General features: G+C 66.5%; 51 protein-coding genes (2 of these 51 running past the window's edge). 18 read left to right on the plus strand and 33 right to left on the minus strand.

The window, feature by feature from the left end:
* Positions 1–621, minus strand: partial view of a TPR repeat domain-containing protein gene (locus tag ACVT6V_RS03400; protein WP_489898405.1) — the beginning only. It extends 1,101 nt beyond the left edge of the window; only the first 621 of its 1,722 coding nucleotides appear in the window; the start codon lies at positions 619–621; its stop codon lies beyond the left edge, outside the window.
* A 576-nt stretch (positions 622–1,197) separates the two neighbouring features.
* Between ACVT6V_RS03400 and ACVT6V_RS03405 the strand changes: the two genes are divergently transcribed.
* Positions 1,198–1,818 carry a GyrI-like domain-containing protein gene (locus tag ACVT6V_RS03405; RefSeq protein ID WP_489900694.1) on the plus strand — a complete coding sequence of 207 codons (621 nt, stop codon included), beginning with the start codon at positions 1,198–1,200 and terminating at the stop codon, positions 1,816–1,818.
* 40 nt (positions 1,819–1,858) lie between these two features.
* Here ACVT6V_RS03405 and ACVT6V_RS03410 read toward each other — a convergent pair whose 3' ends face one another.
* The 7 genes from ACVT6V_RS03410 to ACVT6V_RS03440 all read right to left on the minus strand — a co-directional run bounded on the left by ACVT6V_RS03410 (position 1,859) and on the right by ACVT6V_RS03440 (position 8,982).
* Positions 1,859–2,452, minus strand: a complete 594-nt coding sequence (locus tag ACVT6V_RS03410; RefSeq protein ID WP_489898407.1) for a histidine phosphatase family protein — start codon at positions 2,450–2,452, stop codon at positions 1,859–1,861.
* Positions 2,453–2,461: 9 nt separating this feature from the next.
* Complete coding sequence (locus ACVT6V_RS03415) at positions 2,462–3,598, minus strand: phosphotransferase family protein (protein ID WP_489898408.1); 1,137 nt, start codon at positions 3,596–3,598, stop codon at positions 2,462–2,464.
* Positions 3,595–3,951 carry a hypothetical protein gene (locus ACVT6V_RS03420; protein WP_489898409.1) on the minus strand — a complete coding sequence of 119 codons (357 nt, stop codon included), beginning with the start codon at positions 3,949–3,951 and terminating at the stop codon, positions 3,595–3,597. The genes ACVT6V_RS03415 and ACVT6V_RS03420 overlap by 4 nt, the downstream gene beginning before the upstream one ends.
* A 24-nt stretch (positions 3,952–3,975) precedes the next feature.
* On the minus strand, positions 3,976–4,827 hold the full coding sequence (locus ACVT6V_RS03425) for an SDR family oxidoreductase (RefSeq protein ID WP_489898410.1): 852 nt from the start codon (positions 4,825–4,827) through the stop codon (positions 3,976–3,978).
* Positions 4,828–4,836: 9 nt separating this feature from the next.
* Positions 4,837–5,895, minus strand: a complete 1,059-nt coding sequence (locus ACVT6V_RS03430; RefSeq protein WP_489898411.1) for a TIGR03857 family LLM class F420-dependent oxidoreductase — start codon at positions 5,893–5,895, stop codon at positions 4,837–4,839.
* Positions 5,888–6,979, minus strand: coding sequence for a phosphotransferase (locus tag ACVT6V_RS03435; protein ID WP_489898412.1), 1,092 nt, complete (start codon positions 6,977–6,979; stop codon positions 5,888–5,890). Before ACVT6V_RS03435 ends, ACVT6V_RS03430 begins: the two co-directional genes overlap by 8 nt.
* A 269-nt stretch (positions 6,980–7,248) precedes the next feature.
* On the minus strand, positions 7,249–8,982 hold the full coding sequence (locus ACVT6V_RS03440; protein WP_489898413.1) for a PEP-utilizing enzyme: 1,734 nt from the start codon (positions 8,980–8,982) through the stop codon (positions 7,249–7,251).
* A gap of 249 nt (positions 8,983–9,231) precedes the next feature.
* Between ACVT6V_RS03440 and surE the strand changes: the two genes are divergently transcribed.
* Complete coding sequence (gene surE, locus ACVT6V_RS03445) at positions 9,232–10,005, plus strand: 5'/3'-nucleotidase SurE (protein WP_489898414.1); 774 nt, start codon at positions 9,232–9,234, stop codon at positions 10,003–10,005.
* Between the two features lie 62 nt (positions 10,006–10,067).
* On the opposite strand, the gene ACVT6V_RS03450 is transcribed toward surE, so the two are convergent.
* Together ACVT6V_RS03450 and ACVT6V_RS03455 are read right to left on the minus strand one after the other, a co-directional pair.
* Complete coding sequence (locus ACVT6V_RS03450) at positions 10,068–10,694, minus strand: MarR family transcriptional regulator (RefSeq protein ID WP_489898415.1); 627 nt, start codon at positions 10,692–10,694, stop codon at positions 10,068–10,070.
* Positions 10,691–12,193 (minus strand): AMP-binding protein, encoded by a 1,503-nt coding sequence (locus ACVT6V_RS03455; RefSeq protein ID WP_489898416.1) that lies wholly within the window; start codon positions 12,191–12,193, stop codon positions 10,691–10,693. Before ACVT6V_RS03455 ends, ACVT6V_RS03450 begins: the two co-directional genes overlap by 4 nt.
* 175 nt (positions 12,194–12,368) lie before the next feature.
* Here ACVT6V_RS03455 and ACVT6V_RS03460 point away from each other — a divergent pair, with 175 nt between their 5' ends.
* The 7 genes from ACVT6V_RS03460 to ACVT6V_RS03490 are packed head-to-tail and all read left to right on the plus strand — an operon-like array spanning position 12,369 to position 20,889.
* Complete coding sequence (locus ACVT6V_RS03460; protein ID WP_489898417.1) at positions 12,369–13,568, plus strand: cytochrome P450; 1,200 nt, start codon at positions 12,369–12,371, stop codon at positions 13,566–13,568.
* The gene (locus ACVT6V_RS03465) at positions 13,565–15,010 is read left to right on the plus strand and encodes an aldehyde dehydrogenase family protein (protein WP_489898418.1); all 1,446 of its coding nucleotides are present in this window, start codon (positions 13,565–13,567) and stop codon (positions 15,008–15,010) included. The genes ACVT6V_RS03460 and ACVT6V_RS03465 overlap by 4 nt, the downstream gene beginning before the upstream one ends.
* Positions 15,007–15,840, plus strand: a complete 834-nt coding sequence (locus ACVT6V_RS03470; protein ID WP_489898419.1) for an SDR family oxidoreductase — start codon at positions 15,007–15,009, stop codon at positions 15,838–15,840. The genes ACVT6V_RS03465 and ACVT6V_RS03470 overlap by 4 nt, the downstream gene beginning before the upstream one ends.
* Positions 15,837–17,324 (plus strand): pyruvate, phosphate dikinase, encoded by a 1,488-nt coding sequence (locus ACVT6V_RS03475; protein WP_489898420.1) that lies wholly within the window; start codon positions 15,837–15,839, stop codon positions 17,322–17,324. Before ACVT6V_RS03470 ends, ACVT6V_RS03475 begins: the two co-directional genes overlap by 4 nt.
* A gap of 29 nt (positions 17,325–17,353) precedes the next feature.
* Entirely contained in the window at positions 17,354–18,043 is a 690-nt protein-coding gene (locus ACVT6V_RS03480; RefSeq protein ID WP_489898421.1) for a TetR/AcrR family transcriptional regulator, read from the plus strand.
* Positions 18,040–19,083, plus strand: coding sequence for a 2Fe-2S iron-sulfur cluster-binding protein (locus ACVT6V_RS03485; RefSeq protein WP_489898422.1), 1,044 nt, complete (start codon positions 18,040–18,042; stop codon positions 19,081–19,083). The genes ACVT6V_RS03480 and ACVT6V_RS03485 overlap by 4 nt, the downstream gene beginning before the upstream one ends.
* Positions 19,084–19,143: 60 nt before the next feature.
* Complete coding sequence (locus tag ACVT6V_RS03490; RefSeq protein ID WP_489898423.1) at positions 19,144–20,889, plus strand: DUF3556 domain-containing protein; 1,746 nt, start codon at positions 19,144–19,146, stop codon at positions 20,887–20,889.
* A gap of 301 nt (positions 20,890–21,190) precedes the next feature.
* Here the strand turns inward: ACVT6V_RS03490 and ACVT6V_RS03495 are convergent, their stop codons facing one another.
* From ACVT6V_RS03495 to ACVT6V_RS03515, 5 genes are all read right to left on the minus strand, one after another.
* Entirely contained in the window at positions 21,191–21,577 is a 387-nt protein-coding gene (locus ACVT6V_RS03495) for a VOC family protein (protein WP_489898424.1), read from the minus strand.
* A gap of 10 nt (positions 21,578–21,587) precedes the next feature.
* Positions 21,588–22,652, minus strand: coding sequence for an LLM class flavin-dependent oxidoreductase (locus ACVT6V_RS03500; protein WP_489898425.1), 1,065 nt, complete (start codon positions 22,650–22,652; stop codon positions 21,588–21,590).
* The gene (locus tag ACVT6V_RS03505; RefSeq protein WP_489898426.1) at positions 22,652–23,164 is read right to left on the minus strand and encodes an SRPBCC family protein; all 513 of its coding nucleotides are present in this window, start codon (positions 23,162–23,164) and stop codon (positions 22,652–22,654) included. Before ACVT6V_RS03505 ends, ACVT6V_RS03500 begins: the two co-directional genes overlap by 1 nt.
* Before the next feature lie 68 nt (positions 23,165–23,232).
* Complete coding sequence (locus ACVT6V_RS03510) at positions 23,233–23,748, minus strand: winged helix-turn-helix transcriptional regulator (protein ID WP_489898427.1); 516 nt, start codon at positions 23,746–23,748, stop codon at positions 23,233–23,235.
* Positions 23,749–23,765: 17 nt separating this feature from the next.
* Positions 23,766–25,097, minus strand: a complete 1,332-nt coding sequence (locus ACVT6V_RS03515) for an FAD-dependent oxidoreductase (protein WP_489898428.1) — start codon at positions 25,095–25,097, stop codon at positions 23,766–23,768.
* Positions 25,098–25,163: 66 nt separating this feature from the next.
* On the opposite strand from ACVT6V_RS03515, the gene ACVT6V_RS03520 reads away from it, so the two are divergent.
* Positions 25,164–25,808: a TetR/AcrR family transcriptional regulator gene (locus ACVT6V_RS03520; RefSeq protein WP_489898429.1), complete on the plus strand. Its 645-nt coding sequence runs from the start codon at positions 25,164–25,166 to the stop codon at positions 25,806–25,808.
* Between the two features lie 33 nt (positions 25,809–25,841).
* Here the strand turns inward: ACVT6V_RS03520 and ACVT6V_RS03525 are convergent, their stop codons facing one another.
* Genes ACVT6V_RS03525 through ACVT6V_RS03575 form a run of 11 tightly spaced genes read right to left on the minus strand, consistent with a single transcriptional unit; the run spans position 25,842 to position 38,129 of the window.
* Complete coding sequence (locus ACVT6V_RS03525) at positions 25,842–27,014, minus strand: tyrosine-protein phosphatase (RefSeq protein ID WP_489898430.1); 1,173 nt, start codon at positions 27,012–27,014, stop codon at positions 25,842–25,844.
* Positions 27,015–27,030: 16 nt separating this feature from the next.
* On the minus strand, positions 27,031–28,167 hold the full coding sequence (locus tag ACVT6V_RS03530; RefSeq protein ID WP_489898431.1) for a thiolase family protein: 1,137 nt from the start codon (positions 28,165–28,167) through the stop codon (positions 27,031–27,033).
* Positions 28,164–28,601 carry a Zn-ribbon domain-containing OB-fold protein gene (locus ACVT6V_RS03535; protein WP_489898432.1) on the minus strand — a complete coding sequence of 146 codons (438 nt, stop codon included), beginning with the start codon at positions 28,599–28,601 and terminating at the stop codon, positions 28,164–28,166. Before ACVT6V_RS03535 ends, ACVT6V_RS03530 begins: the two co-directional genes overlap by 4 nt.
* Positions 28,601–30,100, minus strand: a complete 1,500-nt coding sequence (locus ACVT6V_RS03540; RefSeq protein ID WP_489898433.1) for a carboxyltransferase — start codon at positions 30,098–30,100, stop codon at positions 28,601–28,603. The genes ACVT6V_RS03535 and ACVT6V_RS03540 overlap by 1 nt, the downstream gene beginning before the upstream one ends.
* Positions 30,097–31,539 carry an acetyl-CoA carboxylase biotin carboxylase subunit gene (locus tag ACVT6V_RS03545; RefSeq protein WP_489898434.1) on the minus strand — a complete coding sequence of 481 codons (1,443 nt, stop codon included), beginning with the start codon at positions 31,537–31,539 and terminating at the stop codon, positions 30,097–30,099. The genes ACVT6V_RS03540 and ACVT6V_RS03545 overlap by 4 nt, the downstream gene beginning before the upstream one ends.
* Positions 31,532–32,071, minus strand: coding sequence for an acetyl-CoA carboxylase biotin carboxyl carrier protein (locus ACVT6V_RS03550; protein ID WP_489898435.1), 540 nt, complete (start codon positions 32,069–32,071; stop codon positions 31,532–31,534). Before ACVT6V_RS03550 ends, ACVT6V_RS03545 begins: the two co-directional genes overlap by 8 nt.
* Positions 32,068–33,810: a pyruvate, phosphate dikinase gene (locus ACVT6V_RS03555; RefSeq protein ID WP_489898436.1), complete on the minus strand. Its 1,743-nt coding sequence runs from the start codon at positions 33,808–33,810 to the stop codon at positions 32,068–32,070. The genes ACVT6V_RS03550 and ACVT6V_RS03555 overlap by 4 nt, the downstream gene beginning before the upstream one ends.
* Positions 33,807–34,415, minus strand: a complete 609-nt coding sequence (locus ACVT6V_RS03560; RefSeq protein WP_489898437.1) for a hypothetical protein — start codon at positions 34,413–34,415, stop codon at positions 33,807–33,809. The genes ACVT6V_RS03555 and ACVT6V_RS03560 overlap by 4 nt, the downstream gene beginning before the upstream one ends.
* Entirely contained in the window at positions 34,408–35,907 is a 1,500-nt protein-coding gene (locus tag ACVT6V_RS03565; RefSeq protein WP_489898438.1) for a class I adenylate-forming enzyme family protein, read from the minus strand. The genes ACVT6V_RS03560 and ACVT6V_RS03565 overlap by 8 nt, the downstream gene beginning before the upstream one ends.
* Entirely contained in the window at positions 35,904–37,415 is a 1,512-nt protein-coding gene (locus tag ACVT6V_RS03570) for a hypothetical protein (RefSeq protein ID WP_489898439.1), read from the minus strand. The genes ACVT6V_RS03565 and ACVT6V_RS03570 overlap by 4 nt, the downstream gene beginning before the upstream one ends.
* A gap of 9 nt (positions 37,416–37,424) precedes the next feature.
* Entirely contained in the window at positions 37,425–38,129 is a 705-nt protein-coding gene (locus tag ACVT6V_RS03575) for a PEP-utilizing enzyme (protein ID WP_489898440.1), read from the minus strand.
* A 189-nt stretch (positions 38,130–38,318) separates the two neighbouring features.
* Between ACVT6V_RS03575 and ACVT6V_RS03580 the strand changes: the two genes are divergently transcribed.
* The 5 genes from ACVT6V_RS03580 (at position 38,319) to ACVT6V_RS03600 (ending at position 43,723) form a co-directional block, all read left to right on the plus strand.
* Positions 38,319–39,098, plus strand: a complete 780-nt coding sequence (locus ACVT6V_RS03580) for a helix-turn-helix transcriptional regulator (protein WP_489898441.1) — start codon at positions 38,319–38,321, stop codon at positions 39,096–39,098.
* Between the two features lie 117 nt (positions 39,099–39,215).
* Positions 39,216–39,596: a PEP-utilizing enzyme gene (locus tag ACVT6V_RS03585; protein ID WP_489898442.1), complete on the plus strand. Its 381-nt coding sequence runs from the start codon at positions 39,216–39,218 to the stop codon at positions 39,594–39,596.
* The gene (locus tag ACVT6V_RS03590; protein WP_489898443.1) at positions 39,593–40,789 is read left to right on the plus strand and encodes a hypothetical protein; all 1,197 of its coding nucleotides are present in this window, start codon (positions 39,593–39,595) and stop codon (positions 40,787–40,789) included. The genes ACVT6V_RS03585 and ACVT6V_RS03590 overlap by 4 nt, the downstream gene beginning before the upstream one ends.
* Positions 40,786–42,513, plus strand: a complete 1,728-nt coding sequence (locus tag ACVT6V_RS03595) for a PEP-utilizing enzyme (RefSeq protein ID WP_489898444.1) — start codon at positions 40,786–40,788, stop codon at positions 42,511–42,513. Before ACVT6V_RS03590 ends, ACVT6V_RS03595 begins: the two co-directional genes overlap by 4 nt.
* A gap of 58 nt (positions 42,514–42,571) precedes the next feature.
* Positions 42,572–43,723: an Rv3169 family protein gene (locus tag ACVT6V_RS03600; protein ID WP_489898445.1), complete on the plus strand. Its 1,152-nt coding sequence runs from the start codon at positions 42,572–42,574 to the stop codon at positions 43,721–43,723.
* Positions 43,724–44,537: 814 nt separating this feature from the next.
* Here ACVT6V_RS03600 and ACVT6V_RS03605 read toward each other — a convergent pair.
* A complete protein-coding gene (locus ACVT6V_RS03605) occupies positions 44,538–47,900 on the minus strand; it encodes a DEAD/DEAH box helicase (RefSeq protein WP_489898446.1) in 3,363 nt (1,120 codons plus the stop codon).
* Positions 47,901–47,983: 83 nt separating this feature from the next.
* Between ACVT6V_RS03605 and ACVT6V_RS03610 the strand changes: the two genes are divergently transcribed.
* The 3 genes from ACVT6V_RS03610 (at position 47,984) to ACVT6V_RS03620 (ending at position 51,186) form a co-directional block, all read left to right on the plus strand.
* On the plus strand, positions 47,984–49,168 hold the full coding sequence (locus tag ACVT6V_RS03610; protein WP_489898447.1) for an alkaline phosphatase family protein: 1,185 nt from the start codon (positions 47,984–47,986) through the stop codon (positions 49,166–49,168).
* 104 nt (positions 49,169–49,272) lie between these two features.
* Positions 49,273–50,409, plus strand: a complete 1,137-nt coding sequence (locus ACVT6V_RS03615; RefSeq protein WP_489898448.1) for a TIGR03364 family FAD-dependent oxidoreductase — start codon at positions 49,273–49,275, stop codon at positions 50,407–50,409.
* 57 nt (positions 50,410–50,466) lie between these two features.
* A complete protein-coding gene (locus ACVT6V_RS03620; protein ID WP_489898449.1) occupies positions 50,467–51,186 on the plus strand; it encodes a GntR family transcriptional regulator in 720 nt (239 codons plus the stop codon).
* Positions 51,187–51,221: 35 nt separating this feature from the next.
* On the opposite strand, the gene ACVT6V_RS03625 is transcribed toward ACVT6V_RS03620, so the two are convergent.
* The 6 genes in view from ACVT6V_RS03625 to ACVT6V_RS03650 are tightly spaced (at most 21 nt apart) and all read right to left on the minus strand, a layout consistent with a single transcriptional unit that may run on beyond the window.
* Positions 51,222–52,322, minus strand: a complete 1,101-nt coding sequence (locus ACVT6V_RS03625; RefSeq protein ID WP_489898450.1) for an MSMEG_0565 family glycosyltransferase — start codon at positions 52,320–52,322, stop codon at positions 51,222–51,224.
* 5 nt (positions 52,323–52,327) lie between these two features.
* Complete coding sequence (locus tag ACVT6V_RS03630; RefSeq protein ID WP_489898451.1) at positions 52,328–53,266, minus strand: carbon-nitrogen hydrolase family protein; 939 nt, start codon at positions 53,264–53,266, stop codon at positions 52,328–52,330.
* A 21-nt stretch (positions 53,267–53,287) separates the two neighbouring features.
* Positions 53,288–54,724: an MSMEG_0567/sll0787 family protein gene (locus ACVT6V_RS03635; RefSeq protein WP_489898452.1), complete on the minus strand. Its 1,437-nt coding sequence runs from the start codon at positions 54,722–54,724 to the stop codon at positions 53,288–53,290.
* Between the two features lie 4 nt (positions 54,725–54,728).
* Positions 54,729–55,784 carry an MSMEG_0568 family radical SAM protein gene (locus tag ACVT6V_RS03640; RefSeq protein WP_489898453.1) on the minus strand — a complete coding sequence of 352 codons (1,056 nt, stop codon included), beginning with the start codon at positions 55,782–55,784 and terminating at the stop codon, positions 54,729–54,731.
* Positions 55,781–56,770: an AMP-binding protein gene (locus ACVT6V_RS03645; protein ID WP_489898454.1), complete on the minus strand. Its 990-nt coding sequence runs from the start codon at positions 56,768–56,770 to the stop codon at positions 55,781–55,783. Before ACVT6V_RS03645 ends, ACVT6V_RS03640 begins: the two co-directional genes overlap by 4 nt.
* 10 nt (positions 56,771–56,780) lie before the next feature.
* Positions 56,781–56,873, minus strand: partial view of an MSMEG_0569 family flavin-dependent oxidoreductase gene (locus tag ACVT6V_RS03650; RefSeq protein ID WP_489898455.1) — the final stretch only. It continues 1,200 nt past the right edge of the window; the window shows 93 of its 1,293 coding nt (coding positions 1,201–1,293); the start codon falls outside the window, past its right edge; it ends in the stop codon at positions 56,781–56,783.

A 56,873-nucleotide genomic window follows, 5' to 3' on the forward strand; every position in this document is an offset into this window, starting at 1 on the left:
CTCGCTGGTCGCACTGCCTGACCGCAATGCCTGCAGGTCTGTCGCAGTCTGCCCACCCAACAGTCCAGCGGCCACCGGTGCGATCGAGCCGATTTCTCCGTTTGCTGCCCGAACGGCAGTCGCGCAGGCTGTGTCGGCTGCCTCGAGCTCGTGGGCCAGCCGGGTCAGCCGGACCGTGGCGTTCTTGGCCTCCTCCGCACGCTGTCGCTTCAACTCGGCGATCCGTGCCTGTTCGTCGCTGTCCCCGGCTGCGAACGCTTCGGCGAGCCCGTACTTGTATCCGTCGGTCACGGTCCAGTTGTCGGCCACGTCAAAGCTGGCCGCCTCGAGATTGCGCGCCGACGACTTCAGATCGGCGACCATCGGCGTCATGGCGGCCTGCCCATCGGTCAGTGCGGTCCGCAACGTCGCGACGGCATCGCTGACCCGGTGCATCTGCGTCTTCTCGCTGTCGGCACGTCCGGTCGCATCGGCCCGGGCCTGGCCATGCCAATTCAGCCCGTGGATCGTCCGCTGGATCGAGTCGGCCGCACGACTGATGCCATCGCTCACCGGAGTCAGCGAGCCGGCGAGCTCACCGAGTTGGCTCAGGTCGGCGTGTTCGACCACGCTTCGTGTCATCCGTGTCATGAGCTCAGGCGTCGGGGTCCTTGTTCAGGTCTCCGACAGCGCGTAGCCGACGTGCCGCGATGACATCGGCAGACGTGAGCGAATGAGCCCCGGTTCGCAGAGCGTCCGCGAACTGTTCGCACCTACCGGAGATGGTTGCCAAGGTCTGTCTGACGGCATCAGCAGAGTGGCTCATCGCTTCGGAGGTCTCGAACCCCGTCAGACCACTCGCAGCCCCGTTGGGACTCGGAATACCTGGTAGTGAGCTGGCAAGCGAGCTGAATGAGCCCGATCCCAGGCCCTTCACAGAACTGCCAAGTTCAGCGATCGTCGATCCCGCGGCCTCTAACTCAGCCGGATCGACCTGCACGTTCGGTGTCGTCATCTGCCCCCGCCAGTGTTCACACACGTGTTTATCCGTTTCGCCAATATAGGACGCACCGCATCTGTGTTCGGTTCCGGGGAGCCCGCCGTGATGCCGGTCACAAAACGTGGCCGTGTCGAGCGCGATGCGCTGACCGGCTCGCCTCAACCATCGGGCCCAGGCGATGGAAATCGGTGCGCACATGGGCTCGACCGCCACACAATATCCCGATGAAGACCGACTTCAAGAAGACCCTCGACTCCTACAAGGCCAAACACGACGAGTTACGGGTCCTCGACATCCCTCCCATGCAGTACCTGATGGTGGACGGCCACGGGGACCCGAACACGGCGGCGGACTATGCCGACGCCATTGCGGCGTTGTATCCGGTGGCCTACCGGCTGAAGTTCACGAGCAAGAACGATCTGGACAGGGACTACGTCGTACCGCCGCTCGAGGCTTTGTGGTGGGCCGCCGACATGGAGTCGTTCACCACCAATCGGGACAAGTCGCAATGGGATTGGACGGTCATGATCATGACACCGGACTGGATCGATCAGCCGATGGTCGACGCCGCGATCGACGCCGTCGCGGCCAAGGACCGGCCCGCGGCGCTCGGCAAGGTGCGCCTGGGCACCATGTCCGAGGGCCGCTGCGTCCAGACACTGCACATCGGCTCGTACGACGACGAGACACCAATCCTCGAACGCCTCCACCGCGAGTTCATCCCCGATGCCGGTCTGCGGATGACGGGCAAGCATCACGAGATCTATCTCAGCGATCCGCGCCGCGTCGAGCCGGCGAAGCTGCGGACAATTCTGCGGCAGCCGGTGGTGGATGCGTGAGGGTCTCGAGACCACTCGCTACCACCACTTGCCCTGACGATCACCCCCGCAGATGATCGACCTCATTGACCGACAGCACTTCGCGGTATCCGTCCCCGTCTGCTCGAATCCGCGTCACCGACGTGTAGTGCGGGTCGGTGAAGAATATCCTTGCCGCGCCGATCACTTCGGCCAGACAGACGTTGATGACGCCACCATGACAGACCACGGCGGTCACGCCCCCGGCGTCATTGTCGATCGCTGCGTCGAATCCCGCGAGGACCCGCGCCCGAAAAGCGGCGGGGTTGAACGAGTGGACGCCGACGCGTCCCGCATTCATGTCACGCCAGAGGGCATGCCGCTCGGTATAGGCGTCGAGATCCAGCCCATAACTGGTCCAGCCCCGATCGAGTTCCGCGAGACGCTCATCGACGACACCGTCGATCCCGAGCGCCTCCGCCACGAAAGCCGTCGTCCGCGCGGCCCGTCGCATCGGGCTGGTGATCACCCGGCCGACCGTTCCGTAACGACCGTCGGCGAGCGCGTGGGCCAGTCGTTTGGCCTGTTCCTCACCCGCTGGGGTGAGATCGGGGTCGGCCCCGGCGGGATCGGTGAGATGAAAGGGTTGCGCGTGGCGGATCAACAGCAGCTCCATGCGCAGGCGTCACCCCACGCCCAAGGCGAGTGTCACGTTGCGCAGCGCTGCAACCGATCTCCAGTCGATGACCGCGGCACAGTTGCGTTCCAGCAACGCGAGGATCAGCCGATTCACCACAGGGTTGTCCGGGAGGACGTCCAGCGCGGCGAGTGAGATGTACAGCCCGCTGAGCACCTGAATCTGGTAATCCGATGTGGCGGTGGCCAAGTCGTAGCCGGTCGCACGTTCACCGAAGACCTCGACATACCGCCGGATGAGTCGCAGCTCGTGGGCGCGGCGATCGGCGACGTCGACGCTACCCGACATGAAGTAGCCGACGTCGTACATCGGATTCCGCAGCCCGGTGACCTGCCAGTCGATGATTATGGCGGCGATGTCGCCACCGGATTGATCGAAGAGGACGTTGTCGACTCGCGGGTCGCCGTGGGTGAACGTCAGCCGCCGGTGCGGGAGGAGATGCCAGTCCCGTACCAGGTCGGTGGCCTCTTGAATCGCCTCCAGCGATTCGGGAGGCAGGTCGTCGGCGAAGCGCTCCAGAGCGATTGCGGCGCCTCGGCCCGCCGCGTCTGACCAGTAGTCGCATACGTCGGGTAGCCGGATCATCCAGCCATCGGCGGTCTCGTCGGTGAGGGGGAAGTACGCGGAGTGCAGGCGGGCCAGTTCGACGATGACAGCCTCGGCAGCGTCGGGGCCTGCGCCGGCCACCTGATCCCCGGGCGTCGTCGAGGTGCTGAGGTCCTCCATGACCAGGTTGATGGTGGTCTCATCGCCGGTCACCCAGTACTTCAACGGGATACGGCAGGCGTGTCGCTCACTGATGGACCGATAGGCGCCGATCTCGCGATGATAGGCACCGCTGCGGAGTCCGTGGGCGTGGACGTCGGCGTTGCTGGGCCGGAGTTTGACCACCAACGCCGGTGGTGCGTCACCGGGTTCGCCGGCGTAGTCGACGGCCACCCGGACGGTGTCGCTGACGTTGCCTGCGCCGATCGGGGTCACCGCGACACCGGTGACGGTCGCATCGGGAATCCCGGAGTGGCGCAGAACCGATTGAATCCATGCGTCGTCGATGTCGTCGACGACCTCGATCAGTCGGGGTTCCGGGGCGACGGAGGGGTCGGCTCCGCTGATGTCTGTGCTCATGACCATGACCCTTCGAAGTAGTTGGAGTTCCAGACGTCGGTGATGACGCCGCCGGATGCTTTGAAGATCTCTATGCCGCAGAGTTTTTCGCCGGTTGCACGTCGTTCCGCATTCCAAGTGAGCGAGGCGAACGAGTCGTCGCCGACCAGGGTGACGATTGTGAAGTGTGGGTCGTGAGCGGCGAGATCCTTGGTGATCCTCTCGATCTGCTCGGCCCGCGTGAGATTTGTGACCTCACCCGCGGAGTGCCGCGCCATGGGTTCGCCGCAGATCTCATGCACGAGGTCGACGTTCTGGGCGTTGTAGAGTTCGAAGAGGTACCGCTCGACGAGACGTGTGGGGCTGTCGGACATGTGTTCTCCTGGGGTCAATGCTTCTCAGGCGTCGACGAAGAAGTCGAGGTCGACGGGCTCTGCTCCGCCGTAGACCGAGATGTCTCGGACACCGGCGGCGGTGATGACGTCGGCGTCGATCAGGCACTCGCCGGTCTCCGAGGTCGGCCGCGCGAGGACGAACGCCGCCGCGTCGGCCATGATCTGCGGATCGCGGGCATGTCTGGTGCCCTCCGCGCCACCGAGCAGATTCTGGACGGCTGCGGTGGCGATGGTGGTCTGCGGCCACAGACAGTTCGCCGCGATCCCGCGATCGGCGAACTCGGCCGCGAAGCCGAGGGTGAGCAGGCTCATGCCGTATTTCGCGAGCATGTAACCCGGGAACAATCCGAGCCAGTCCGGCGACATGTTCAGCGGCGGTGAGAGCGTCAGGATGCGCCCTCGATCCGAGTCGGCCAGATGCGGTAGGCAGGCCTGGGTGAGGGCGAAGGTGCCGCGGGAGTTGACACTCTGCATGAGATCGAAGCGCTTGAGCGGTAGGTCCGGGGTCTTCGACTGGTTGAGCACACTCGCGTTGTTGATGCAGATGTCGATCCCGCCGAAGCGGTCGACGGCGGTGTCGACGGCGCGCTGGATGTCATCGCCGTTGCGCAGGTCGCCGACCACGCCGATCGCCTTTCCGCCCGCACTCTCGATCTCGGCGACCGCGCTGTGGATGGTTCCGGGGAGCCGCGGGTCAGGAGCGTCGGTCTTGGCGAGCAGCACGATGTTGGCGCCCCGGTGGGCCAGGGTGCACGCGATGGCCAGCCCGATGCCACGACTTCCGCCGGAGATGACGACGGTGTGGTCGGCGAAGGCGTCCGCGGGCAGCAGTGTCCGGATCTGTGATTCGACCATGGGCGGAACTCATACTTTCTGTGGTTGTCTGGTGAACGCGGCAACGGTGGAGGCGAGCTCGGTAGGCGTCGCGCCGTGCATGATCACGCCGTCGACGCCGAGGTCGAACTGGTTGCGGACGAGGTCGGCGCAACGTTCGGGGGTGCCGGTGGCGGCGCAGTCGAGCCATTCGTCGGGCACGACCGTGCGCAGCCGGTCGAACGTCGCGGTGTCACCCACCGCGTCGGCCCACCCGGGCAGTTCCTGCACGACGTCGGACGCCCGGAACCGTTCCAGCGCCACAGGGTCCCAACGGTTGGTCTCGACGAGCAGATCTCCGTACACCTGCAGGTACGTCGCAATCCGGCCGACGGTCTTCTTCAGGAAGGTCTGCTCGTCGATCTCGTCGGACACCGTGGCGTAGCACGACCACACCTTGACGGCCGCCGGATCGCGTCCGGCCTGCTCGGCCGCATTGCGGATCTCCTTGACGACCCGTGCGGTGGTGTCGTCGGAGAAGAAGGTGTGCAGTACCACCATGTCGTATGCGCGTCCGGCCAGCTGCAGGGTGCGTGACCCGAAGGCCGTGGTGCACAGCGGGATCTGCTCGTCGAAGGTCGGGTCCAGGGCCAGCTTCGGGAAGCGCCCGAGTGGGCCGTCGTAGTCTCTGATGACCTCGCCGCGCCACAACCGTCGCATGAGGTGGGCGAACTCCTCCATCTGTTCGGTCGTTGTCTGGCTCAATCCGAGGCCGGCGATCTGGGGGCGCAGGCCGCGGCCGATGCCGAGGGCGAAGCGGCCACCGGTCAGTCGGTGCATGGTCGTCGCGAATGCCGCGGTGATCGCCGGGTTGCGCGTGTTGATGTTGGTCGCCGCGGTGGTGATGCCGATGGTCGACGTCGTGGCGCCGGCGGCGCCCGAGAGTGCGCACGCCTCTTTGACATTCAACCGTTCGGAGATGAACGCCTGGCCGAGGCCCATCGACTCGGCGAGAGCGAGTTCGTCGAGCATGTCGCGTGGCGATTCGACGTGGCCGCCCAATGTGTAGAAGCCGAGCCGATCGGTGCCGATGTCGGAGCGCTCAGACATGGGCCACCTCCCCGGCGATCTGGAGCATCACGTCGAGTGCGCCATGGTCTCGCGCATGGGCCAGGGAGTTCGCGACCATCGAGACGAACAGGTCATCGCCACGGTCGGTCCGGGCGACGAGCATCGCGGCGGCCACCCCGATCACAAAGTTCTGGAAGGTACCGACCGCGAAGTGGCTCCGCAGATCGTCGGCGGTGTAATCGGTGACGCCCTGCGCGGTCAGCTCATCGTGGTACGCGCGCAGCAGGTCGGCTTCGTGGGCGCGGCGTGTCTCGGTGTCGAGGGCACCGCCGATGAAGTAGGCGATGTCGACGGCGCCGGGCGCGAAGATGACCGTCTGCCAGTCCAGGACGACGAGCGGGACGTCGCCGCCGGCGGCATCGAAGAGCACATTGTCGGGACGGAAGTCGCCGTGCTGCACGGTGAACGGCGCAGCCCGTAGTGCGTTGTAGTAACCGCGGATGTTGTCGGTGAAGGACTGCCCGAGTTCGAGGTCGTCGTTGCCGAGTCTGTCGGCGTAGCGCTCGCGGAATCCTGACCACCAGAGCGGCATCATCTCGGCGAAGCGCTCCCAGTAGGTGTCCGAGATGTCGAGCCACGGGTTGCCCACCAATTCGGCCGATCCCCAGAACGGGGCGTGGAGTCGAGCAGCCTGACGGACCGCGAGTTCGGTCTCCGCGATAGTGCAGCCCATGAGTTGGTCACCCTGCCGGGCGGGACTCAGATCCTCCAGCAACAGAACGAATTCGGTGTTGTTCGAATCGATCTCGGCATGATGACACGAGGGGACACGGACATCGACGCGCGGGGCGATCTCCTGGTAGAACCGCACCTCACGCAGGTAGTTGAGCTCGGTGCGTCCGGCCGACCGACTCCGCTCGTCGTCGGAACTGAGCTTGGCAACGAATGACGCAGGGGCCGTGGTGGGTCCGGAATAGGTGGCTCGGATCTGCACGCTGTCGGCGACCTGACCGGTGCCGATCGGGCTGCTCTCGACGGCGGTGACCGACACGGTGTCGGCCAGCAGCCCGTCGCGGTGGAGGATGTCGTCGAGCCAGGTGGCGCAGACGTCAGATGCATGCATGCGGAACTCCCGGTTAGGTGGCAGGGTTGAGCACCCGACACTGGGTGCCGTCGGCGAAATGTCGGGTTCTTTCGGCGAGATTGAGGGTTCTTTCGGCGACGGATCGGGTTCTGTCGGCGACGGATCGGGTTCTGTCGGCGAGATTGAGGGTTCTGTCGGCGGGTGGGGTGGATCGGCCGGCCCCGGGATCCAGGGGCATCCGGGGCCGGCCGGGCTTCGATTCCCCACGCTCGGCGGAGGCTTCGCGGCCCTCGCCTTAATGATCGGCCTCAGACGAGGGTGACGGTGCCGGTCGTGCCGTCGACCTCGACGATCGCGCCGTCGGTGATTCGTTTGGTCGCATCGGTGGCCGAGACGACACACGGGATGCCGAGCTCGCGGCTGACGATCGCGGCGTGTGAGAACGGCGCACCGACGTCGACCACGACGGCCGCGGCGGCGACGAACAGCGGTGTCCAGGACGGGTCGGTGATCGGAGCGACGAGGATGTCGCCGGGTTCGAGTGCCGACGGGTCGTCGGGGCTGGTGATCACCCGTGCGCGTCCCTTGGCAGTTCCGCCGCAGGCCGGCACGCCGGTGATGGTCTCCCCTACACCCGCCACGGTGGCCGAACTATCCGAGCGCAGAGCCCATTCCACCACCGGCGGCGGTGTGCCGTCGACGACGAACGGTGGCTTGCGGTCGAACAGGTCGAGGTAGCTGCGCTCGCGCTCGGATACCGTGGCCGTGTAGTCCGCCGGGTTCTGAATGAAGTCGGGTAGTTCCGAGGCAAACAACATGAACACCTGTCGGGGCGATGCGAGCGCACCCTTCTCGGTATAGCGGCGACCGAGTTCCAGTCCGGACAGACGGATCTCATGCATCAGCATCGCCGCGGTGGTCCGGCCCCGTTCGCGCCCGCGCATCCATAGTGCCGACGCATTCAGGACCGCCTCGAACTGGGCCGACGCATCTGCGTCGGCGGCCAACATCTCGCGGATGGCCGCTACCGCCTCGTCGCGTTGTGCGGACCGTTCGGCCGCCTTCGCCTCGGGCGCTTCGCTCTCCGAGACACTGCGCATACGGTCGAGGGTGGCCAGCGCGAGGTCGGGATCCACGCCCCAGGTGATCGCCCGGATCTCCCACTCTGCAGGCCCGCGGAAATCCCAGTCGGCGAGGAACTGGTCCAGCTCGGTTCGGAACTCCTGTACTGCAGACGAATCCGACTTCACGAGCTTCGCGTACAGCCCCTTGGTGCCGGAGTCGAACAGGGCCGCGATGTCGGGATGTTGCGCCAGACGGCTGAGCTTCCACATCCCGAGAGACGGGCCGGCAGAGTCGACGTTGCCGAGCCCGGCCACAAGCGTCAACGCCTGCTCGGGTTTGCCGACCGCCTCGGCAAGTTGGGCGATGGCGCCCAGCCCGACCCCACTCTTGAGGCTGGCCTCGATGTGATGCTTGAAGAGTCGGCGCAGCAGGACCTCGAACGAGTGCATCCGGTCGATGAGCTGGGCATCGGTAAGGGTGCCCAGATCCGGTCGGGTCCGGCGGACCTCCTCGACCTCGACACGATCGGCGTCGTAGGCAGCGAGATCGGTGGCGCCGAGCACCTGTTCAGCCAGCCACGCACCTGCCTTGGCCTCGTATTCGGGATTTTCGTCGAAGTCCCGCTTCTCGCTCTCGTAGCTGGGAATGCCCGGCATGTCGCCGAAGTACTGAAGGTCGACGGCTTCTGCCGACATTCCCGGGACCCGGACACCGAACAGCCGCATCAATGACATGTTGATGTACAGGTAGCTGCCGAACGCGGGAAGAATGTTGAAGTCGACGGTCTCGTCGTAGAGATCCGAATCCCAGACTCCGCACGCGACGAAGGCATCGCGCCACCCCGGCTCGAGGCAATGTTGGAACCCCAGCGATGCGTTCAGCGGGGTGATCGGATCCGGGAAGATCTCACCGACATTCGCGCGTGAGTACAGCGGGAAGAGCTTCGAGGTGTCATCCATGAGGGGCCAGTCGGTCATCTGGCGGCCTCCTTCCGTGTCGCGGTGAGTTCGGTGGTGCCGCATCTTCGTCATTCCGACAGCTCGCTGATTAGCGAACGTTGAGTCACATTATTGTGTGATGCCCCTCACTCTGTCAAGATGGTCTGACGTGCTGTTTCCATTACCCAGCTCCAGTTTGGCGTTCTACGGCGATCTGTTCGCTGGACAATCTTGTGACGAGTGAGTCACTATCGATGTGAGGGCGATTCCGCCCGGGAGGAGTCGATGATGCGTGTACTGGTCACGAACGACGACGGGTACGACTCGGTTGGCCTGGTCGCCGTGGCCCGGGCGCTGCTCGCGGACGGCCATGATGTGACCGTCGGCGCGCCCCTGACCGAGCGCAGTGGCAGCGGCAGCTCACTGGGAACCATCGAGGACGGCTCGCGAATCCCCTTGTTCGAAAATCGGATCGACGAACTCGGTGACACGCCGGTGTTCGCGCTCGATTGCCCGCCCGCGCTCGCCGCGATCGCGTTCTGCTCCGGAACCTTTGGCCCACCTCCGGAATTGGTGGTCAGCGGCATCAACCCCGGGCACAATACGGGCCGATCCGTGTTGTTCTCCAGTACCGTCGGCGCCGTGTTGGCCGCCCGTGTCGCCGGCGTCAGCGGACTCGCGATCAGTACCGGTTTCGCCCCCGGACATCGATTCGACACGGCCGCCGAGGTGACCCGAGGTTTGGTCGATTGGTTCACGGCACGCGGCGGCTCGACTGCGCCGCTGACCCTCAACGTGAATGTGCCGGATCTCGATTATGCTGCGCTGCAGGGTGTTCAGGTCGCCGATCTCGGCGCCAAGAGTATGTTCACGTTGCGTGTCGTACGGACAGAGGACGACCTGGTGCTGCGCCGGGTAGAGCGGTCGTCCGGCTTCCTCGCGGGGACTGATGGCGCTGCGGTTGCCGACGGATATGTGTCGGTGACCCCGTTGAGTTCGGTGGGCGCGGATCTGGGAGCGCTCAGCGGCGACGTGCCGGAGTTGGTGGCGGGAATTCGTTGAGCGCACGCCCACCCCGAGCCTGAGAGGGTCGGGGTGGGCGGTGGCGAACCGGACGCGAGCGGCTACTCGTCGTCGGAACCGCGTTCGCGGCCGACGGTGAGCAGGAGGTCCTGGTGCAGTTCCATCCAGATGTCGTGGTAACTGTCATACATCGGCCGCGCGAAGGCGGCGTTGTCGCCGTTGCGGACCTTGGCCAGCGCATCGTCCAGACGGTCGCGATAGCGGGCCCAGCGGGGCATGTCGGTTGATGCGGTGGTAAGGATCTCGACGATCCGTTGGTGTCGGTCGGACAGGTCCCCGACGACCGAGGCGTCGTAGTCGGCGTCGGTGTGGTCGTTGGGGGTGGTGTCGTCGCGCATCTGCCAGGCGCCGCAGATCTGTTTGAAGTCGGTGTTGATGGGCAGGAATGCCTCGTACAATGCCGTCACCGCCCGGATCTGCGTGTCGTCCAGGCCGTGCTCGCCGCGCAACTCCACGTACTTCTCCCGTCCGGCCGGGGTGAGCATCGTGCCTGCCATCCGGCCCTCCCGGCGCATGGCCCAACCGGCGTCCACGATCTCGCCGACGACGGGCGCGAGGTCGTCGACCGAACGTCCGGTCATCGCGGCGAGTACGGCATCGGATGTGAGTCCCTTGACCCGCAAGGCGTGCATCACTTCGACGAGATCGTTGTCGGTGGTGGTGGTCATACTCTCTCTCCTTGTGCAAAACGTGCTGTGAGACTTCGCTTGTCGAGCTTTCCGGTGGGCAGGCGAGGCAGGTCGTCGGTGAACTCCACCACGCGTGGTGCCTTGAAGTGTGCGAGACGGCCCCGGCAGAACTCGATGAGGTCTCGCTCGGTGAGCACCACGCCCGGGCGGGTCTCGACGACGGCCTTCACCGATTCACCGAATTCCGCATCGGGGATGCCGATCACGCCGACGTCGATCACGTCGGGGTGACTCAGCAGTACCTCTTCGATCTCCTCGGGATAGATGTTCACGCCGCCGGAGATGATCATGAATCCCTCGCGCCCGACGAGATACAGGTAGCCGTCGTCGAGGTAGCCGATGTCACCCATCTGGCGCAGGGCCGGTGTGTTGCCGGCGCTGTCGTAGGTCTGGGGTGTGGTGCTCTCGAAGCACACTCGCCCGCGTACGCCCTCGACTGCGGGCGCGCCGTCCGCATCCACGATGCGCACGCGCGTGGAGCCGAGGGGGCGCCCGACCGATCCGGGGTGACTGCGGACCTCGTCGGGACCGATATACGTGTGCCCGTAGCCTTCCGAAGCCCCGTAGTACTCGTGCAGGATCGGCCCCCACCAGTCGAGGATCTGGTCCTTCACATCCACGGGGCAGGGTGCACCGGAGGTGACAGCCACCCGATGGGTCGGCGACAGCTCGACACGTTCCCGTTCGGGCAGACGCAGTAGCCGCACGAGCATCGTCGGCACCCATTGGGAGTGGGTGACGTGGTGTCGGACGATCGCCGTCATCGCGGCCGCGGCGTCGAATCGTTCCATGCATACGACTGTTCCGCCGGCGGCGAGGGTGATCAGCGCAAAGGTGAAGGGGGCGGCGTGATAGTTGGGTGCCGGAGACAGCAGGCGCGTGGCCGCATCGATACCGAGTTTGTCGACGAGTCCGGAATGCCGCCGCGGTGCGTCGGCGGGGTGCACGCCGAGCAGGTCTTGCGCGAAGCGCTTGGGCCGGCCGGTGGTGCCGCCGCTGTAGAGGACGCGCGCTCCGAGGAGTTCATCGGCGATCGGGGTGACCGGTTGCCCGGCCAGCGCGTCGGCGAAGGTCACGAAGCCGGGATGAGGGCCGTCGGCGCAGATCGTGACAGCGGAGGTGGCGGGACTGCCGTCGACGGCCTCGGCCACGGCGTCAGCCACGGTCCTGCTGGTCACGATCGCCCGCGGGGCCGCTTCGTCGAAGAGGGCGGCCAGCTCGGCCGGCTTCAGATGCCAGTTGACCGGCGTGACATACAGCCCGCTGCGCATGCCGGCTGCCATCACAACCGGCCAGTGGATGTTGTTCTCCATCGCGATCAGCACGGTGTCTCCGGCCGCGACGCCGTGCTCCCGCCAGAAGTGGGCCAGTTGATTCGACCGTTCGTCGAGCTCGCGGTAGGTGATCGACTGCCCGGAGCCGGCCATCACGAACGCGACGGCGTCGGGTCGGTCGGCGGCGATGGCTGGTGGATACACGGCACTCCAATTGCGAATGGTCAGTCACTTTGGGGACCGGCCCGCCAGGCCCGTACCTCGTGGTGACGCGTTCAAGATTGTTTCACCTTTGTGGTTCACAGCACACCATAGTCTATGATTTAGTGAAAGGGCAGTCGCAAACCAGATTCCTCCGAGCATCACCCCGGGAGCCGAGATGACAAGCGTCGAGAGTATCGACCTCATGGACCTACGGCCCTTCGCCGCCGGCACCGACCATGAGCTGTTCGCCCACCTGCGCGACAACGACCCGCTGCACTGGAACGCCGAACCCGACGGCCCCGGGTTCTGGTCGGTCACCCGCTACGACGACGTCAAGGCGGTCGCGTCCAATCATGAGGATTTCACCGTCACGCAGGGCACTCAGATCGCCAGCAGACGGGCCGAAGGGGAAGGCGCCCGCAGCATCCACCACGTCGACCCGCCGGAGCACGGACCGTTGCGCGGCATCGTCACGCCCCATGTGCGGCCGGTGAAGCTCAAGTCCTTGGAGAAGGACATCGCCGCCGTCATCGACGGTCTGCTCGACGACACCACCGGGCGCACCGATATCGACTTCGTCGCCAACGTCTCGTCGCAATTACCGCTCGTGATGATCGGCCGCCTGCTCGGCGCGCCGCTGCAGGACTGCCCGAACCTGCTGCGCTGGACCAATCAGATGGCCAGCGAGGATCCCGACTATTCCGAGGGACCGCAGACGGCGATCGCAGCGCGCGACGAGGTGTTCGGCTACTTCCGCGCCCTGGAGAAACTGCGCCGCGAGTGCCCGGCCGAGGACCTGGTGAGCGTGCTGACCGCCGCCGAACTCGACGGTGTCCCGCTCTCGCGCGGGTACCTGGACGCGTACTACCTGATCCTGATGGTCGCGGGCAACGAGACGACGCGAAACCTGCTGTCCGGCGGCGTGAATCTGCTTGCCGAGAATCCTCAGTGGTGGGATTTCATGCGGGAGAACCCGGCGAAGATCCGTGTGGTCGTCGAGGAGATGGTGCGGATGGTCTCACCGGTGCTGTCGATGCGGCGCACCGCGACACGCGATCTCGAGATGCACGGGAAACAGATCTCCGCAGGCGACAAGGTCGTCATGTGGTTCTGCTCGGCCAACCGTGACGACCGCGTCTTCGACGACCCGGAAACGTTCATCGGCAACCGTTTCCCCAACGAGCACCTGGGGTTCGGATGGGGTGCGCACGCCTGCCTGGGCTCCAACCTGGCGAAGATGGAGGCCCGACTGTTCTTCACCAGGATCATCGAGCGCAACCTTCAGATCGAGGTTCTGGGCGAGCCGAACCGGTTGCAGAGCAACTTCTTCCGTGGCATCAAGACGCTGCCGGTCACCATCGGGGAGCGCGGATGACCAGCGTTCAGAGTGCCCGACCCGCCGGCCTGGTCTCGCCGGCCGCACACATGGTCGACCGCACGGTCGGGACCGGCGATGAGATCCCCGTCGTCGACCCGTACACGGACACCGTCATCGGCGTGACGCACGAGGCCGATGCGGCACTGGTCCATGAGGCGGTGGCGTTGGCCGACACGGGTTTCCGGTTGTGGTCAGCCGTCGATGTCGCCGGCCGCGCCACTGTCCTGCGGCGTACCGCCGAGATCCTCACGGCGCGTGGGCAGTCGGTGGCGGACACCGTGACCGCCGAGATGGGTATGCCGACGACGTTGGCTGTCGCCACGCAGCAGGTGATGCCGGTCGCGGTCCTCAACGCGATCGCCGATGCGGCAGAACAGTTCCCATGGGACGAGCCGATGAACGGTGCGACCCTGCACCGGGTACCGGCCGGGGTGGTCGCCGCGATCACCCCGTGGAACATGCCGGTCCACCAGATCGTCGCCAAGGTGGCCGCGGCGCTGGCCGCCGGCTGCAGTGTGGTCCTCAAGCCGTCCGAGGCCACACCCTTCGATGCCCAGCTCATCCGGCGATGCTTCCTCGACGCCGGGCTTCCGGCAGCCGCGTTCAGCATCGTCAACGGCACCGGCCCGGTGACCGGCACCGCGCTCGCCGGCCATCCCGGCATCGCCCACGTCTCCTTCACCGGGAGCGTCGGCGCGGGAAAGTCCGTCGCTGCCGCGGCCGCCGGCGCACTGACCCGCACCACTCTCGAACTCGGCGGGAAGTCGCCGGCGGTGGTGTTGCCCGACGCCGACTTCGAGACGGTCCTGCCGCGGGTTCTGGCCAGTGGCCTGGTCAACTCGGGGCAGGCCTGCAACGCCACCACCCGGATCCTCGCCCCGCGTGCCGCCACGTTCACCGTGGAATCGACATTGGTGCAAACGCTGAGCGCCGTCACGCTCGGTGACCCGACCGACACGTCCACCACCCACGGTCCGTTGGCGTCACGGCGGCAGACCGAGCGTGTGCTCGAGCACGCGGCCCTCGCTCGAGACACCGCACGGGTCGTCGCGGGAAGCGGTGAGCGCGTCGCGATCGGCGACTCGCGGTGCTTCGTCGACCCGCTGGTCGTCACCGACCTCGGGCCCGATGCCCGAACCGTCCGGGAGGAGATCTTCGGTCCGGTGCTCGTCGTCCAGTACTACGACTCGGTGGCCGAGGCGATCGAACTGGCCAACGACTGCGACTACGGACTCTCGGCCGAGGTGTGGTCGGCCAGTGCGGAGCACGCCGTGGAAGTCGCCGATCAACTCGACGTCGGGCAGGTCAAGATCAACGGCGTCAAGACCCGGGAACGGCCCGGCGTACCGTTTGGCGGCGTCAAGAACTCCGGGTACGGACGGGAACTCGGCGCCACCGGCCTCGCCGAGTTCACCGAGATCAAAGCGGTGATGGCATGAGCAGCAACGCCCGCGGCCGCACCTATGTGGTGACCGGCGCCGCATCCGGGATCGGGCTGGCGCTGGTGACGCGCATCCTGGACCGAGAGCCGAACGCGGATGTCCTCGGCATCGACCTCACCGAATGTCCGGACACCCGCGTGCGATCCGCGTCCTGCGACCTGTCGGATCTCGACGCGATCACCGATCTCCACCTGCCCGATCACGTCGACGCGCTCGCCAACGTGGCCGGCGTACCGGGGACCGCCCCCGCGGGAACCGTGCTGGCGGTCAACACCCTCGGCATGCGTGCCCTCACCTTCCGGGTCCTCGAACGGATGGGTCCGGGCGCGAGCATCGTCAATGTCGCCTCGATTGCGGCACACCGCAACACACTGCCGTCCGACGCGGTCGCGGCCTTGCTGAATGTCACGGATCGTGAGGGTCTGGACGACTGGCTCGCCGAGCATCCAATCGACGGCGCGGCCGCCTATGACACCTCCAAGCGCGCGGTCGTCGACTGGACCGTATCCCTCTCGGCTGCACTGCAATTGCGCCAGATCCGGGCGAACTCGGTGAGTCCGGGACCGACCGAGACCCCGATCCTCGTCGACTTCGAGGCCTCGATGGGCGCCGACGCGATCGCCCGGTCCGCGGCCCATGTGGGCCGACACGGCACCGCCGCCGAGTCCGCGGCCGCCGTCGACTTCCTGCTGTCCGTCGACTCCGCCTGGATCAACGGCGTCGACCTTCCCGTCGAAGGCGGATTGACCGCCATCCGCGCCGCCTTGCTGCCCGCCCCACTGACCTCACCTCGTACGGCCCCCACCACGAAGGGACTATCCCGATGAGTCCGATCCCCACCACCCCCGACGTCGTCACCCTCGACGGCACCGCACCCGCGGACCGGGACCTGCTGGGCGGCAAGGCGTACAGCGTCAACAAGATGCGCGCCCTGGGCCTGCCCGTACCGCCCGCGTTCGCGCTGACCACCCCGGTGTGCGGACGCTTTCACGAGAACGGCGGTGCACTGCCCACCGACGTCTGGGAGACCGTGCTCGAGCATCTGCGCGCTCTGGAGTCCGAGACCGGGAGGCGGTTCGGCACGGGCCCGTTCCCCCTGCTCGTCTCGGTCCGTTCGGGGGCGGCGCAGAGCATGCCCGGCATGATGGACACCGTGCTCAACCTCGGGCTCACCCGAGAACTGGCCGACGAGATCGGCTCGGCCACCGGCGATCCCGTCTGGGCCGACGACACGTGGGAGCGCTTCTGCACCGGTTTCGGGGACATCGTCCGCGGCGACCGGACCGCGATGCCGCCCGCCGATCCGCTCGAACAGCTACGTGAGGCCATCGGCGCGGTGTTCCGATCCTGGACCAACGAGCGCGTCACCGCCTACCGTAAGCGGCACGGCCTCGGCGCAGGCGGCGGCACCGCGGTGACGGTACAGGCGATGGTCTTCGGTAACCGCGACGACCGTTCCGGCACCGGTGTCGTGTTCAGCCGCGACCCGAGCACCGGCGAGCACGCGCTGTTCGGTGAGTGGTTGAGGCAGGCGCAGGGCGAGGACGTGGTGTCCGGTGAGCGCACCCCGGAGTCCATCAGCGAGTTCGGCAGTCACGCACCAGAACTGTTCGATCGGTTGCAGGAGATCGCCACCGTCCTGGAACGCGAGCACCGCGACCTCGTCGACATCGAGTTCACCGTCGAGAGCGGAAAGCTGTACATGCTGCAGTGCCGCTCGGGGAAGAGATCGGCGCGCGCTGCCGTGCGCGTCGCCGTCGACCTTGTCCGCGAGGGTCTCATCGACCGTGCCGAAGCGCTGTCACGGATCAGTGCGGACCATGCGCAGGTGCTGGCGAACGAGTCGGCGGTGGCATCCGACGCCGCCGTGCTGGCTCGGGGCACCGCGGCGGGTCCGGGCGTCGCGGTGGGCGTGGTGTACACCGACACCGACGACGCCTGCGATGCGGCGGCGCGCGGGGAGAAGGTCATTCTGGTACGACCGTCCACGTCTCCCGCCGATGTCCCGGCCATGTTCGATTCTGTTGCGGTGGTCACCGAGGTCGGCGGAACCACCTCGCACGCGGCGCTGGTCTGTCGCGAGATCGGGCTGCCATGTGTGGTCGGCTGCGGTTCCGGGTTGACCACCACCCTGGCCGGGCAGACCGTGACCGTCGACGGCAGCAGCGGCACGATCTACGCGGGAGATGCGGCGGGGAGTGCCGATCGTAGAGACACTTACGTAGACGAACTGCTCACCTACCTGCCACCCGACCTTCCCTCCGATCACGCGCTGGCACCCTTGATCCGACACAACGCCTTACCCGCCTGATCCCTCCACTGAGGTTCGAAGGAGCAACGATGACCGACGGAATCGACGCCATCTACACTGCCGCCGGCCTGGTCGAGGAGACCGGCGCGACGCCCAAACGGCCGAATCGCCGCGGCGAGCAGACCCGCGACAAGTTGATCCGCGCGGCCGAGGAGTGCTTCACCGAGTACGGCTACACCCGTACCCGCATCTCCGACATCACCAACCGGGCCAACACCGCTCAGGGCAACTTCTATCGCCATTTCACCGGGCTCGACGACATCTTCCTGGCAGCGCTCAAACCGTCGCTGGAAGAGCTCGCGAAGGCGCGGCTGCGGCCCGACCATGCCCACGGCGAACTGGAGTCACTCATCGGTGTCAACACCACCTACCTACAGGCCTATGCGCGCAACCGGCACATGTTGCGCCTGCTGCGTGAAGCAGCTGCCGCCAGCGAGAACAAGGGATTCCAGCAGCTCTGGCTCAACCTGCGCGGCGACTTCGTGAAGCGCACCGAACGCTGGCTGAACCGGCTGGCCGAACAGGGCCTGATCGAGGCCGGCGACCAGCACATGCTGGCCGAGACCCTCGGCTGCGCGACCGAGCAGATGGCCTACGTGCACGTGGGCCTACCAGCCAGCACACCACGTCGCGAGGAGATCGTCGAGTTGGGAAATGCGCTGGGGCAGTTGTGGTATCGAGCACTTCCGCTGATCTCGTCGGAGGAACGCGTGTCATGACCGAGCTTGCCGCACCCGTCCGACCACGCACCCTCGGCCTCGATGCCACCATCGTCGACGTCCGGGACGAGACCGCCGACGCGCGGACCATCACCTTCGAGTGGCCCGGGCACGATCACTACCGGCCCGGGCAATTCGTGACGATCCGCATCCCGAGTGAGGTCACCGGATTCGTCGCACGCAGCTATTCGCTGTCGACGGCTCCCGGTATCGACCCGCGGCCGGCGATCACGGTGAAACGCACCCACCAGGGATATGGATCGAACTGGTTGTGCGACAACGCGACCGTCGGCATGACGATGCACCTGCTCGCGCCGTCAGGGGTGTTCACCCCGCACGGGTGGGACCACGATCTGCATCTGTTCGCTGCCGGAAGCGGGATCACCCCCGTGCTGTCGATCATCAAGGCGGCTCTTATCGAGCACAGCAACCGGGTCACCCTCTTCTATGCGAACCGGGACGCCTGCTCGGTGATCTTCCGCGACATCCTCGACGACCTCGTCCGGCGGTATCCGGACCGGCTGACGGTGGTGCATTGGTTGGAGGACGAGCGCGGACTACCCACCGCGGAATCCGTCGGTGAACACTGCACGATCGCCGACGGCGACGAGGCCTTCATCTGCGGCCCGGCCCCGTTCATGGACCTCGTCGAAGGCGCCCTCGCCGCCACCGGCGCCGACCACCACCACGTGCACGTCGAACGCTATGTGTCGCTGACCGGTGATCCGTTCACGCTCGACACCGCGCCGGCGGGCGAGGACGCCGCATGCGCCACGGTCACGGCTCGACTGGACGGCACAACGTACACGGTGACATGTCCGGAGAACACCAAACTGCTCGACGCCATGCTGGCCGCCGATGTGGATGCACCGTACTCCTGCCGAGAAGGCGACTGCGGATCGTGTGTGGCCCGGTTGGTGTCGGGCGAGGTCGACCGCGGCGACGGCATCGCCCTCGAACCGGAGGATGCGGCCGACGGGTACCTGCTGACCTGCCAGTCGACCCCGACGAGCGCTGACGTGGAGATCGACTTCGAGTAGACGGAACGGTACCGTCGGAACCCCTACCAAGCACTAGCTTGGTTTGCTAGGTTCGCAACGGTGGGATTCCTGAAACAGACCACCCCCCAGATCGACTTCCCGACCTGGAGTCAGGGCAGTCGGGCGGAGAAGATCCGGCCGATGGCCCGGCACTGGGCCGAGGTCGGCTTCGGCACCCCGGTCGCACTGCATCTGTTCTATGTCGGCAAGATCGTGGCCTACATCCTCGTGGGCTGGGCCATCGTCATCACCACACCGGGTATCGACGGCTTCTTCGACGTCACCGCCTGGTACAACGAGCCGATCGTCTTCCAGAAGGTCGTGCTGTACACGATGCTGTTCGAGGTCGTCGGCCTCGGTTGTGGGTTCGGGCCGCTGAACAACCGCTTCTTCCCGCCGTTGGGGTCGATCCTGTATTGGCTTCGCCCGCAGACCATCCGTCAGCCGCCCTGGCCCGGCCGCGTCCCGCTCACCCGCGGCGATTCCCGTCAGGTCGTCGACGTCGCACTGTACGCGGCGTTCCTGGTGATGCTGGTGGTCGCGCTGTTCACCCCCGGGACGGGCCCGATTCCCGCGCTGGACACCACGGTCGGAGTGCTGCCGGTGTGGCAGATCTGGACCGTCCTGGCTCTCCTGGCGGTCCTGGGCCTGCGCGACAAGACGATCTTTCTCGCCGCCCGCGGCGAGGTGTACGCCGCGCTGACGGTGACGTTCCTGTTCACCGGTGTCGACATGATCATCGGCGCCAAACTGATCTTCCTGTGCATCTGGATGGGTGCGGCGACGTCGAAGCTCAACAAACATTTCCCGTTCGTCATCGCGACGATGATGTCGAACAACCCGATCTGGCGCTCCCCCAAGGTCAAGCGCAAGTTCTTCGAGAACTTCCCCGACGACCTGCGACCCGGTAAGCGATCCCGATGGATCGCGCATTTCTCCACTGCCGTCGAGGGTCTCGTGCCGATCGTGCTGTTCTTCTCCCATGGTGGGTGGCTGACGGCGGTCGCGGCGATCATCATGGTGGTCTTCCACTTCGGCATCCTGTCGTCGATCCCGATGGGTGTTCCGTTGGAGTGGAACGTCTTCATGATGTTCGGGGTCGTCACCCTGTTCGTCGGGCATGCCGATCTGGGGCTGACCGACCTGCAGTCGATGTGGCCCATCGTGTTGTTCCTCGTGTCCGCCGGCACCGTGGTGATCGGAAACCTGATGCCGCGCAAGGTCTCGTTCCTGCCTGGTATGCGCTACTACGCGGGAAACTGGGACACCTCGCTGTGGTGTGTGAAGCCGTCGGCCTCGGCGAAGATCGAGAAGGACATCGTAGCGATCGCGTCGATGCCCGCCGCGCAACTCGAACGGTTCTACGGCAGCCCCGAGGCCGCGCAGATCCCGCTGTACATGGGATATGCGTTCCGCGCGTTCAACAGTCATGGTCGGGCGCTGTTCACGTTGGCGCATCGGGCGATGCGCGGCAATCCTGAGCAGGAGTACGTGTTGACCGACGGTGAGCGGATCTGCAGCACCGCGATGGGCTGGAACTTCGGCGACGGCCACCTGTCCAATGAGCAGTTGATCGCCTCGCTACAGCGCCGGTGCCGGTTCGAGCCGGGCGACGTCCGAATCGTGTTACTCGACGCGCAGCCGGCTCATCGGCAGACCCAGCAGTACCGGCTCGTGGACCCGGCGATCGGCGAGTTCGAACGAGGATTTGTCCAGGTCGCCGATCTCGTCACCAGACAGCCGTGGGATGACGAGGTGCCGGTGACCGTGACGTGGCAGGCGGAGAGCCGGAATGTGGCCGACTGAAGTCTGCGACCCCGCCGCGACACGAGGTCTGCGACGGGGCCACATGGCATGAGCTCGAGCGCGTTCAGGTCACCGGCACACCCCGACTCACCGACGGTTCGGTAAGCGTGTGGCCCCCCAGCGGCGGTGGGTCGCGGTCTGCCCGGCGTCTCTGCCGCATCCAGCTCTTGTGGTCTGGACGAACCCGACATCGTCTGTGGGCTCGACACCCTCGATGGTGCCCACCCAAGCTGGCTGCGGGGTCAAGTGCAGCTGAGAGGTCGCTATGCGACGGCCCCCCATACTTCCCGATCCGCCCGTTTCACCCCTCGAATCCGTGGCAGACGGCCTCGACGTTGTTGCCGTCCAGGTCGCGGAAGAACACCCCGTAGTAGCCCGGGTGATACTCGGGCCATTCGCGCGGCTCGTGCAAGATGATCGCGCCGGCCGTGCGGGCGGCCGCGAACACGTCGTCGACGGCGGCTCGGGTGGGTGCGGTCAAGGCGAGGTGGATCGGGCGATCGCCGGGGTCGACGAGTGGACCGAGCCACAGCTTCGGGAAGCCGTCCGGCCCGGCGAGCCCGACGACGACTCCTCTGTCGTTCTCGAAGCGCATCGCCTCGGTGACGCCGATGGCAGCGAACACGGTGGTGTAGAAGTCGGTGGCGCCGGCGACGTCAGCGCACTGGAGTGCGACGTGATCGAGCATGCATCTGAATCTACCGCCGGGCCGACGCGGTGGTGGCCGAACCGGTCTCGGCGATCATCTCGAGACCGATGGCGAGATTGTCCAGGCGCGCCCCGACGGTCTCCCCCGCCGGATACATCCGGACCGTGTCGACGCCGGTCTCCTGCCAGACCTGCAGACGTCGGCGCACCATCGCACGAGTCCCGATCAGCGTGGTGGCCAGCACCATGTCGTCGGTGATGAGTGCGGCGGCGCCGGCCCGGTCGCCCTGCTGCCAGCGGGCACGGACCTCATCGGCGACGTCGGCCCAGCCCTGCCGCGAATAGGCCGCGTTGTAGAAGTTCGTCGACGCAGATCCCATACCGCCCAGGCTGAATGCGAGTTCGCCTTTGCGGCCGGCGATGTGGCGCGCCAGCTCGTCCTCGTCGTCGAACACCGCGATCTCCGCGCCCTGGCAGATGTCGAGATCGGCGCGGACCCGTCCGGCCCATGCCAGTCCCGCATCGAGGTGATCGAAGTAGGCGTCGGCACCTTCGGGTACGAAGCTGGTGCCAAGCCAGCCATCGGCGATCGCACCGGTCAGCTCGAGCATCTTCGGCGACAGGGAGGCCAGGTAGATGGGGATGTCCGGATTCGGCGCCATCGACAGGCGCATCGGCCTGGTCGAGTCGTCGGCCGGGATCGTCACGGTCTGGCCCTGATAGCTCACCTTGTCACCGGCGAACACCTGCCGGATCACCTCGACCGCCTCCCGCATCCGCCGCAGTGGACGGTCGAACGCGACACCGTGCAACCCGGAGATCACCTGCGGCCCTGAGGCTCCCAGTCCCAGCACGAAACGTCCGTCACTCAGATCTGCGAGCGTCAGCGCGGCCTGTGCGATCGCCACCGGGGTGCGGGTACCGATCTGGATCACGCCCGAGCCGAGCGTCAACCGATCGGTGCGGGCCGCGAGATAGCCCAGCACCGACGGGGCGTCCGATCCCCAGGCCTCGGCCACCCAGCACACATCCAACCCCAGACGCTCGGCCTCGAGTACGAAATCGATTGTCTCAGAACGTGACTGAGATACCTCGACGGTGGTCGCGCTGCGCATCAGTCCACCGCCTCGGCGCGGCGCTTGATGTCGGCAACGGTGCGCGACATCGCTTTCTCGAACTCACGCATCCGCACGAACACGATCTTCTGCTCCTTGTCGGGCATCGCGTCGATCGCGAACGACAGGCCCGAACGACCCGGCCCGAACCGCATCCACTGTCGCAGCGTCGTTCCGCCGTCCTCCGCGTCAAGGGTGAACCGCCACAGTGACGACGGGGTGTCGGCGTCCTCGACCGCCCAGGCAAAACGCCGGGCCGGGTCCCATTCGACGACGTGCGAGGTCGTCGACCATTGCCCGAGTGCGTCGTGCCTGCTGGTGCCGACGAACGTGCTGCCCACGCCGGGTGGTCTCGTCGGATCGGTCCACGCTGCCTCGGCGAGCTCATCGCTCATCTCGGGCATCACGGTCACATCGGTGACGATGTCCCACACGACCTCCGGCGGCGCATCGATCCACGTGTCCACCTCGACCGTCGGGCCGTCGGCATAGCGCACTCCGGTCCATTCCATGACGGGACCACCTTCCTCACATCATCGTGAGTTGCATCGTCTCATAATAAGACTTAGGTGGTCAACGCCTACCCTGGATCGGTTCCCGCACGGCGAAAACGCTCGACGATGTCCGGACGCTCGCGCAGGTGATCGGGGTATCCGGGTCCCATACGCATGCGGGATTCCTCGATCGGGATCGGTTCGCCGCAGTACTCGCACACCACCGCGACGCCGGTGTCGTGTCCGCAGGCGGTGTGGTGCAGGGTGACCGGCGGACCCGCTTCATCGGCCATCCAGCGATCGCCCCATCCGGTGATGGCCAGGAGCACGCCCCACAGGTCGGCACCCTTGGGCGTGAGCACGTACTCGTGGCGCCGCGGCTCGGCCTGGTACTCGCGTCGCTCCAGCACACCGGCCTCCACCAGCCGCGTCAGTCGATCGACGAGGGTGTTCCGCGCAATCCCGAGTTCACGCTGGATGTCGTCGAACCGTCGGATTCCGTAGAACACCTCGCGCAGCACCAACACGGTCCAGGAGTCGCCGACGACGTCCATCGTGCGTGCCACCGAGCACGGCCAGTTCTCGAATGAGGTCCGTCGCATACGTCCAGGCTAGCGTCTCATCTCTGGACTGAGCAGTTCACGGGGTCAGATGTGGCGATGTGCAGTCCACTTTCCCGGCGTGCGAGCACCCGGCCGACGATCGCCGGCCGAAAGAGGGAGGCGGGCGGGGCAACAAGCTGCTGGACTGCCGTCCAAGCGGCATTGACCCGATCATCGGCCGCCGACGCCCGCATCACCCGCTCGATGTACTTCGCCACCATCCGATGGCCAGGCGGGCGACGACCACGCGTGGTCGGGTAGACGAAATCTCCTCCCGTGGCGACCGTCCACGGATTGTTCACGACTGCGTTCAGCCGTGCGGCGATCCGTTCTTCGGCACCGGGCGTGACACCGCGTGACAGCTCGTCCCCTAGCGCTTTCGCCTGCAGCAGCGCAGAACTCATGCCCTGGCCGTAGATGGGGTTGAAGCTGGCGACCGCATCGCCGACCGCCACGTAGCCGGGCGTGCGAACAGAGTCCCAGTGGTGGCGCAGGCTCGATCGGAAGGTGTAGCGGCGGGGTTCCTCGAGGAATGGGCGTTGCAGGAAGGGCGCGACGACGGGATCCGCGAGGGTCCGGGCAAACCGTTGGGCACCTTCCGGATCCGTGGGCGGGCTGTCACCGAAGTAGCCGCCGAGGATGACCTGCCAGCGTTGTGCATCCATCGGGAGGAGTCCACCGATGCGTGGCAGCGTCGGCGTGTTCTGGACCAGGATCAGCTCGCCGATCTCCGCGTCGTCGGGCCGCCGCTCGATGACGAACCCGGTGTACTTGAGATCCACACCGACCTCGGTGATCGGCGGTTCGGGAACCTCGACAGCGCGACGGAAGTGCCCTGCGCGTCCGGTGGCGTCGATGACCAGGTCGGCGTCGAATGACGGGCCGTTCTTGATGCCGACGCCGACCAACCGGCCGACATCATCGCGGACACCACGGTTCACAGTTCCACGGACCATGGTGACCGTCGGCAAGGCGCGAACCCGGCGCCGCAGTTCCGGCTCGATCAGCCGGCGTCCGCACTTCGCCCGCGGGAAACCGAGATCGGGCAGGATCAGCTGTCGTCGCGCGACGCCGGCGGCATGCCAGTACACCGGCATGCGCGTCAGGTCCTCTCCGGCAGGTGCGGCGCCATGCTCGAGCAACGCGCGATGGAATCCGTGGAACAGCTCCTCGAGAACCGCGCTGCCTGCCAGGCACATGGCGTGCGGGAGCATGCCCTGCGGCGCCACACTGCCGACGGCCTCGTCGGCACGCTCCACCACGACGACCTCGTCGGCCATCGGCGCAAGCGTGGCCGCTACGGCGAGCCCGGCGATACTTCCCCCGACGATGACCACCCGAGTGCCCATGATCCGACCTTTCGTAGCACTGTTACGGTACATCGTTACGTTACGCCGTTCCGCTACGCTGTCAACATGGGTAGGCCGAAAATTCATGACGACACCACCGCCGAGCACCTGCTCACCGTGGCTGCCGATCTCATGTTCGCCCAGGGACAGGCCGCACTGTCGGTGCGTGGGGTGGCAGACGCCGCCGACACCAGCCATCGAGCGGTCTATGCCCTGTTCGGGTCCAAGCAGGGCATGCTCGATGCCCTGGCCGCGTTCGGCTACCGCGATCTCGCGACCCGGGTCAATGCGCTGGTCCCCACCGACGATCCGGCCGCCGATCTCGTCCGTGCGGGGACAGCGGGATTTCGCGCATTCGCCACCACCCGTCCGGCATTGTTCCGCCTGACCTTCGACGAGATCTCTCCGGACGCGCTCAAACAGGCACGCGTCGTCGAGGCCGCGATTGCAAGCTATGAGGCACTGGCCGCCTGGATATCCCGCGCCCGTGACGCCGGCCTCATCCACCCGACCCGCGGCGACGCCGATTGCATCTTCGCGTTCCACGCCACCTGCCAGGGATTGGCCGCCTCCGAGCTGGCCGCACAGCGACCCCCCGCCGGTCCCGGCTTCTGGCGCGGCGTCGCACCGAAGGATTTCGATGCGGTCTGGCGCGACACCCTCAGATCGGTGGTCGACGGGTTCGCTGTGGCGCGCTCGCCCGCGGGGTGATCGCCGGGGTCGACGTCGGAGGTACGGCCGGCACTACCGCAGGATGTCCCCCAGTCTCGCGATCCCTGCGTCGTAGAGCGCCGTGACGGCCTGTACCACCTCGTCTGCCGCCTGCAGCGTGGCGTTCCAGACGACGATCGACCCGCTCCCATCGTGATGCGGACCCACGGCGACGGTGGATTCATAGCTGTCGAGGGGGATCGGCCCGTCGAGATAGCTGTACGAATACGACCGGGTCGCATCATCGTGCGCAAGGATCCGTTCGTGCGCCTGCGTACCGTCGTCGAACGTCGCCGTACGCACGTCGCCGTTGACCTCCGTGTCGGCAAGTCCGGGAACCCAGTTGTGGACGCCTGCGGTGTCGCCGACCAGTTCCCATGCCTCGTCGGCGGGCGCCGGCACGATCGCGCTGCGCAGAATCTGGTGCGTTCTCGGTTCCGCGCCCGAGACCAGCAGTCGGTCGGCGAGTGTCTCGAGTTGCTCCGCGCCGATACCGGCCGACTCGAGGTAACACCGGGAACCGCCGTGGATGAGGTCGACCCACCCCAGGAAGCGCAGGAGGGTCGCCGGATCCGCGTGATAGGCCTCGGCCGGGTACGTGCCGGCCGCCGGGCCGTAGCTCGTCATCTGGAAGAGCCGCTCCATCATCGTCCCGACATCCTCGCTGCGCGCCGCGTAGTTCGCGGCGATGTCGGAACGCAGCGCGCCGAGGGCGTCGAGCAGCACTGCCACGGCGACCCCGGTGCGGTCCTTGCCCACGGTGCAATGCACCAGCGCGGGAAGTGCGCCCGGTTCGATCAGGCTGTCGACGATCGCGCGGAAGGAGGAGGGGTCGGTCAGGTAGTTGAGGTAGGTGCCGACGAGTGGGTCCGGGCTCGTCATCGGCGCGACGGCCGAGCCCGGTGCGACCGGCTTGCGGATGGCGAAGGGGATGCTCACGATGGACACCCCGTTTCCCGAGAATCCACCACTGCCCTCCGTGTCCGCCTCGTGCGCGAGTCGCAGGTCGATGATGGTTCTCAGACCCGTGGTCGCGGTGAACTCGCGCGCGTCGGCGTCGGAGACGAATTGTGGTGTGGCGCTGCGGTAGAGCAGCCCGGGCCGCACCCGTCGACCATCGACGGTGGCAATGTCGGCCACGGGACGGAAACCCAACAGACCGGCAGGCCCGTCATTGGTCACGGTGAACACTTCGGATTCGCTCATATCTCCTCGTCTCGCTTCACACCGACAGAACCGTGACGACACAGGCGTTTCCGTCCATGCCGGCGGCCCCACCGCCCATCGTCTCGACAATGCCGACGTCGTGCCTGTCCACTTGTCGCGCCTCGGCGTCGCCGCGGAGTTGCCAGACCACCTCCGCCAGTTGCGCTGTCCCGGTCGCACCCAACGGGTGGCCGCGGGACAGCAGTCCACCGCTGGGGTTCACCGGCTGCGCCCCGGTCCGGGCCGTGTGCCCGGACACCGCCAGATCACCACCCGCACCGACGTCGGTCATGCCGAGCGCCTCGAGGGTGGTGATCTCACCGATCGTGAAGGCGTCATGTACCTCGAGCACATCGATCTCGCTCATGCTTCGTCCGGCCTGGGTGAGTGCCTGTTCGCCGGCACGACGGACACACGAGAATCCCCACACCTCGTCGTTGCGTTGGTCCCACGGCCGACCCGATACCATCGCCGACGATTCGACCAGAACGTCACGGGCAGTGCGTCGTCCGGCGCCCACCACGACCGCGCCGGCGCCGTCGGTGGTGGGACAGCACTGCAGCATCGTGAGGGGATCGGCGATCGGCCGCGACGCCAGTACCGACGAGATGGTCGGCGGCTCCTTGCGGAGATGTGCTCGCGGGTTGTCCATCCCGTTCGTCTTGTTCTTCACCGCCACCGCGGCCAGTTGCTCGACGGTGAGACCGTGCACATCCATGTAGCGGGCGGCGGTCAGGGCGTAGAGGCCGGGTAGCGGGAGTCCGGTGGCGCCTTCCGGATCGGTGGCCTCGGGCACGATCGCGCCGGTGAACAGCGTCGACATCTGCTCGACACCGATCACCAGCACGCACCGGAACCGCCCCTGGTCGACGGCGGTGACCGCCTCGTGGTAAGCGCTTGTGCCACTGGCACAGGCATTCTCGATGGTCCACATCGGCACGGCACCGATCCCGAGCCCCCGCTGGATCCGGGTCGCGACGCCGGGCGGTCCGAACACGGAACCGACGATGATCGCGTCGACGTCGTGTGGAGTCACGCCGGCGTCGCGAATCGCCTCGGCAACCGCCTGCCAGGCCAGGGATTCCACCCGACGGTCCGGCATCACCCCGAAGTCGGAGGTGCCGACTCCCCATACCGCGACGTCGGCGTTCATGCGCGCGCCCCGTCGTCCAGTCCGGCCTGAACGAGATCGCCGTCCCGGGTCGAGGTGAACTCGACCCGCTCCCCGCCGCGCGGCAGCGGCTCCACCTGCACGTGAACCAGAACCCGCGGTCCGTCGTCGACGTCGATGTAAGCGAGCCCGAACGGCGCCGCCCACCTACCGACCGGCAGATGAACCGTGGTGGACGACCACACCCGGCCGGCAGGCGCGAACCCGCACGGTGTGATCGCGGCGAAACACACCGGGCACCAGGGCACATCGGGTTGACTCACCGCGTGCGCGCACGCGGTGCAGCGTGCGCCGCGCAGCAGGCCGTCGACGACCTGCGGCCGCGATTCGGCCACCGTCAATCCGCCCGCCACTGCTCCACCGCGACGCTTGTTCGGTCGTTCGGTGAGCTGAGACCGCTCCACCGCCGTCGTCATCAGTGGTCCCCGTGCAGGGTCAGCTCGAAGGCCCCCGACTCGACGTGCAGATAGGCGCCCACCGACGTGGAGATCAGTTTGCGGATGTTGGCCATCTCCCGACTGGTCAACGAGTAGTCGACCTGCCGAGGCGGGGTCGAACGCATCGCGTCGATGTCGTGCTCGGGGACCAGCAGCCGCAGGATGAGTTCGTCGTCGGAGATGTTGCCGCCGAACTTGTTACGCAGTTCGGAAAGCTCTGGTTGCGGCGGTTGCCAATCGGTGTAGCTCTTGGCCTTGGGGCTGTCCATGATCTTGTCGAGGACATTCTGGTCGACCGGGGCCACCGGTTCGCCGTAGAACCGGTTGGCGTAGAGCAGGACTTCGTCGGGGACGACGGCGTATCGGTCGCCGGTGACGACGTTGAGCACCGCCTGGGTTCCGACCAGCTGGGAGAACGGTGTCGCCATCACGGGGTAGCCGAGTTCCTGCCGAATCCGCGACATCTCGTCCAGTACCTCCTCGAACCGGTCCTCCATCCCGCGGTCCTTGAGCTGCGCCTTGAAGGTTCCGGCCATGCCGCCGGGGAGTTGATGCCGGTACTGGAACAGCGAGAACTCGGCGGGCTTGCCGACCGGCAGATCGTCGATCTTGGCCACGTTCAGCAGGTGCTGCTCGACGGCCGCCAGTCGCGAGTCGTCGAGGTTCACGTCGAACCCGGCGTACCGCAGATTCGCGATGGTGTTCTCGGTGGAGGGCAACGACACACCGGCGGCGAGTGGCCTGCTCGCGGTGTGTACCCGGTCCGCACCGGCCAGCACCGCTTCCAGATAGTTGAGCGGCGACAGCGCGTTGTTCGAGTGGAAGTGGGCCTCGACCGGGAGATCGCCGGCCTCCTTCTTGATCGCCGTGATCAGGGAGCGGGCCCGTTCGGGGGTGAGCAGTCCGGCGGCGTCCTCGAGTTCGATGCCGTCGGCACCGAGCGCCACCAGTTCCCGGGTCTTGCCGGCGTAGTACTCGTCGGTGTGGAAAGGACTGTCGGCAAACAGGATACACGGTATGGCTTGTGCGCCGTTGGATTGCGCGACCTTGGTCAGCCGGGCGATCTTGTCCGTGTTGAACAGTCCGTCGTAGATCCAGAAGCTTCCGATCCCGTGAGCGCACAGCCGCTCGATCCACAGGTCCATGACACTGTCCGCGGTGAGCCCGAATGTGACGATTCCGTTGCTGCGTGTGCCCGCACGGACGGTGGTGCGCGGCATCGCTCCCGACAGGGTGATCAGCTGATCCCACGGGTCCTCTTTGCAGTGGCGCACCAGGACTTCGAAGATCGAGCTGCCGACCAGGTCGATGGTGTGGAAGCCCGTGCGGTCGAGCTCACCCGCGATGGGCAGACCCATCGATTTGGTCATCCGCATCCCCCACCAGCTCTGCGGACCATCGCGCAGGGTCTGGTCGATGACGTCGATGGTGCGCCTGCCGCCGACCGCACGGTCGGCACAGTCGAGGTATGTGCTCATGTCGTCTCCTCATGGATGCTGCGGTATTCGTCGGCGCCCACCTGGTCTATCCAGCGGGTGGTCACCGAAGCCGTGCGAAAGATGTCGTGGGCAAGGATGTATCGATTGAATCCGGCCGTGGTGTCGGTGCCGTCGACGACGAGTTCGCGCAGCGCGGCGACCAGTTTGTCGGCTGCCTCGTCCCGTGTCGGCGCGTACGCAATGATCTTGGCGATCAGCGAGTCATAGAAGGGGCTCACGACGGAACCGGAGTAGCAGTGCGAGTCGACGCGGATGCCCTTCCCGGACGGCGGGCACCAGGTTCGGATGGTTCCGGGGGTGGGCGCGAAGCCGCGTTCCGGCGATTCGGCCATGAGCCTGGCCTCGATGGCATGTCCTACCGAACGCACATCGTCCTGTGTGAACGACAGCGGTAACCCCGCGGCGACACGAATCTGCTCGGCCACCAGATCGATGCCCGAAACCGCTTCGGAGACCGGATGTTCCACCTGGATGCGGGCATTGAACTCCAGAAAGGCGAACTCTTCGGTGTCGGCGTCGTAGACGAACTCCACCGTGCCGGCGCTGTCGAGTTCGATCGCCCGCGCGAACTGGATCGCGGCCCGGTGGATCGCAGCCCGCACCTGTTCGGAGATGCCCGGGGCCGGCGATTCCTCGATGACCTTCTGGTGTCGACGCTGGGCGCTGCAGTCCCGTTCGCCGACATGCACGACGTTGCCGTGCTTGTCACCGATCACCTGCACCTCGATGTGCCGTGCGCGGCCGATGAACTTCTCGACGTAGATCCGTCCGTCCCCGAAGGCCGCCGTGGCCTCCGCCACTGCGGTGGGCAGCTTTCGGCGCAGCTCGACCTCATCGGTGACCACGGACATACCCCGTCCGCCGCCGCCCGCGACCGCCTTGATGAGCACCGGGAACCCGATCCGCAGAGCGGCTGTTGCCGCGGCGTCCGGGCTCGTGGTGACGTCGGAGCCGGACAACACCGGCACTCCCGCGTTCGCGGCGATCTCGCGGGCAACCGACTTGTCGCCGGTACCGGAGACGATCCGCGGATTCGGACCGATGAACGTCAGCCCCTCGGCGACGCATTCTCGCGCGAAATCGGGGTTCTCGGAGAGGAATCCGTAGCCGGGATGCACGGCGTCGCATCCGGAGCCGAGTGCGGCGGCCAGCACCGCATCCCGGTTGAGGTAGCTGGCCGTGGCCGCTGCGGGTCCGATGCAGACCGCCCGATCGGCGACCCGTGCAGCCATCCCGTCGCGGTCGGCCTCCGAGACCACCACCACGCTCTCGAGACCCAGTGCGCGACAGGCACGGACAACCCGGACGGCGATCTCCCCGCGGTTGGCGATCAGCACCCGCCGCAGCACCGATCCGACCGCTGTACCCGCCGGGCGCGTGACGGCCGGGTCGCCGACGAGGGCTTGCGGACTACTCATCGGGACGAATCAGGAAGAGGGGCTGACCGTACTCCACCATCTCGGCGTTGACGGCCTTGATCGCGACCACCTCACCGGACGCCGGGGAGACGACCGGGTTCATCAGTTTCATCACTTCGACGATCGCCAGTTGATCGCCTGCGGCGACGTGCGAACCCACCTCGACGAATGGGGGTGAGCCGGGATCGGGTGCGGCCCAGAAGGCTCCAACGGTCGGGGACGTGACCGGGACGGCGCCGGTGAGGTCGGGGGCGGGGGGGTCTCGATACGCTGCCTCGCCTAGCGGCTCGGAAGCTACTCGACCAGCGGGAACGGGCGGGTCGGGGGGAACCGTCCGGTCGGCGGGGGCGAGTGCGGACGCGGCTCGGGATGGCGCTTCCGGGGGTGGCGCGTCCTTGCCGACGGATACCTCGACGTCGCCCACACGTAGACGCATGCCCGACCAGCCCGAGGCGGCAAAGGTGTTCAGGATCTCGCTGATCTCGTCGGGGCCGAAGTCGGCGGTGGGTGTCGTGTTGCTCGGAGAACTCATGATGCGGCCTTTCGGTGAGCGATGGCGGCCAGGTGGATCGGGAGCGGGTTGTCGGAGACGACGACACAGGCGCCGGCATCGAGTGCTGCGCGCACACCGGCATCGGTCTCGAAATAGGACCCGCGCACGGTGTGCACGCCGGTGGGGATCGACGGGAGGTCTGCTCCGGACTCACGCAACGCGACGTCGGCGTCGAAGTCGACCGTGGGCGCATCGCCCGTCCCGACCACCTGGACCGGCGACATGGTCTGCGCCCACCGGAGAAGCGCCGCAAGGTCGGCGTCGCCGTCCACATTCGTTGCCCGCCCGGTGATCTCCCCGTCGTAGATCCGCGCGCCGGTCGCGTCGACCGTGACGATCCGTCCGACGAGCGCATCGACGGTCCCGGTGCCACAACCGACCACGCAGGGAGTGTCCAGGGCGCGGCTGACGACCGCGGCATGCGAGGTGGAACCACCGTTCTCGGTGACCACCGCGGCGGCCGCGATCATTCCGTGCACGTCCTCGGGACTCGTGGATTCGCGCACGAGGATCGAGCCCGGCTGCTGTTGCGCTTCCTCCGCGGTGGCGACCGCCAGACCGACTGCGTAGCCCGGACTGGCCGAGACCCCCTGTGCCAGTGGCTCCGCACCGTGCACCGCTTCGGGATCGATCGAGGGTCGCAACAGATTGCGGATCTGCTCGGCGGAGATCCGCGCGCATGCGGTTGCGGCGTCGATGGTCGACTCGTTCACCAGGGTCGTGGCGATTCGCACCGCGGCCTGCGCAGTCCGTTTGGCCGGTCGGGACTGCAACAGGTACAGCGTGCCGTGCTGGACGGTGAACTCGATGTCCTGGGCGTCGCGGCCCTCGGTGTCCAGGAGATCCGCGGCGGCGATCAGCTCGCGATGGACATCGGGGTTCTGATCGGCGAGCCAGGACAGCGGACGCGGTGTGACCCGGCCGGACACCACATCTTCGCCCTGTCCCCGAGGCAGGTACTCGCCGTAGGGCTCCTTCTCCCCCGACAACGGGTTGCGCGTGAACAACACGCCGGTACCCGAGACGTCGTCGAGGTTGCCGAACACCATCGCCTGCACGGTCACCGCAGTGCCCAGGTCGTCGGGAATCCCGTAGTGCGCCCGATAGGCCTTCGCCCGTCGCGACTGACTCGAGTCGAACACGGCGGCCACGCAGTTCCGCAGCGCCGCAATCGGGTCGGAGGGAATCTTGGTACCGGAGTCCTCGCGGATCGCCGCCCGCACGGCGGCGATGTCCGGCAGGTCCTCGAGATCGTCGAGGCACCCGGCGACGAGCTTGCCGTACAACGCGCCGAAACGGCGGTGTACGTCCGCGGCGAACCCCGGATGCCCGGATTCGGCGGCCAACGCGGCTTCGGTGTCGTCGTTGATGCCGAGGTTCAGGATGGTGTCCATCATCCCCGGCATCGACACCGCAGCACCCGACCGGACGGACACGAGCAGCGGGTTGGGTCCGGAACCGAAGGTGCGGCCGGTCTGCTCCTCCAGGTAGGCGATGCCCTCGCGGATCTGCTCGAACACGTCGTCCGGCAGCGTGCGGCCACGGTCGAAGTACTCGGCGCACGAGCGCGTCGTGATGACGATCGCCGGGGGTACGCGAAGTCCCAGTCGACTCATCCGCCACAGGCTCCAGGCCTTGCCGCCCACCAGTTCCCGGGCCGGCTCGTCGGTGAGGTCGGTGATCCGGAGGACGGCCGGGTCGATGACCGCCGCACTCATTCGTCCCGCTCCTCGCCCATCATGCGCAGCAGATGTTCGTGCATCTGGTACCAGACGGTGTGATAGGAGTCGAGACGCACGTTGCTGACATACTCGTGGTCGCCTTGGTCCACCTTGTGCAGTGCTGCATCGAGCCGTCCGACGAAGCGCTTGGTGAGCGGGTCCGCCCCGGCGAAGGGGGCCAGCAGCTGCTCGGCCTTGTCGTGTAGACGGGCCAGCTTGTCGATGACCTTCGCGTCGTAGTCGGGATCCGAGTGATCGTTGGGCTGCTGCGCACCGTCGACCGTGACGGTCTGCCAGGACGTCATCAGCGACAGCATCTGCTTGTTGATGCCCTGCTCGAAATCGGCCAGCGTACTGACCAATTCGGCATCGGCGCGTTGGTCGGCGAACACTGTCGGGTAGATGTCGTCGAGCTTCTTGCGGCCGGCAGGCCCGATCATGTACGAGCCGCGGGCCGCGACCACCGCTCCGTCGCCGACCGCGGTGTCGAGCGCTTCGCCGATGACCGCGGCGTCGAGGTCGATGATGTCGGCCAGCTGCTCGGCGGTGGCCAGCTGTTTCAGGGTCAGCCCGTGCAGGGCCAGATCTGCGGTGTCAAGCATGTTCACTTACCTCCAGTGGTTTCTGCATCGATTCACGAACGGTGCGACGCAGCGACTTTCCGACGGCACTCTTGGGGAGCTCATCCCATCGCTCGATGTAGCGGGGCCGTTTGAACCCGGCCAGCCGCTCGGCGCAGTGGTCGAGCAAGACCTGGTCGTCGACCGGTTCGCGGAGCACCACGGCCGCGCTGACGCGTTGCCCCCATCGGTCGTCGTCGACGCCCACCACGGCCGCCTCGCGGACCGCGGGATGGGTGAGGAGCGCGTCCTCGACCTCACGGGGATAGACGTTGAACCCGCCACTGATGATGACGTCGTGCCGCCGGTCGAACAGGTACAGGTAGCCGTCGGCGTCGAGTTGTCCGATGTCGCCCGTGCGCAGCCATCCATCGGCGCTCAACGTCTCCGCCGTCGCTTCTGGTCGTCGCCAGTAGCCGCTCATGGTGTGCGGTCCACGAGTGACCACCTCACCCGGCGTCCCCGCCGGCAACGAGTTGCCTTGCGGGTCGCGGATGTCGACCTCGACGAACGTGTACGGCTTGCCTGCGGAAGCCAACCGCTGCGGGGTGTGTTCCCACGGCTGCAGGCAGGTGATCGCCAGCGGTGCCTCCGCCTGCCCGTAGAGTTGCGCGAAAACCTCTCCGAGGGTCTCGATTCCACGTGCCAGCAGGGCCGGTGCGATGGGTGCTCCTCCGTAGCAGAGCCTGCTCAGGCGCAACTTGTCGCGGTCGATGGTCGCGTCCTCGAGCAGCATGGCGATCATCGTGGGCACCATGAACGTCGCGGTGGCACCCTGCTCGACGGCCGCGTCGGCGAATGCCTGCGGGGAGAACTTCGGCAGGATGACGTTGCGGGCCCCCTTCACCAGGTGTGGGAGGAAGAATGCGCCGCTGCCGTGGGTGATCGGTGCGGCATGCAGCATCACCGAGTCCGGGGTGAGATCCGGCAGCAGGTCGACGAGGAAGTTGGCGACCTCGGCGAGTTCGCTGCGCGTGGTGAGTACCACGGCCTTGGGCTTGCCGGTGGTACCGCCGGTGTAGGCCAGGCGCAGCGGGGCTTCGGGATCCCGCGCCACACGGCACGGTGCGTCATCGGCCCCCGCGATCATGCCGTCGAGCTCATCGACACCGATCTCGATCTCCACCTCGGCCGGCACCCGGCCGTCCGTGATGAGTGCGCGTGACGCCGAATCGGTGATCTTGTAAGCGAGTTCGACATCGGTCTCGCGAGCGTTGAGCGGTACCCGGACGAGGCCGGCCTTGGCGAGGGCGTAGTAGGCGACGACACCGTCGATACCGTTGGGCATCAGGACGGCCACGTGATCGCCGGGTTCGAGTCCGCGGGCCAGCAGCGCGTTGCCGAGTTTGTCGGTGAGACGGTCGAATTCGATGAAGCTGACCGTCCGCGACCCGTGCACCAGGGCCGGCGCGTCCCGGTAGGCGCGTGCCGCCCTGGTGATCAGGTCACCGAGTTGCATGTGCTGTCCGGTCACCGCGGGTCCTGTCCCGGCGTGGCCGGACGGCCCACCCGATAGAGTTCGGCTGCGCGCTCGGTACCGTGATTCCACTTGACCCATTCCTCGTCCAGGTAGCGGAATCGTTCGTCGTGGATCGTCGGTGTGAAGCCCTGAACACGCTTGTTGTAGTCGTCGATCTCCAGGCGCCCGGCGCTGGTGGTCCACAGTCCGTTCTTGGCGTCGAGGCTCGACCAGCCGCTGAGCTCGGCACCGACGGTGGGTGCGTAATCCTTCTCCGACAGCACCGAATACGGGATGGCGCTGATCATGTTCTGGTTCAGACCCGAATACCGCGCCATGGTGTACGGATTGGCCTTCTGCTGGGGTAGACCCAGGAATCCGACCATCTCCGCGAGGTTGTCACGGGCGTATTCGTCGTTCATCAGTGTCTTGAAGCGCTGGACGCGACCATCGAGTTCGAGCCAGTCCGACTGCCGGTACGTACCGGCCAGGTGTGCGAAATCCTTGCCGACAGAGGAGTACACCAGCGCACCGGCGTCGATCATCTGCTCGCGGGTCCAGGTTGCCATCCGCTTCCACAGGTCCGCGGTCGCTTCGGTGACGACCTCACGGTACTGCTCCATCGTCTCGGCCAGGATCTCGGCGTTGTCCATTCCGACCGGGACGTAACCGTCGGTGAGTGCGTCCGAGGTGTACATACCGACGGCCGCGATGTTCGCGGCGTCGTAGCTGGGGTCGGCCTCGAAGGACGCCCAGTCGTCCACCAGCCGGAAGCTGGTGTCCTTGAAGACGATCGGGATGGTCAGGTTGTTGTGCGGGAGACCGACCGCGATGCCGTCGAGCCAGGGGTAGTCGCCTTCGGCGAGGTCGAAGAAGTCGCGGACCAGCAGTTGCTTGTTGTCCCCGAAGTTGTACGGCCCGCTGTTGTGGATGCCGATGCGGCACTCGCAGTGCGCGAGAAACGCATACTGTGACAGGGTCGCGAGCAGTTTGACGGTCGCGGTGTGCAGACGGTCACCGGCCGAGACCCCCACGAGCTGGTCGTTGAATCCGTCAAGGGTGCGTTCGGGCAGGAACTGCGACCGGTCGCCGAACTCCTTGTTGGTGATGTGTCCATCGTTGCGGTGGTACGACAGATTGAAGCGCCGGCTGAAGTCGAGGACGTCGACCACATCGTCGACAGCGTCCTGGGAACGGATCAGCCCCCAGGACAGCAGCATCTCGCGGCCGAGGAGGTAGAACGTCGGCATCCCCCACGCCGCGTTGACGGTGTCGACCTTGAAACTGCTCTCCCGAACGCGATCTCCGAGTTCCTCGGCAGATACCACGGAATCGATCTCGCGCAGCAGGGTCGGCAGACGATAGAAGCTGTTGAGATACGACAGCAACATGTAGGGGTTCATCGGGAAGAGCTTGGATTCCTGCACCGTCCGGGTGATGCACAACCAGTAGGTGGTGTCACTCAGGTTGCGCAGGAAGCTGTTTGATTCGAGCAGGTCGGTGTAGCTCAGTTCGCGTGCCATGGTTGGTCCTCAGCTCTGCAGTTTCCAGATACGGGCGTGACCGGTGTCGCCGGTCTCGTAGGCGTCGGCGGCCGGCGGCGCTGTGGTGGTCTCCAGTTCGACGCGGTCACCATCGTCGAGGCCCTCGATCCGGCAGTTCATCAGCGTCGGCACGCCGTATTCGCGGGCGAGGATGCCGAGGTGTGATCGAACGGTTCCCCCGAGACAGATGACACCGTGGAAGCCCTCCAGGATCGGCGCGGTGAGTGTGCCGCCCGAATCGTCGATGACGGCGACGGTGTTGTCCGGGACGCCGTCGGTGAGCAGGTCCATGACCTGCTCGATCCGCGAGATCCGCAGCACCGTGCCGATCGTGTTCTCCCCGGTGGTCAGGACGTTGTCGCCGCGACCGTGCACACCTTCGTCGGCGCTGTCGCCTGTGAATCCGTTCTCCTCCGGTTCGGGCCGCCGGTACTTGTCCGGCTCCGAGTCCAGCGACGCCGTCGCGGAGAACTCGAACCGGTACCCGGTGTCGAGTACCGCCTGTTCGACCGCCCGCGCATCGTCGGCGGAGAACAGTTCCGCCGACCGGGTGAACACGTCGGTGGTCCAGTCCAGACCGAGGTCGGCCGCGCGTTGTGCCACCAGCGCGCGGATCGCCGAGTTGTACTTGTTGGGTAGCGGCAGGGTCTCCGGCACCCCCCACTTCGGCACGAGGGTCTCTGACTCCGCCATCTTCGCTCCTTTGATCGTGGACACTCGGCCCGGCGCTCGGTCCGGATTGCGGGATACTGACCTTTTCCCAGGTCAGCTGCCTTCAGTGGCACGAGCGGTGGCCGGTGATGTAAACCTAGAAGCACCGCTCGATGTGATGTAGTCCACATAGGGGGACACTTTCCCGGCGGTAGTGAGCAAGGAGCACCGATGGCCACCACCACGCATTGGGAACCGCCCGCCATCCTGGACGCGGCCGACTATCGTCGCGCGTTCGAGATCATCTCCGGATGCCATGACGCCGCCAACCTGACCGAGTTCCGCGAAGGGCTTGTCGAGTCGCTGTCCCGCCACCTCGACCTGGCGAACATCTCGTTCTTTTCCGGGTCGACGTTTCATCTGGTGTTCGAGGACCACGCGCCGTTGACCGAGGGCGCGACCGCGAAGATGCTTCCGGAGTATCAGGAGCGCTGGGCCACCCACGACGTGTTCGGCTCCCCGCCCGCGGTCCGACAACTGTTGACCAGCTCCGTGGCCTCGCTCGACGAGCTGCTGGCACAGGGTCGACTACCGGCATCGTCGGAGGCGTACGTGCATCATTTCCTCCACGGGCGCTGGCACATGGGTTCGGCGGCAGCGATGCGCCTGCCGCTGGCCGGTGGACGTACCGCGCTGATCGGACTCTTCGGCCGGTCGGCGACCGACCTCGGCCCGCACGAGATCGCGACGCTGCGGCTCGTCGGGCAACAGCTCGCGCCGGTGACCAAGCGACTGCCGGCCGGTCCGGAGATGCAGGCGGTGGGCCGTCTGACCGGGCGGCAGCGCGAGGTGGTCAAGCTCGTGGCGGATGGTCAGAGCAACGCGTCGATCGCCGAAATACTCTGTATCGCTGAGGATTCAGTGAAGAAATACATCACCCGGATTCTGCAGCAGACCGGCTGTCACTCCCGCCTCGAGCTTGCGCTGATCGCCCGCGACGCCACCCTCTGACCCACTCGCCGGCGGCTCGTCCCGGCGATGATGTCCCCCTAAGTGGACTGCCCCTGATCTGTGATGCAGTTCATAGTCTGCGTAGGCCTCTTGCCTCGTGGAAAGGACATCCAGCACATGACGAGCTCCGTAACGCGCGCCGGAACCGGTGTGAATCTATTTGCCACAAGCGATCTTTCGGGAACAGCACGGTGGTTCGAGGACACCACGGACGTCCTCGACATCGACGACGACGATCTCGAGGACACCATCGCCTTCGTGCACAAGGGCGGGATGACGTTCCTGTCCCCCATCCTCCCCGACCTCAAGGCGATCGTCTGCACCGCCGGAAGTCGTGAATCGCACCTGGCGATCCTGTCGCGGGAGTCGGCGGTGCCGTGCGTCCTGGTCGCCGAGATCGGCACCGAGATCCCATCCGGTTCGCAGGTTCACCTGGGGTTGACCGACGCCGAGCAGGCGACCATCGACATCGTGACCGCCCCGGCGGTGAACTCATGACCATCACGAGTCACGCCCAGGACAGCCGACTGCTCAACGACCCGGACTATGAGCCCACCCTCGAGGAGTGGAACGACCTCGTCGCGGAGGGCGGCCGCGCGTACAAGTCCGAGCTCTCGCGACGGACCGTCTTCGAGTCGGAGCTGTTCGGGATGAACACCTACATCATCATGTCGATGATGGAGGACTACCTGCAGGTCCCGGATCGGATCCGTACCATCACCGAGCACGCGTCCCCCGAGGATCTCGTCGCTGCCGGCCTGCCGGTCGGGTCGAAGCGCAGCTTCATCAACCTCGCGGCGATGCCTCTGCACTATCTCACGGGTCGCGAGCTCTACGTCGACCTCGGTGAGAAGCAGCTCGCCGACGATCTCGAGGACCAGCTGACCGTGCTGCGCTTCTGGCGGCGCGCAACCATCGCCATGCGCACCGACAACGTGCTGTACAACATGGATGCCACTCCGCCCAACAGCTCGCACATCGTCACCGATGAGCTGCTGGCGGAGATCCGCGGACAACTCGAACCCAACGATTCGACGGCGACCACGACCCTCCGGAAGTTCGCCGCCCGGCTCACCGCGTACGCGTTCCTGGAGAACTGCGATGCGCGAACAGCGGTGTGTGACACCGGACCCTACGATCTCGGCGACGGGACGTTCCTGGCACTGCGCGAACTCTGCTGCGACGGCGCCGGTGACTTCCCATGGCTCGACGGCATTCGGGAAACGTTGCCCGAGCACAACTTCGTGATCGCCTACCGGCTGCCGAATTCGGTCTCGATGGACAACAACGTGTGGGGAACAGCGTGGTTCGCGCCCAGCGACTATCTCTCCGAGGTCATCGAGGCACGCGTCTTCGCTGCTCGCGACGGACAGCTACGCGCCCTGACACAAGGTGACGTTGTCGATCTGACCGCGCATATCCGCAAGGCCCACCGCGCTTTGTATGCGCGGCTCGCCGAGACCGATCCCGAGGAACGCAATCTGTACGCCACCCAGATGTACAGCTGGAAACTCAAGGCGTGGGCCCGAATCGCCGGATGCTACGACACGATCGACTGGTCCATCAGTCCGTCGATCGTGGAGTCCTACCAGCGCTTCAGCGACCCGGACACGGCGCTCGCGCTCATCGGTGGTGTGTTCGTCCCGGCCGACCGGGACGGCTGTTTCCGCCCGCTGGGAGGAGACCGATGACCGCTTCCGCGCCGGCCCGCCATGTAGGTATCAGCTCGTACGACTTCGGCAGCGTATCGGGCCGGATACAGAAGTTCGCCGCTCCCGACGATGTCATCGCGGTCTTCGCGGACGACCTGTCCGATGTCATCGCACTGGTGGAGTCGGGTGGAACCACCTTCCTGTCCCCCATCCTGGGGCGGCTCGGCGGCATCGTGTGCACGTCCGGCACTACCCGCTCGCACCTGGCGATCGTGTCCCGGGAATACGGCGTCCCGTGTCTGCTCGCCGTCGAGCTCGACGGCTGGGAGCCGGCCGACGGTGATCGTCTGCGCATGACGTCGACCTCCGCCGGCACCGGATTCCTCTCTTCGGCGGATGAATCCGATGATTCGGAACAAGCGGCATCGGCGGCATCGCCACGCGAATCAGGGGTGGACCCCCTCGATCGGGCCGACCCGGTGGGGCGGGATTTCACCGACGCGACGTCGGGCGATGCCCGCACCGATTGGTGGGATTACGTCCGGACCGTCGGCGACGACATCGCGTGCAAGCCGTTCCCGTCATCCGTCGGCGCCGGGACAGTCGCACAACTGTGTTCGGAGACCTTGTCGGATGAGGACCTCGATGCCCTGATCCTGCACATGGGGCGCGCGTTCAAGCCGGAGATGACCCGACGTTCCGGCTTCACCTCCGAGATCTTCCCGATGATGCCGTACATGTCGATGTCGGTGATCGAAGACTTCCACTCCTATCCGGAACGGATTCGCGTCATCGACGCGGCGATGCCCGCCGAGGAGATCGGGCGCCGGCTACGTGAACAGCCCGGTCTCATCAGTCCGTTGTGGATCTGGATGGTCGGCTACCACTACCTCTGTGGCCGAGAGCTTTTGATCCACATGGGTGAGCTGGGAGCGCGGGACGACCTCGACGATGTCCGCACGGTGGTCGACTTCTGGCGGCGTCTGACTCTCGCGCATCGAGGCGACGGCACGCTCGACTACAAGGATGCGGGCTTCACCAACCGGTACCTGCCTGCCACAGCGGTGAACGCGTTGCGGGGTGATCTGCAGGAACTCACCGACGGCACCCGGAAGGAACTCCAGACGCTGAATGCGGCACTGTCCGGATACTGCTTCATGTACTTCACCGACTCTCGAGTGGGGATCTGCGACAACGGTCCGTACCCGGACGGTGAGGGCACGGCAACGCTGGTACGCGATTTCCTGAGTCTCGACACGGGCCAGTTCGGCTATCGGTGGGCTCAGGGCTGTGATCCCGGGTTCAGTGGGGTGACGCTGACCTTGACCTTCCCGACAGATGTGTTCACCGAGTTCGAGATCAACGACTGGGGAACCACTTTCACCGAGCCCGAGCAGTTCCTGTCGACGGTCACCCATGCGGCTGTGATCGGCCATCGCGCCGACGGCAGCACCGAGGTGCTGGCCCCCGATCGCTGGGATGCCCTCACCAAGGCCGTGGGTGCAGAGCATCTGAAGCTCTATCAGGCGTTCAGCGAGATGAACCGTGAACGCAGAATCCTCTCGGCCACCGAGATGTACACCTTCGGTCTTCGACCGTTCGCGCGCCTTGCCGATGTCGAGGGTGCGATCGAGTGGGCGATCTCCGACCGCACCATGGCGCTGTTTCCCGAGCCACTCGCTGATGACGATCAAGCCGCTGCGATCTTCGGCGGTGCGCTTGTCGGACACGACCGTCTGAGCGCATTCAGCGGCCTCGCCTGACATTACCGGTCCCATTTCGGTCGATTGCCGACCGCCCAGAACGACCAAGGAGAAATCAATGCGCCAACCCATGCAGAAGATCGTTCCCGCTGACGAGTTCCTGATCCACCAGACGCCGGAGACCTTCGCCACCGTTTCGCATGCGGACATCTCGTGGACCGAGAAGATCTGGTGCTCGCTGTTCGCGCGCGACGGATCGCTGCAGATCGACTTCGGCATCGGCAAGTACCAGAACCGCAACGTCATCGACGCCTTTGCGGGTATCTCCCGCGACGTCGAGCAGATCACCGTGCGTGCCAGTACCGAGCTGGATCTCGACCCCGAGCGTATCGGGGTCGGCCCGATCGACTACGAGATCATCGAACCGATGCAGAAGGTGCGCTGCATCCTCCGCGAGAATGACATTCAGCCATTGAGTTTCGACGTGGTGCTCACCAGCACCCTGCTGCCGCCGTTTCTCGAGCGCAAGGACGCGCAGCGTGGCGCGGACGGATTCCGCATCGCGTCGGACCTCCGACGCTTTCACCAGTTCGTCACGGTGTCGGGATGGGTGCAGATCGATGGCGAGAAGATCACCATCACCGACGATGACTGGCTCGGCTATCGGGACCGCTCCTGGGGTGTCCGGATGGATGTCGGCGAGCCGGCGCCGGATGTCAAGGCGCCCAACCGGATGAACGACGACTTCATCCTCACCTGGAGTCCGATGTATTTCCAACCCGCAAACGGTGGCGACCCGTACGAGATCCACCACTACCTCCAGTGGGTGAACGGCGAGGTGCACTACTTTTCCGGTTACGTCAACCATGCCGATGGCCGGCAGGAACCTCTGCACGGCACCGTCGATGACCTCAAATACGACCCGGCCACTCGACGGCTCCTGGGTGGCACCATGAGGTTCGACGCCGGGTGGGGCAAGGAGCGGGTCGTCGAGATCGCACCCGTCTCCGACACCGGATTCCACCTTGGTACCGCCAACTACTTCGGATTCAAGGGCGACCGGCACGGCAAGTACAACGGTGTCGATCACACGTCCGGTGAGCGCTACGCCGACATGACGAATCGGGAGACCGTCCTCGAAGCGCACCAGCTACGGGACTGTGTCATCCGGGTGCAGGAGGGCGACGCAACCGGTTACGGCATCTTCGAGTCCATCGTCATCGGCGATCACCCGCGCTACGGTCTGCGCGGCGACGACTCATTCCTGTAGTCCGTGCGCGCCGGTTCCTGAGGAGCGATCGTGCGAGCGAACGCCGGTTCCTGAGGAGCGAGCCTGCGAGCGAACGCCGGTTCCTGAGGAGCGAGCTCGCGAGCGAACGCCGGTTCCTGAGGAGCGAGCTCGCGAGCGAGCGCCGGTTCCTGAGGAGCGAGCCTGCGAGCGTCACGAAGGACCGCCCTTCGTGACGCATCCTCGCAAGCTCGGAGGCTCCTCAGGGAGCGGGGTGACGGTCGCAAGCTCGGAGGCTCCTCAGGGACCGGAGGGTAACGCCCGCAACCAAACACCGGTTCCCGAGGAGCGAGCCTGCGAGCTAACGCCGATTCCTGAGGAGCGAGCCTGCGAGCTAACGCCGATTCCTGAGGAGCGAGCCTGCGAGCGTCACGAAGGACCGCCCTTCGTGACGCATCCTCGCAAGCTCGGAGGCTCCCCAAGGAGCGGGGTGACGGTCGCAAGCTCGGAGGCTCCTCAGGGAGCGGGGTGACGGTCGCAAGCTCGGAGGCTCCTCAGGGACCGGAGGGTAACGCCCGCAATCAAACACCGGTTCCTGAGGAGCGAGCCTGCGAGCTAACGCCGATTCCTGAGGAGCGAGCCTGCGAGCGTCACGAAGGACCGCCCTTCGTGACGCATCCTCGCAAGCTCGGACGCTCCTCAGGGAGCGGGGTGACGGTCGCAAGCTCGGACGCTCGTCAGGGACCGGCGTAACGGTCGCAAGCTCGGAGGCTCCTCAGGGACCGGGGTGACGGTCGCAAGCTCGGAGGCTCCCCAAGGACCGGGGTGACGGTCGCAAGCTCGGAGGCTCCTCAGCTCACTCGCCGGCGCCGAAGAGCGCGCGCACGTCATCGGCGCTGATGACCGTGCCGAACAGGTCACCGTCGTCGACGACGGCGTCGAACAGCTTGCGCTTCTTGTCCTGCAGCGCCACCACATTCTCCTCGATCGTTCCGGCCGAGACCAGCCGGTAGACGGTGACGGGGCGGGTCTGGCCGATGCGGTGGGCGCGGTCGACGGCCTGCGCCTCGGCGGCGGGATTCCACCACGGGTCGCAGACGAAGCAGTAGTCGGCCTCGGTGAGGTTGAGCCCGAACCCACCGGCCTTGAGGCTGATCAGGAAGACCTTCGATGTGCCGCTGCTGAATTCGTCGATCGCGGCCTTGCGTTGACTCGCGTTCATCGAGCCGTCGAGGTAGCTGTACGCGATCCCCAACTCGTCGAGCCGTTCGCGGACGAGACCGAGGAAGCCGGTGAACTGGCTGAACACCAGTGCGGCATGGCCTTCGGCGATGAGTTCGGGGAGCTGTTCGGCGAGGTAGTCGATCTTCGCCGACGCGACGTCGTGGTGCTTCTCCTCGACGAGTCCGGCGTGGAGGCTGAGCTGGCGCAACATGGTGAGCGACCGGAAGATCGCGAACCGGTTCTCGTCCCAGTCGCCCAGCAGGCCCAACACCTTCTGGCGTTCGCGGTTGAGTCGGGTCTGATAGATCTTCTCGTGTTTGGCCCCGAGCTCGACGGCCAGCACCTGCTCCTGTTTGGCGGGAAGGTCGGCGACCACCTGGTCTTTGGTGCGCCGCAACATGACCGGGCGGATACGACGGCGCAATTGCCCGAGACGCTCCGGGTTGTTGCCGGATTCGATCGGCTTGCGAAAGTAGTCGCCGAATGTCTTCGGTGATGGGAACAGCCCGGGTGCGGTGATCGACAACAGCGACCACAACTCCATCAGGTTGTTCTCCATCGGTGTGCCGGTGATCGCGAGTTTCATCTCCGCACCGAGCCGGCGTGCGCACTGATGGGTCTTGCTGTTGTGGTTCTTCACGAACTGTGCCTCGTCGAAGATCACTCCGGTCCAATGGAACTGGTTGATCTGCTGGAACAACAGGCGCAGCAGTGTGTACGAGGTGACGACGATCTGCGCTCCCTCGATCTGCTCGGCGAAGTCGACCCCGCTCTTGCCCTCGGTGGCGGTCACGGCGACTGCCTTCAGGTCGGGCACGAACTTCTGGGACTCGTTGATCCAGTTTCCGACGACGCTCGTGGGCGCGACGACGAGAAACGCACCGCTCGGGCATTCCGCCGACGCCTCGGCGATCAGCGCGAGGGCCTGGACCGTCTTGCCGAGTCCCATGTCGTCGGCGAGGATGCCGCCGATCCTGTTCTGCCACAGAAATCTCAACCAGTCGAGGCCGTCGGCCTGATAGTCACGGAGGTCTGCGCGCAGACCGACGGGCGGGCCGCCGGGTGCCGGGATGGTCGCGGCCGCAAGCCGACTGAGACGTTGATGCCAGTCGGCGAGTTGGTCGTCGACCACACCGAGTCCGAGAAGCTCATCCCACAGTGTCGCGTGGTAGGTGTCGCGGCGGACCAGGCCGTTGTCGACCTCGCCGAGGTCCTGCGCCTCCTGGATCAGTTCGGCGAGCCGGCGGAGTTCGGGATTGTCGAGTGAGAAGTAGGTGCCGTCGGGTAGCAGCAGGTGAGTGGCACGCGCGGCGAGTCCGCGGATGATGTCACCGAGCGGGACGTCATGCCCATCGACCTTCACGGTGATCCGTAGATTCAGCCAGTCGTTGCCGGCCGGACTGTCGTCCTCACCGATGCTGATGGTCGGTTCCTGGTCTGCGGGCTTGAAATCGATATGGTCGCCGAGGATCTCGACCTCGATGTCGTCTCCGAGTTCGGGAACCAGTTCGCCGATCAGTACGGCGGTCTCGGTCATCGAGTAGGTGAAGGTGCGGCAGAGCAAATCGACGCTGGCCTGCTGGACGGCGGTCTCGACGTCGTCAGCCAAGACGGCATCGAGATCCTGCTCGCCGGAGCCGGCACTGCGGGCCTGCCTCTGGATGCGCATGGCCTGCACCTGCCAGCGCGAGCACCGCGCGGCGACGAGTTCGATCGCGGGGCGCGCGGTCTTCCACGCCCGTTCCTCGTCCTCGGCCCGCCGGATGGTGCTGGCCGCGACCGGATCGTGTGTCTCGAAGATGCGTCGTCGTCCGTTGATCCGATAACTGATGTCCCAGCGGACCTGCGACGCGTCGTCGCCGACCCGGATCGTCAGCAGCGGCGTCGGTCCCTCGATGGTCGGCGGTTCGATGGCGCCGGGTTCGATGGCGACCGGGACGACTGCCGCGAGGGTGGGTAGCAGTTCGGTGGTGAACTCGTCGAGGTCGGCGTCGGGAATGGTGATGCCGCCGCTACTGATGATCTCCTCGAGGGCCCCACGGTTGACCGGAGCCTGGAACGGCCCCAAGAGCAATGCATCGTCGGAGATGGTGAACGCGCCGTGCGGCTCCGCCTGTCCGATCAACCCGATCGGCGAATCCTGCCAGTTCGCATGATCGACCTGGATGTACGGCTCGACTCGGGCACCGTCGTCGACGCGGGTGAGGCGGAAGCCGATGCGAGCACCGGAGAAGAGCTCGACACGAGCGGTTCCGGTCGACGGGTGAGCGACCAGCTCGACCCCGGCGGCGTCGGCGGCCGCGAGGAGTTCCCAGATGTCGGCGGGAGCCAGACCCAGGGACACGTCGTCGCCGCCGAATCCGATGTTGAGCAGCGCGCGTGCAATGGCCATGACCGGGCGCACGTGGTCAGGGTCGAATTCGTCCAGGGCGAGTCCGGAGTCGTGGGGGTACCCGCCGGTGAACTTCCGCCAGCTGATGCCGGTCCGTACCCAGTTTCCGCGTTTGCCGCGACGGACGAGCCGTACGGTCGGGCTCGGGTGGGGCGCCCACCGGGTCGGCTCCGGGAGCTCCACCAGGATGCCGAGCGGGGATGCCTCGGCCGGTTCCTCATCGCGGACGAATGACCCCAACATCGTTCGCCACTGCGCGGGCAACGTGCTGATCTGTGCCACGGGGGCGGACACGGACGTCTCGGCCTCCATCGCGACGTACAACAGGGCGGCGCCGTGTTTGCACAGGTAACCGATCGGGCACGTACAGGTGGTGGAGTCCAGGCTGCGGACCGCGCCGACCGCACGGAAGTGAGCTTTGACGATGTAGACGTGCCGGCTGGACCCGCGGCACCGCGCCGTCAGTGTCAGGTCGTCCGCTTCCCAGGACAGCCCGAAGAGCCGGCCGTCGTCGGCGTAATCCGAACCGCGTTCGAGGGCCCCGTCGTCGAACGCCACGAAGAGGTCGCTCGCGGTGGCGCTGAGCGGGTCGTAGCCGGGCATAGAGACCAGGGTAGGGTGCCCGGCGGATGTGAAGGTCGAGGCACGGCGGGTTGTCCACAGACGATCCGGATACCGTGAGGCCTGTGAGTCAATCGACGGACGAGCTCCCTCCGCTGCAGTGGGGTGGCCATGCGACCCTCGCCGACGTGCTACCGGCCATCGACGATGCGTTTCGTCGCCGGCCCTCGGTGGCGGTGCCGATCCCCGCGGCCAAGGACGTCGTGCTGCTGCTGATCGACGGATTGGGCGACGCGTTGCTCGCCGCGCATGCCGACATCGCCCCCACTCTCACGTCCATGCGGGTCGGTTCGCTGCGGGCGGGGTTTCCGGCGACCACGGTCAGTAGCATCACCAGCCTGATGGCCGGTACCTCGTGCGGCAGCCACGGGATCATCGGCTACTCGTTCCGCACCGAACGGGACGAGACCCGCGGTCCGAAACGCCGCACACTCAACGCTTTACGCTGGACGTTCAACCGGTCGGACGGACGTTCCGCGCTGGCCTTGTATGTGCCCGAACAGATTCAGCCGGGCCGCGGGGTTCTCGGCGAGATGGCCGATCGAGGCGTCGAGGTGACCTATGTCATGCCCAACGCCTACCGCGGATCGGGTTTCAGCCGCGCCGCGTTCCAGGTCGACGGCACCTATATCGGGGCCCAGACACCGGCCCAGATCCTCGACGGTGTCCGCGAGGCACTGGCACCGTCGACGCCCCGGCATCGGTTCGTCTACGCCTACTGGCCCGATCTCGATGCGGCCGGCCACATCTTCGGTCCCGCGTCTGGGCAGTGGGTGAAGACATTGGGCGTGGTCGACCGGCTCGTCGGCGACCTGGCCGCAGCACTTCCCCGCGATACCGTGCTGGCAGTCACCGGGGATCATGGAATGATACAGGCGGACAAGCGAATTGACATCGACACCACCGACGAGATGTTGAAGGGTGTGGAGGCGGTGGCCGGGGAGATGCGGGTGCGTCAGGTCTACACGCGGCCCGGCGCCCGGGACCATGTCCAGGCCTTCTGGGAGAACGTCGCCGGCGACGACGCCTATGTTGTTCCCCGCGAACAGGTTCTGGACGAGAACTGGTTCGGCGCGGACGTGACTGACGTGATCGCCGAGCGCATCGGGGACCTGGTCGCGGTGGCGCGCGGTAACACCATCCTGACCCGGACGCTCAACGATCCGACGCCAGAGGTGAACATGGTGGGCCACCACGGCGCGTGGACTGTTGCCGAACAGCTGGTACCACTGCTGATCCACGAGGGGTGACCTCCGACCGTTCAGCAGATGGTTCCCTTCCGGCCACAGGGCCGTCACCTACCTTGTATATCTTTCTTCGCAGTAAGTATTGACTGCATCGAGGAGCAGGGACGATGGCCGCAGCGGGGACACACGTCGATGTCGTGGTCGTCGGGGCCGGCATCGTCGGCCTGGCTCACGCGTATCACGCACACAGACTGGGTCTTTCGGTGGCCGTTGTCGATCATGCCGGTCGGCCAACCGGCGCATCCGTCCGCAATTTCGGGCACGCCTGCATCACCGCCCAGTCAGGTGAGGCCCTCGGGTATGCACGGGCGGGACGTCGACATTGGCTCGAGCTGTCACACGCGGCCGGGTTCTGGTCAGCCGAGTCGGGGACCATCGCGATCGCCCGGCACGCGGACGAACATGCCGTCATGGCGGGGTTCACCGAGGCCCGGGGTCCACAGGAGGCACGACTGCTGAGCCGCGAGGAAACGCTCGACCGGGTACCCGCCGACGGCCGCGGGGTCGTCGGCGGACTCTTCCTTCCTCGCGATCTCCAGGTGGATCCGCGCACTGCGGCACCACGTGTCGCGCGGTGGCTGGAATCGGTGGGGGTGCGGTTCCACTGGCGAACTGCCGCGACATCGTTCGACGTCGGCGTGGTGCGCACGTCACGCGGGGACATCCGCGCCGACACCACGTTCATCGCGGTCAACCACGACCTCGACCGCCTGTTCCCGGATGTCGCCGAGGGCATCTCGATGCGGCGCTGTGCCCTGCACATGATGAGAGCCCATGTGCCGCTGCGCTTTCCCTTGACCACGCCGCTGTTCACCGGTTGGTCGTTGCTGCGGTACAGCGGTTTCGAGGCGCTTCCGTCGACGACCCGGGTCGCCGACCGTCTGCACGCCGACCATCCCGAGTACACCGCACTCGATCTCCATCAGATGTACACGCCGCAGCCGGACGGCACCGTCCTCATCGGGGACACCCACACCCGCGACGTCACCGTGTCGCCGTTCCAGTCCGAAGCGGGATTCGCGACGCTGCTGGAGGTCACCAAGGAGCTCTTCGACGTCACGACGATCGACGTCGTCGAAAGATGGCAGGGCGTTTACAGCACGGCAGCCGGCCGCGAGTTCCTCCGCCACGAACCCCTCCCCCACACCCACATCGTCACGGTCACCACCGGCATCGGGATGACAACCGGGCTGGGCCTGGCACAGGCGAGTGTCACGGAGGCGATGGCCGCCCACGACGGTTAGGGTAGGTATACAGGTTGGGCTTGTGTACATCTGTGCTTCGGGAAGGCTGTGGTGAACATGTCCCCTCGGCATCGGGAGATCCACGACGCGCTGCGCGCTCAGATACTCGGCGGTGAATACCAGCCCGGCGACGAACTACCTGCGGAGACAGCGCTCATGGCTCAGTGGCAGGTCAGCCGTGGCCCGATCCGTCAGGCGTTGTACAACTTACGGACCGAGGGATACATCTCCACAACACGTGGACGGCCCGCGCGAGTGCGTCATCCCCACCGACCGACACAGACTCTCGCATCATTCACCCCTTTCTCCCAGTGGGCGGTGACCGCCGGACGAACGCCCGGCAACCACACACGCAGTGTCGGGAGGGTCCGAGCGGATGCCGAGATCGCCGACGCGCTGCACATCGGTCACGACGAGTTCGTCGTCGAGATTGTCCGGCTGCGCACTCTCGATGAGTTGCCCGCCCTGCTCGAGCGGAGTCGGTTCACCCTCGACGTCGGCCGGACGCTGTTCGACTTCGATCCGGACGCCGGGTCGATCACCGACCACCTCGTCGACCACGGTGTCGAGTTCGCGTCGATGCGCCACGAGTTGGATGCGGTGGCCGCCGATGATCTGGATGCTCGCGCACTGGGGATCTCGCCGGGTACGCCACTGCTTCGCGAGCGGCGCACCAGCTTCGATCCACAAGGTCGGCCGTTCGAGTACTCCGACGACCGGTATCGCCCGGATCAGGTGACGTTCTCGATCACCAACCGGATGACCACGCAAGGCTGATCTCGTCTGGTCCCGGTCCGGGAGTGGGCTTCCGATCAGCCTTGCGGGAACGGGTGGGCGGCATAGAAGTCGAGATGGGCGCGGGCTGCGGCGTCCCAGGTGAGTGAGCAGGCCAGGTCGCGGCCGGCGTCGCGGCGGGAGGGTGCAGGCTCTCGCGCCGCCAGCAACTGAGCCGCGAGTGCGGGTACATCAGCGGCGTAGGCGACGGTGTCGCCGAACACCTCTCGCAGAATGGGCAGCTCGCGCGCGACGACCGGCCGACCGGCCGCGAGGGCTTCCATGGCAGCGAGACCGAAGCCCTCCTTGGTGGACGGGAACGCGAAGACGTCACAGGCAGCGACCAGCGACGGTAGCGCAGCGTCGGCAACCGGCCCCAACACGACCGGCTCGATGCCGAGCTCACTTTGCCTGCGGTCGAAATCGGCGCGGTAGTCGCGATAGTCGAACAGGGTCTCTCCGCCGGCGAAGACGAGGGAGAGATCGGGGGCGTGGGCGCGCACCGTCGCGAAGGCCTCCAGCAGGTCGATGCTGCCCTTGCGTGGTTCGATGCCGCCGACCGCGAGGACGTAGGGCCCGAGTTCTGCGCGCCACCGCTGACGCGCTGCTTCGGCGGCGGGATCATCGGCTGCCGCACCGGCAAAGCGTCCGTAGTCGACGCCATTGGGGATCACTGTCGGGGTCAGACCCCAGCCGGCATGGACCTCGTCGGCGACGGCCCGGGAGACGCAGATTCGTGCGTACGGGTTGACCACCGCCTTCTCGTGGCACTCGACCAGGATCGGAGTGGTGAACTGGTCGAGATGGTGGATGGTGCGGATACAGTGGCCGACGGCGTTGGCGCTGATGCAGTCCTGCGCGTGCACGACGTCGAGGTCGTCGGGTTCGAAACCCGCACGCAGGGTGTCGATGGACCGGATGATGCGCTCGGTGATGGTCTCGTCCGGCAGATCGGCGAACGGGATGAGTCGTTGTGTGACAGCGGGATCGACGCTGCGGAAGAAGCCGTCGTCGCCGCCGCGGGCGAGGCTCCACACGGTGACGTCGGCGCCCCGGCGACTCAGCGCCTCAGCCAGATTGAGGGTGTGAACGACACCGCCCCGGGGCTTGGTGGAATAGGTCAGCAGGGCAATTCGCATGGTGCTCACCTGCCCCGGATCGGGCTCGGCCGGCTAGTTTCTGGGTTCTGCCGGCGAGATTCCGGGTTCTGTCGGCGAGATTCCGGGTTCTCTCGGCGGGGGTCGGGATTCTCGGGGCGGGCGTGATAGGTGTCCGGTCGGAGTTCGGCGAGGTGATCGAGAACCCTTCGGGCACGGCTGATCTCGTGGTACACATCGACGTCGACCTTGGCCAGGCCACCTTTGGAACGAGTGTTGGCCAGGACGTCGCCGCCAGGTCCGACGACCTTGGCTTGCCCGAGGAAGCGCAACGAGCCGGTGACACCGGTGAGGTTGGAGGACACCACGAACACCTGGTTCTCCGCGGCACGCGCACAGTCGTACAGGTCGAACAGCCGCGATTGCCGGTCGGCGGGCAGCCGGGCCGCGCGATCGGTGACGCTGGCGGGCCAGGCGTTGAGCGCCGCGATGATCCGAGCCCCGTCGAGTGCGAGGGTACGCGCGGACTCGGGGAAGGTCTTGTCGTAGTCGATGAGCATGCCCATCCGTCCGACCGGGGTGTCGAAGGCGTCGAACGAATCGCCGGCAGCATAGGCCAGCGACTCCCCCGCCGGCTGGTGGACTTTACGGTGTGTGCCGAGCATGCCGTCACCGGACAGGCAGACCGCGGTGTTGTAGCGTTTGCCGTTCGCCGCTTCGGTGTAGCCGATACAGACGGTCATCTGTTTGGCGGCGGCCGCGATGGCAGCGAGCTCGGGGCCGTCGGTGTCGACCGGTGGCGGGAGGTCGTCCGGATCGGGATGTCTCAGGTCGCCGATGTAGCCGCCGATCGATGCGTCCGGGAAGACGAGCAGGTCGACGCCGTCGCGGGCCGCGGCCTCCACTATGCCGACGGCCTTGGACACACCACGCTCCACGTCGCGGCCGAAATGCGCCGCCAGGGCGCCCAGCGTGACCGTGGTCATGTCACCGAACTCTACTCAGGTTCATGCCGTTCCGAGACCTGTCACCGTCGATGAGATGACACTGGTCACCTCGCCATCGGGCCATCGCAACCGTACTCCTGGCTCGACGGTGAGGCGCCCGCACGCGGCCGTGGTGGTCGGGCCCGGTGCGGTCGCCACCGGTGTGGGGTCGGCGACGAGCATCGCGTACCCCGGGAAGCACGTCAGCCACGAGCCCATGTCGGCCGCCGCAGGCCGGGGGATGGCGGCGACGTCGAGTTCGGCTCCGGTCCCGGATGCTTCCGCCAGCATGCCGAGGGTGCCCGCGAGGCCGGCCATGCTGACGTCCTTCGCCGCGGCGGGGCGGAGTTCGCCGAGAAGCCCGGCCATCGCGACGAGTTCCTCCGAGGAACGCGCGCTGGTGCTGTCCCACTGCCGGCCGTGGTAGCCGGACCGCCAGGACCCGCCGAGGTCGGCGAGCACCGACACCGTGTCGCCGATCCGGCCGCCGCCGGCGGAGATCGGGGCCTCGGCGTGTCCCACCGCGGTCACCGACAACGATGCGTGCACCCCGACCTGGGTGTGACCCCCCAGCACGGGGGTCTGCCACGCCTGGGCGGCCGAGGAGATGCCGCGCATGATGCGGGTGAGATGTGAGCGGGTGGGGGCGGCGACCGCGTCAAGGAAGCCGAGCGGACGTGCGCCCATCGCCGACAGGTCGTTCACGTTGACGAGGATGGAACACCAGCCCGCCCATTCGGGATCGCGTTCGACCATCGCCGGGATGATCGCGTCACAGGCGGCAATGATCGCCGACTCGGGCACCGGCACGCCGTCATCGCCACGAAATCCGCTGGGACCCAGACCTCCTGGCTGGCGTGCCAGTGGCGCGAGGATGTCGGCGAGCAGCGCCTTCGTGGTGTCGGCGGTGCGCTGGATCTGGTGCAGCGGCCAGCGCATGGCGCGATGGGTGCGCCCGCCGATCGTGGGACCGGGACCGTGGTCGTGCCAACCGAGGGAGGCGAAGAGCGGGCCGTAGCGGTCTTGCACAGTGGCGTCGAACCGAAGGACACCGTGGGTTTCGACGTGGGCGCAGGCGGCCCGGACGAGCGCCGCCCCGACACCAGCGGCGTGCGCCGGGTCGGCGACGACGAGCCGGCTGCCGGACCACCAGCCGATGTCGACGGCGGTCATGGGTGCGACGCGCACACCTCCGATGACGGTTCCGTCGGGCGTGGCGGCGACCAGGACGACGGTGCGTGGGTCGTCGTCGGTGTCGTCACGATCGGATCCCTCGAACAGCCCTTGCCGTTCAACGAATTCAGCATGGCGGAGCGCGTGATAGGTGGCGATCGCTGCGGTGTCGTCGGCGACGCGGATCAGGAACGGCGAAGTGGTGGTCCGGGTACCGGCCAGGATCGACAGATCGGTCCGCGTGTCCCGCAGCGACTGCGTCGGGAGGATGGTTCCGTCGAGCATCGCGTCACCCTCCCACGTTCTGCAACACGCTGCAGGCTCCACAGGCGGCGCATCCGGCGCGCTGGGCGGCGCCGGCCATGCCGATGAGCTGCAGGTGCGCCGCCACCTCGCGACTGATCTTCTCGACGACCGCCGGTTCGGCGGCGAAAGCCCCGTCGACGTCGACGGCGAGCGTCCCCGCGTGCGGCCGGAACGGCACGATGAACGGATACACCCCCATGTCGGCGAGTTCCTTTGCACCCTGGATCATCTCGTCGGGGTCTTCGCCGAGGCCGACGAGGAGATAGGTGGAGACCTGGTTTCGGCCGAAGACCCGGACCGCCTCGGCCCAGGCGGCGCGATACTCATCGAGGGACACCGCGGACTTGCCGGGCATCCACCGTCGGCGAACCTCGTCGTCGAGTGACTCGACATGGATGCCGATCGCGACGGCCCCGGCGTCGTGCAGATCGGTGATGGTCGACAGGTCCGCCGGCGGCTCGCACTGCACCTGGATGGGCAGTTCGGGTACAGCCGCCTTGACCGCGCGGACGCACCGGGCCAAGTGCCTGGCGCCCCGATCCTTGCCGGCGGAGGTGCCGGTCGTCATGACCATCTGGGTCACGCCGTCGAGGTCGACGGCGGCGCGGGCCACCGCTGCGAGTTGCTCCGGCTTCTTCACGGCGACAGTCGATCCCGCACGCAGCGATTCTTCGATGGAGCAGAAGCGGCAGCGCTGGTCCTCGACGTAGCGGATGCAGGTCTGTACCACGGTGGTGGCGAGCACATCGGCGCCGTGCAGTTTGGCGATCTGTTCAAACCGGATGCCGTCGTCGGTGGTGAGGTCGTAGAAGCGGGGGCGTCCGATGGTCTCGACCTGCAATCCGGTGTCGGCACCGTCGTAGAGCACGCGGTCACCGTCGAAGGCGAACGGGCTGTCCGGGTTTCGCGGGATGGCGGCGTTGAGGCCGTCGATACGGAGATGTCCGTCGTCGGTCGGCCCGGCGCCGCCGGTTCGGTTGACAGGCGGCGTACCCCGGATACCGAGGAGGGCGAGATCCACTCTGGTCGATACGGTCACGCGGATACTCCGTTCATTCGGAGGGCTGATGCATCCCAGTGGCCGCGGCCGGCCGGGGTGCGTCGGCGGATCTTGCCCGCGTCGTTGCGGAGTGGTCGATGGGTGAGGCAGATGTGATCGGGGCGGGAAGTCGCGGGCAGGCGTGTGCGTGCGAAGTCATGGAGTGATCGTGGGGTCACGGGCGAGGCTCGCTCCTCAGGAGACAGCCCACCGATCCCTGAGGAGGTCCGGAGCGCCAGCGGAGGACCGTCACGAAGGGGCCGCCCTTCGTGACGCTCGCAAGCTCGCTCCTCAGGGACCGGGTGGTGACTCTCGCAAGCTCGCTCCTCAGGGACCGGGTGGTGACTCTCGCAAGCTCGGTCCTCAGGGACCGGGTGACGCTCGCATGCGCTACCACCGATCCCTGAGGAGGTCCGGAGCGCCAGCGGAGGACCGTCACGAAGGGCCGGCCCTTCGTGACGCTCGCCAGCTCGCTCCTCAGGGACCGGGTGGTGACGCCAAGCTCGCTCCTCAGGGACCGGGTCACGCTCGCATGCGCTACCACCGATCCCTGAGGAGGTCCGGAGCGCCAGCGGAGGACCGTCACGAAGGGCCGGCCCTTCGTGACGCTCGCCAGCTCGCTCCTCAGGGACCGGGTGGCGACGCCAAGCTCGCTCCTCAGGGACCGGATGGTGACGCTCGCAAGCTCGCTCCTCAGGGACCGGGTCACGCTCGGCCGCATCGAGGTCCGGTGACAGCGGTATCGGAGTGGCGCAGGCCCGCGAGATGGCGACCAAGGCGACGACGAACCCGATCCCGTTGGGCAAGGAGAGAATCACCCGGTCGTCGCGGATCACACCTTCGGCGATGAGCAGACGGGCGAGGCGAATCGCTCGGGCATCGATCTCCGCGGCCGTCGCACTGCCCGTTCGGTCGGTGACGAGGACATCATAAGGAGTGGTCCGTGCACGGTCGGCGAAGACCGACGCGATCGACTGGCGTGCCATCGGGGCCTCGCTACTGCCCGGCCGCAAGCCGCAGATGCGACTCACCCAGCGCCTCGATGACGGTTTCGGCGATGTGCCGGGCGTCGCGGTCGATCCCGAGAAA

This window comes from Gordonia sp. LMA167 (genome assembly GCF_058130025.1).

What these genes read in the sequence shown, in the direction of transcription:
- ACVT6V_RS03410 (WP_489898407.1), bottom strand. Translation starts at nt 2,452, where the DNA reads ATGGAGCTGCTGTTGATCCGCCACGCGCAACCCTTTCATCTCACCGAT.
- ACVT6V_RS03480 (WP_489898421.1), top strand. Translation starts at nt 17,354, where the DNA reads ATGACCGACGGAATCGACGCCATCTACACTGCCGCCGGCCTGGTCGAG.
- ACVT6V_RS03505 (WP_489898426.1), bottom strand. Translation starts at nt 23,164, where the DNA reads ATGGAATGGACCGGAGTGCGCTATGCCGACGGCCCGACGGTCGAGGTG.
- ACVT6V_RS03525 (WP_489898430.1), bottom strand. Translation starts at nt 27,014, where the DNA reads ATGAGCGAATCCGAAGTGTTCACCGTGACCAATGACGGGCCTGCCGGT.
- ACVT6V_RS03520 (WP_489898429.1), top strand. Translation starts at nt 25,164, where the DNA reads ATGGGTAGGCCGAAAATTCATGACGACACCACCGCCGAGCACCTGCTC.
- ACVT6V_RS03575 (WP_489898440.1), bottom strand. Translation starts at nt 38,129, where the DNA reads ATGGCGGAGTCAGAGACCCTCGTGCCGAAGTGGGGGGTGCCGGAGACC.
- ACVT6V_RS03485 (WP_489898422.1), top strand. Translation starts at nt 18,040, where the DNA reads ATGACCGAGCTTGCCGCACCCGTCCGACCACGCACCCTCGGCCTCGAT.
- ACVT6V_RS03595 (WP_489898444.1), top strand. Translation starts at nt 40,786, where the DNA reads ATGACCGCTTCCGCGCCGGCCCGCCATGTAGGTATCAGCTCGTACGAC.
- ACVT6V_RS03515 (WP_489898428.1), bottom strand. Translation starts at nt 25,097, where the DNA reads ATGGGCACTCGGGTGGTCATCGTCGGGGGAAGTATCGCCGGGCTCGCC.
- ACVT6V_RS03495 (WP_489898424.1), bottom strand. Translation starts at nt 21,577, where the DNA reads ATGCTCGATCACGTCGCACTCCAGTGCGCTGACGTCGCCGGCGCCACC.
- ACVT6V_RS03625 (WP_489898450.1), bottom strand. Translation starts at nt 52,322, where the DNA reads ATGCGAATTGCCCTGCTGACCTATTCCACCAAGCCCCGGGGCGGTGTC.
- ACVT6V_RS03415 (WP_489898408.1), bottom strand. Translation starts at nt 3,598, where the DNA reads ATGAGCACAGACATCAGCGGAGCCGACCCCTCCGTCGCCCCGGAACCC.
- ACVT6V_RS03500 (WP_489898425.1), bottom strand. Translation starts at nt 22,652, where the DNA reads ATGCGCAGCGCGACCACCGTCGAGGTATCTCAGTCACGTTCTGAGACA.
- ACVT6V_RS03530 (WP_489898431.1), bottom strand. Translation starts at nt 28,167, where the DNA reads ATGAACGCCGACGTCGCGGTATGGGGAGTCGGCACCTCCGACTTCGGG.
- ACVT6V_RS03600 (WP_489898445.1), top strand. Translation starts at nt 42,572, where the DNA reads ATGCGCCAACCCATGCAGAAGATCGTTCCCGCTGACGAGTTCCTGATC.
- ACVT6V_RS03645 (WP_489898454.1), bottom strand. Translation starts at nt 56,770, where the DNA reads ATGGCACGCCAGTCGATCGCGTCGGTCTTCGCCGACCGTGCACGGACC.
- ACVT6V_RS03425 (WP_489898410.1), bottom strand. Translation starts at nt 4,827, where the DNA reads ATGGTCGAATCACAGATCCGGACACTGCTGCCCGCGGACGCCTTCGCC.
- ACVT6V_RS03535 (WP_489898432.1), bottom strand. Translation starts at nt 28,601, where the DNA reads ATGACGACGGCGGTGGAGCGGTCTCAGCTCACCGAACGACCGAACAAG.
- ACVT6V_RS03465 (WP_489898418.1), top strand. Translation starts at nt 13,565, where the DNA reads ATGACCAGCGTTCAGAGTGCCCGACCCGCCGGCCTGGTCTCGCCGGCC.
- ACVT6V_RS03615 (WP_489898448.1), top strand. Translation starts at nt 49,273, where the DNA reads ATGGCCGCAGCGGGGACACACGTCGATGTCGTGGTCGTCGGGGCCGGC.
- ACVT6V_RS03510 (WP_489898427.1), bottom strand. Translation starts at nt 23,748, where the DNA reads ATGCGACGGACCTCATTCGAGAACTGGCCGTGCTCGGTGGCACGCACG.
- ACVT6V_RS03545 (WP_489898434.1), bottom strand. Translation starts at nt 31,539, where the DNA reads ATGAGTAGTCCGCAAGCCCTCGTCGGCGACCCGGCCGTCACGCGCCCG.
- ACVT6V_RS03605 (WP_489898446.1), bottom strand. Translation starts at nt 47,900, where the DNA reads ATGCCCGGCTACGACCCGCTCAGCGCCACCGCGAGCGACCTCTTCGTG.
- ACVT6V_RS03570 (WP_489898439.1), bottom strand. Translation starts at nt 37,415, where the DNA reads ATGGCACGCGAACTGAGCTACACCGACCTGCTCGAATCAAACAGCTTC.
- ACVT6V_RS03560 (WP_489898437.1), bottom strand. Translation starts at nt 34,415, where the DNA reads ATGCTTGACACCGCAGATCTGGCCCTGCACGGGCTGACCCTGAAACAG.
- ACVT6V_RS03630 (WP_489898451.1), bottom strand. Translation starts at nt 53,266, where the DNA reads ATGACCACGGTCACGCTGGGCGCCCTGGCGGCGCATTTCGGCCGCGAC.
- ACVT6V_RS03420 (WP_489898409.1), bottom strand. Translation starts at nt 3,951, where the DNA reads ATGTCCGACAGCCCCACACGTCTCGTCGAGCGGTACCTCTTCGAACTC.
- ACVT6V_RS03475 (WP_489898420.1), top strand. Translation starts at nt 15,837, where the DNA reads ATGAGTCCGATCCCCACCACCCCCGACGTCGTCACCCTCGACGGCACC.
- ACVT6V_RS03440 (WP_489898413.1), bottom strand. Translation starts at nt 8,982, where the DNA reads ATGACCGACTGGCCCCTCATGGATGACACCTCGAAGCTCTTCCCGCTG.
- ACVT6V_RS03580 (WP_489898441.1), top strand. Translation starts at nt 38,319, where the DNA reads ATGGCCACCACCACGCATTGGGAACCGCCCGCCATCCTGGACGCGGCC.
- ACVT6V_RS03550 (WP_489898435.1), bottom strand. Translation starts at nt 32,071, where the DNA reads ATGAGTTCTCCGAGCAACACGACACCCACCGCCGACTTCGGCCCCGAC.
- ACVT6V_RS03635 (WP_489898452.1), bottom strand. Translation starts at nt 54,724, where the DNA reads ATGCTCGACGGAACCATCCTCCCGACGCAGTCGCTGCGGGACACGCGG.
- ACVT6V_RS03590 (WP_489898443.1), top strand. Translation starts at nt 39,593, where the DNA reads ATGACCATCACGAGTCACGCCCAGGACAGCCGACTGCTCAACGACCCG.
- ACVT6V_RS03430 (WP_489898411.1), bottom strand. Translation starts at nt 5,895, where the DNA reads ATGTCTGAGCGCTCCGACATCGGCACCGATCGGCTCGGCTTCTACACA.
- ACVT6V_RS03585 (WP_489898442.1), top strand. Translation starts at nt 39,216, where the DNA reads ATGACGAGCTCCGTAACGCGCGCCGGAACCGGTGTGAATCTATTTGCC.
- ACVT6V_RS03540 (WP_489898433.1), bottom strand. Translation starts at nt 30,100, where the DNA reads ATGAGCACATACCTCGACTGTGCCGACCGTGCGGTCGGCGGCAGGCGC.
- ACVT6V_RS03470 (WP_489898419.1), top strand. Translation starts at nt 15,007, where the DNA reads ATGAGCAGCAACGCCCGCGGCCGCACCTATGTGGTGACCGGCGCCGCA.
- surE (WP_489898414.1), top strand. Translation starts at nt 9,232, where the DNA reads ATGCGTGTACTGGTCACGAACGACGACGGGTACGACTCGGTTGGCCTG.
- ACVT6V_RS03460 (WP_489898417.1), top strand. Translation starts at nt 12,369, where the DNA reads ATGACAAGCGTCGAGAGTATCGACCTCATGGACCTACGGCCCTTCGCC.
- ACVT6V_RS03555 (WP_489898436.1), bottom strand. Translation starts at nt 33,810, where the DNA reads ATGAGTGCGGCGGTCATCGACCCGGCCGTCCTCCGGATCACCGACCTC.
- ACVT6V_RS03450 (WP_489898415.1), bottom strand. Translation starts at nt 10,694, where the DNA reads ATGACCACCACCACCGACAACGATCTCGTCGAAGTGATGCACGCCTTG.
- ACVT6V_RS03620 (WP_489898449.1), top strand. Translation starts at nt 50,467, where the DNA reads ATGTCCCCTCGGCATCGGGAGATCCACGACGCGCTGCGCGCTCAGATA.
- ACVT6V_RS03435 (WP_489898412.1), bottom strand. Translation starts at nt 6,979, where the DNA reads ATGCATGCATCTGACGTCTGCGCCACCTGGCTCGACGACATCCTCCAC.